At 71.9% G+C, this 55,448-nt stretch carries 54 protein-coding genes and 1 other RNA gene (2 of these 55 only partly in view); 23 read left to right on the forward strand and 32 right to left on the reverse strand.

Going from position 1 to position 55,448, the window contains the following annotated elements; genetic code table 11:
- The 5 genes from AW274_RS04130 to valS all read right to left on the reverse strand — a co-directional run.
- Positions 1–247: the 5' portion of an OB-fold nucleic acid binding domain-containing protein gene (locus AW274_RS04130; protein WP_062334139.1), read on the reverse strand. The gene continues 140 nt to the left of window position 1, outside the view; only the first 247 of its 387 coding nucleotides appear in the window; its start codon is at positions 245–247; its stop codon lies beyond the left edge, outside the window.
- 70 nt (positions 248–317) lie between these two features.
- The gene (locus AW274_RS04135; RefSeq protein ID WP_063813118.1) at positions 318–998 is read right to left on the reverse strand and encodes a DUF3710 domain-containing protein; all 681 of its coding nucleotides are present in this window, start codon (positions 996–998) and stop codon (positions 318–320) included.
- A 14-nt stretch (positions 999–1,012) separates the two neighbouring features.
- A complete protein-coding gene (gene dut / locus AW274_RS04140; RefSeq protein ID WP_030454392.1) occupies positions 1,013–1,450 on the reverse strand; it encodes a dUTP diphosphatase in 438 nt (145 codons plus the stop codon).
- 11 nt (positions 1,451–1,461) lie between these two features.
- Positions 1,462–2,643 carry an AI-2E family transporter gene (locus AW274_RS04145; RefSeq protein ID WP_232319966.1) on the reverse strand — a complete coding sequence of 394 codons (1,182 nt, stop codon included), beginning with the start codon at positions 2,641–2,643 and terminating at the stop codon, positions 1,462–1,464.
- Between the two features lie 43 nt (positions 2,644–2,686).
- The gene (valS, locus tag AW274_RS04150) at positions 2,687–5,209 is read right to left on the reverse strand and encodes a valine--tRNA ligase (protein WP_062429469.1); all 2,523 of its coding nucleotides are present in this window, start codon (positions 5,207–5,209) and stop codon (positions 2,687–2,689) included.
- Positions 5,210–5,277: 68 nt separating this feature from the next.
- Between valS and AW274_RS04155 the strand changes: the two genes are divergently transcribed.
- Positions 5,278–5,577, forward strand: coding sequence for a DUF4235 domain-containing protein (locus AW274_RS04155; RefSeq protein WP_062334145.1), 300 nt, complete (start codon positions 5,278–5,280; stop codon positions 5,575–5,577).
- A gap of 35 nt (positions 5,578–5,612) precedes the next feature.
- On the opposite strand, the gene AW274_RS04160 is transcribed toward AW274_RS04155, so the two are convergent.
- From AW274_RS04160 to AW274_RS04180, 5 genes are all read right to left on the reverse strand, one after another.
- The gene (locus tag AW274_RS04160; RefSeq protein WP_062429471.1) at positions 5,613–6,986 is read right to left on the reverse strand and encodes an alpha,alpha-trehalose-phosphate synthase (UDP-forming); all 1,374 of its coding nucleotides are present in this window, start codon (positions 6,984–6,986) and stop codon (positions 5,613–5,615) included.
- Positions 6,987–7,147: 161 nt separating this feature from the next.
- On the reverse strand, positions 7,148–7,945 hold the full coding sequence (locus tag AW274_RS04165) for a hypothetical protein (RefSeq protein WP_062429473.1): 798 nt from the start codon (positions 7,943–7,945) through the stop codon (positions 7,148–7,150).
- A 19-nt stretch (positions 7,946–7,964) separates the two neighbouring features.
- Positions 7,965–8,264, reverse strand: coding sequence for a DUF4193 domain-containing protein (locus tag AW274_RS04170; protein ID WP_030454398.1), 300 nt, complete (start codon positions 8,262–8,264; stop codon positions 7,965–7,967).
- Positions 8,265–8,497: 233 nt separating this feature from the next.
- Positions 8,498–9,793, reverse strand: coding sequence for a sensor histidine kinase (locus AW274_RS04175; protein ID WP_062430125.1), 1,296 nt, complete (start codon positions 9,791–9,793; stop codon positions 8,498–8,500).
- Between the two features lie 59 nt (positions 9,794–9,852).
- Positions 9,853–10,506 (reverse strand): response regulator transcription factor, encoded by a 654-nt coding sequence (locus AW274_RS04180; protein ID WP_062429474.1) that lies wholly within the window; start codon positions 10,504–10,506, stop codon positions 9,853–9,855.
- 191 nt (positions 10,507–10,697) lie between these two features.
- On the opposite strand from AW274_RS04180, the gene AW274_RS41055 reads away from it, so the two are divergent.
- Positions 10,698–10,862 (forward strand): hypothetical protein, encoded by a 165-nt coding sequence (locus tag AW274_RS41055; protein WP_169806295.1) that lies wholly within the window; start codon positions 10,698–10,700, stop codon positions 10,860–10,862.
- Between the two features lie 70 nt (positions 10,863–10,932).
- Here the strand turns inward: AW274_RS41055 and AW274_RS04185 are convergent, their stop codons facing one another.
- Positions 10,933–11,742 carry an inositol monophosphatase family protein gene (locus tag AW274_RS04185; RefSeq protein ID WP_062429477.1) on the reverse strand — a complete coding sequence of 270 codons (810 nt, stop codon included), beginning with the start codon at positions 11,740–11,742 and terminating at the stop codon, positions 10,933–10,935.
- Positions 11,743–11,812: 70 nt separating this feature from the next.
- Positions 11,813–13,738, reverse strand: a complete 1,926-nt coding sequence (locus AW274_RS04190) for a S9 family peptidase (protein WP_062429479.1) — start codon at positions 13,736–13,738, stop codon at positions 11,813–11,815.
- A 30-nt stretch (positions 13,739–13,768) separates the two neighbouring features.
- Here AW274_RS04190 and AW274_RS04195 point away from each other — a divergent pair, with 30 nt between their 5' ends.
- Positions 13,769–14,746 (forward strand): ferrochelatase, encoded by a 978-nt coding sequence (locus AW274_RS04195; RefSeq protein ID WP_062429481.1) that lies wholly within the window; start codon positions 13,769–13,771, stop codon positions 14,744–14,746.
- Here AW274_RS04195 and AW274_RS04200 read toward each other — a convergent pair.
- Positions 14,708–15,862: a lytic transglycosylase domain-containing protein gene (locus tag AW274_RS04200; protein WP_062429483.1), complete on the reverse strand. Its 1,155-nt coding sequence runs from the start codon at positions 15,860–15,862 to the stop codon at positions 14,708–14,710. The genes AW274_RS04195 and AW274_RS04200 overlap by 39 nt on opposite strands.
- A gap of 173 nt (positions 15,863–16,035) precedes the next feature.
- Between AW274_RS04200 and AW274_RS04205 the strand changes: the two genes are divergently transcribed.
- From AW274_RS04205 to sepH, 3 genes are all read left to right on the forward strand, one after another.
- A complete protein-coding gene (locus tag AW274_RS04205) occupies positions 16,036–17,238 on the forward strand; it encodes an MFS transporter (protein ID WP_062429485.1) in 1,203 nt (400 codons plus the stop codon).
- Positions 17,235–18,512 (forward strand): D-arabinono-1,4-lactone oxidase, encoded by a 1,278-nt coding sequence (locus AW274_RS04210; protein WP_062429487.1) that lies wholly within the window; start codon positions 17,235–17,237, stop codon positions 18,510–18,512. The genes AW274_RS04205 and AW274_RS04210 overlap by 4 nt, the downstream gene beginning before the upstream one ends.
- Positions 18,513–18,769: 257 nt before the next feature.
- On the forward strand, positions 18,770–20,881 hold the full coding sequence (gene sepH, locus AW274_RS41750) for a septation protein SepH (RefSeq protein WP_232319968.1): 2,112 nt from the start codon (positions 18,770–18,772) through the stop codon (positions 20,879–20,881).
- Here sepH and AW274_RS04220 read toward each other — a convergent pair.
- Positions 20,878–22,326 (reverse strand): PH domain-containing protein, encoded by a 1,449-nt coding sequence (locus AW274_RS04220; RefSeq protein WP_232319969.1) that lies wholly within the window; start codon positions 22,324–22,326, stop codon positions 20,878–20,880. The two genes, sepH and AW274_RS04220, sit on opposite strands and share 4 nt — an antisense overlap.
- The gene (locus AW274_RS04225; protein WP_062429490.1) at positions 22,323–22,832 is read right to left on the reverse strand and encodes a PH domain-containing protein; all 510 of its coding nucleotides are present in this window, start codon (positions 22,830–22,832) and stop codon (positions 22,323–22,325) included. Before AW274_RS04225 ends, AW274_RS04220 begins: the two co-directional genes overlap by 4 nt.
- Positions 22,833–23,070: 238 nt before the next feature.
- On the opposite strand from AW274_RS04225, the gene AW274_RS04230 reads away from it, so the two are divergent.
- The 6 genes from AW274_RS04230 (at position 23,071) to AW274_RS04255 (ending at position 30,772) form a co-directional block, all read left to right on the forward strand.
- Positions 23,071–23,628, forward strand: a complete 558-nt coding sequence (locus AW274_RS04230; protein ID WP_062429492.1) for a YbhB/YbcL family Raf kinase inhibitor-like protein — start codon at positions 23,071–23,073, stop codon at positions 23,626–23,628.
- A 260-nt stretch (positions 23,629–23,888) separates the two neighbouring features.
- The gene (locus tag AW274_RS04235) at positions 23,889–25,343 is read left to right on the forward strand and encodes a hypothetical protein (RefSeq protein WP_157519757.1); all 1,455 of its coding nucleotides are present in this window, start codon (positions 23,889–23,891) and stop codon (positions 25,341–25,343) included.
- 86 nt (positions 25,344–25,429) lie between these two features.
- The gene (locus tag AW274_RS04240; RefSeq protein ID WP_062429496.1) at positions 25,430–27,571 is read left to right on the forward strand and encodes a SulP family inorganic anion transporter; all 2,142 of its coding nucleotides are present in this window, start codon (positions 25,430–25,432) and stop codon (positions 27,569–27,571) included.
- A gap of 58 nt (positions 27,572–27,629) precedes the next feature.
- Complete coding sequence (locus AW274_RS04245) at positions 27,630–28,631, forward strand: NAD-dependent epimerase/dehydratase family protein (protein ID WP_062429498.1); 1,002 nt, start codon at positions 27,630–27,632, stop codon at positions 28,629–28,631.
- A gap of 103 nt (positions 28,632–28,734) precedes the next feature.
- Entirely contained in the window at positions 28,735–30,483 is a 1,749-nt protein-coding gene (locus AW274_RS04250; protein ID WP_062429499.1) for a hypothetical protein, read from the forward strand.
- A 13-nt stretch (positions 30,484–30,496) separates the two neighbouring features.
- Complete coding sequence (locus AW274_RS04255) at positions 30,497–30,772, forward strand: hypothetical protein (RefSeq protein WP_062429502.1); 276 nt, start codon at positions 30,497–30,499, stop codon at positions 30,770–30,772.
- Here AW274_RS04255 and AW274_RS04260 read toward each other — a convergent pair.
- Entirely contained in the window at positions 30,769–31,143 is a 375-nt protein-coding gene (locus tag AW274_RS04260) for a cupin domain-containing protein (protein WP_062429504.1), read from the reverse strand. The genes AW274_RS04255 and AW274_RS04260 overlap by 4 nt on opposite strands.
- A gap of 57 nt (positions 31,144–31,200) precedes the next feature.
- Here AW274_RS04260 and AW274_RS04265 point away from each other — a divergent pair, with 57 nt between their 5' ends.
- Positions 31,201–31,656 carry a MarR family winged helix-turn-helix transcriptional regulator gene (locus tag AW274_RS04265; protein WP_062429507.1) on the forward strand — a complete coding sequence of 152 codons (456 nt, stop codon included), beginning with the start codon at positions 31,201–31,203 and terminating at the stop codon, positions 31,654–31,656.
- Here the strand turns inward: AW274_RS04265 and AW274_RS42885 are convergent.
- Both AW274_RS42885 and AW274_RS04275 read right to left on the reverse strand, forming a co-directional pair.
- Positions 31,653–32,615, reverse strand: coding sequence for a nitroreductase family deazaflavin-dependent oxidoreductase (locus AW274_RS42885; protein WP_083973819.1), 963 nt, complete (start codon positions 32,613–32,615; stop codon positions 31,653–31,655). The two genes, AW274_RS04265 and AW274_RS42885, sit on opposite strands and share 4 nt — an antisense overlap.
- Entirely contained in the window at positions 32,608–33,132 is a 525-nt protein-coding gene (locus AW274_RS04275; protein WP_062429509.1) for an NADPH-dependent FMN reductase, read from the reverse strand. Before AW274_RS04275 ends, AW274_RS42885 begins: the two co-directional genes overlap by 8 nt.
- A 52-nt stretch (positions 33,133–33,184) precedes the next feature.
- On the opposite strand from AW274_RS04275, the gene soxR reads away from it, so the two are divergent.
- Together soxR and AW274_RS04285 are read left to right on the forward strand one after the other, a co-directional pair.
- Positions 33,185–33,568: a redox-sensitive transcriptional activator SoxR gene (gene soxR / locus AW274_RS04280; protein WP_062429511.1), complete on the forward strand. Its 384-nt coding sequence runs from the start codon at positions 33,185–33,187 to the stop codon at positions 33,566–33,568.
- A gap of 35 nt (positions 33,569–33,603) precedes the next feature.
- Positions 33,604–34,671, forward strand: a complete 1,068-nt coding sequence (locus AW274_RS04285) for a YhaZ family DNA alkylation repair protein (RefSeq protein ID WP_062429513.1) — start codon at positions 33,604–33,606, stop codon at positions 34,669–34,671.
- On the opposite strand, the gene AW274_RS04290 is transcribed toward AW274_RS04285, so the two are convergent.
- From AW274_RS04290 to AW274_RS04315, 6 genes are all read right to left on the reverse strand, one after another.
- Complete coding sequence (locus AW274_RS04290; protein ID WP_062429515.1) at positions 34,665–35,447, reverse strand: hypothetical protein; 783 nt, start codon at positions 35,445–35,447, stop codon at positions 34,665–34,667. The two genes, AW274_RS04285 and AW274_RS04290, sit on opposite strands and share 7 nt — an antisense overlap.
- A gap of 70 nt (positions 35,448–35,517) precedes the next feature.
- On the reverse strand, positions 35,518–36,015 hold the full coding sequence (locus AW274_RS04295) for a hypothetical protein (protein ID WP_062429517.1): 498 nt from the start codon (positions 36,013–36,015) through the stop codon (positions 35,518–35,520).
- A gap of 43 nt (positions 36,016–36,058) precedes the next feature.
- Positions 36,059–36,688 (reverse strand): response regulator, encoded by a 630-nt coding sequence (locus AW274_RS04300; RefSeq protein ID WP_232319970.1) that lies wholly within the window; start codon positions 36,686–36,688, stop codon positions 36,059–36,061.
- A complete protein-coding gene (locus AW274_RS04305; protein WP_062429519.1) occupies positions 36,685–37,785 on the reverse strand; it encodes a sensor histidine kinase in 1,101 nt (366 codons plus the stop codon). The genes AW274_RS04300 and AW274_RS04305 overlap by 4 nt, the downstream gene beginning before the upstream one ends.
- A gap of 4 nt (positions 37,786–37,789) precedes the next feature.
- Positions 37,790–37,981, reverse strand: a complete 192-nt coding sequence (locus AW274_RS40015) for a hypothetical protein (protein WP_157519758.1) — start codon at positions 37,979–37,981, stop codon at positions 37,790–37,792.
- Positions 37,982–38,496: 515 nt separating this feature from the next.
- Entirely contained in the window at positions 38,497–39,048 is a 552-nt protein-coding gene (locus AW274_RS04315; RefSeq protein WP_062429521.1) for a CGNR zinc finger domain-containing protein, read from the reverse strand.
- 120 nt (positions 39,049–39,168) lie between these two features.
- On the opposite strand from AW274_RS04315, the gene AW274_RS04320 reads away from it, so the two are divergent.
- A complete protein-coding gene (locus AW274_RS04320) occupies positions 39,169–40,176 on the forward strand; it encodes a zinc-dependent alcohol dehydrogenase family protein (protein ID WP_062429523.1) in 1,008 nt (335 codons plus the stop codon).
- Between the two features lie 255 nt (positions 40,177–40,431).
- Here the strand turns inward: AW274_RS04320 and rnpB are convergent.
- Positions 40,432–40,824: RNase P RNA component class A (gene rnpB, locus AW274_RS04325), an RNA gene on the reverse strand.
- A 279-nt stretch (positions 40,825–41,103) separates the two neighbouring features.
- On the opposite strand from rnpB, the gene AW274_RS04330 reads away from it, so the two are divergent.
- Positions 41,104–41,643, forward strand: coding sequence for a GNAT family N-acetyltransferase (locus AW274_RS04330; protein ID WP_062429524.1), 540 nt, complete (start codon positions 41,104–41,106; stop codon positions 41,641–41,643).
- Here the strand turns inward: AW274_RS04330 and AW274_RS04335 are convergent.
- Genes AW274_RS04335 through AW274_RS04345 form a run of 3 tightly spaced genes read right to left on the reverse strand, consistent with a single transcriptional unit; the run spans position 41,609 to position 44,381 of the window.
- Entirely contained in the window at positions 41,609–42,811 is a 1,203-nt protein-coding gene (locus AW274_RS04335) for a bifunctional RNase H/acid phosphatase (RefSeq protein ID WP_062429526.1), read from the reverse strand. The genes AW274_RS04330 and AW274_RS04335 overlap by 35 nt on opposite strands.
- Positions 42,808–43,548 (reverse strand): zinc ribbon domain-containing protein, encoded by a 741-nt coding sequence (locus AW274_RS04340; RefSeq protein ID WP_062429528.1) that lies wholly within the window; start codon positions 43,546–43,548, stop codon positions 42,808–42,810. Before AW274_RS04340 ends, AW274_RS04335 begins: the two co-directional genes overlap by 4 nt.
- A 2-nt stretch (positions 43,549–43,550) precedes the next feature.
- Entirely contained in the window at positions 43,551–44,381 is an 831-nt protein-coding gene (locus tag AW274_RS04345) for a Nif3-like dinuclear metal center hexameric protein (protein ID WP_062429530.1), read from the reverse strand.
- Positions 44,382–44,419: 38 nt separating this feature from the next.
- Here AW274_RS04345 and AW274_RS04350 point away from each other — a divergent pair, with 38 nt between their 5' ends.
- The 4 genes from AW274_RS04350 to AW274_RS04365 are packed head-to-tail and all read left to right on the forward strand — an operon-like array spanning position 44,420 to position 48,671.
- Complete coding sequence (locus AW274_RS04350) at positions 44,420–45,841, forward strand: flavin-containing monooxygenase (RefSeq protein WP_062429532.1); 1,422 nt, start codon at positions 44,420–44,422, stop codon at positions 45,839–45,841.
- A gap of 36 nt (positions 45,842–45,877) precedes the next feature.
- Complete coding sequence (locus tag AW274_RS04355; protein WP_062429534.1) at positions 45,878–46,900, forward strand: dipeptidase; 1,023 nt, start codon at positions 45,878–45,880, stop codon at positions 46,898–46,900.
- The gene (locus AW274_RS04360; RefSeq protein ID WP_198169002.1) at positions 46,897–48,000 is read left to right on the forward strand and encodes a M20 family metallopeptidase; all 1,104 of its coding nucleotides are present in this window, start codon (positions 46,897–46,899) and stop codon (positions 47,998–48,000) included. Before AW274_RS04355 ends, AW274_RS04360 begins: the two co-directional genes overlap by 4 nt.
- Positions 47,997–48,671 (forward strand): hypothetical protein, encoded by a 675-nt coding sequence (locus tag AW274_RS04365; protein ID WP_062429536.1) that lies wholly within the window; start codon positions 47,997–47,999, stop codon positions 48,669–48,671. Before AW274_RS04360 ends, AW274_RS04365 begins: the two co-directional genes overlap by 4 nt.
- Here the strand turns inward: AW274_RS04365 and AW274_RS04370 are convergent.
- Positions 48,641–50,089, reverse strand: a complete 1,449-nt coding sequence (locus AW274_RS04370) for an AMP-binding protein (protein WP_062429537.1) — start codon at positions 50,087–50,089, stop codon at positions 48,641–48,643. The genes AW274_RS04365 and AW274_RS04370 overlap by 31 nt on opposite strands.
- 126 nt (positions 50,090–50,215) lie before the next feature.
- On the opposite strand from AW274_RS04370, the gene AW274_RS04375 reads away from it, so the two are divergent.
- Together AW274_RS04375 and AW274_RS04380 are read left to right on the forward strand one after the other, a co-directional pair.
- Positions 50,216–51,535, forward strand: coding sequence for a sensor histidine kinase (locus tag AW274_RS04375; RefSeq protein ID WP_063813127.1), 1,320 nt, complete (start codon positions 50,216–50,218; stop codon positions 51,533–51,535).
- Positions 51,536–51,544: 9 nt separating this feature from the next.
- Entirely contained in the window at positions 51,545–52,147 is a 603-nt protein-coding gene (locus AW274_RS04380) for a TetR/AcrR family transcriptional regulator (RefSeq protein WP_062429539.1), read from the forward strand.
- Here the strand turns inward: AW274_RS04380 and AW274_RS04385 are convergent.
- The 3 genes in view from AW274_RS04385 to AW274_RS41065 are tightly spaced (each overlapping or abutting the next) and all read right to left on the reverse strand, a layout consistent with a single transcriptional unit that may run on beyond the window.
- The gene (locus AW274_RS04385; protein WP_062429541.1) at positions 52,135–54,084 is read right to left on the reverse strand and encodes an acetate--CoA ligase family protein; all 1,950 of its coding nucleotides are present in this window, start codon (positions 54,082–54,084) and stop codon (positions 52,135–52,137) included. The genes AW274_RS04380 and AW274_RS04385 overlap by 13 nt on opposite strands.
- A complete protein-coding gene (locus tag AW274_RS04390) occupies positions 54,081–55,199 on the reverse strand; it encodes a Glu/Leu/Phe/Val dehydrogenase dimerization domain-containing protein (protein ID WP_062429543.1) in 1,119 nt (372 codons plus the stop codon). Before AW274_RS04390 ends, AW274_RS04385 begins: the two co-directional genes overlap by 4 nt.
- Positions 55,196–55,448 carry the 3' end of a thiamine pyrophosphate-binding protein gene (locus tag AW274_RS41065; protein WP_062429545.1) on the reverse strand. 1,481 nt of this gene lie beyond the right edge of the window, so only the last 253 of its 1,734 coding nucleotides appear in the window; its start codon lies beyond the right edge, outside the window; it ends in the stop codon at positions 55,196–55,198. Before AW274_RS41065 ends, AW274_RS04390 begins: the two co-directional genes overlap by 4 nt.

Raw genomic sequence — 55,448 nt, forward strand, 5'->3', positions numbered from 1 at the left:
TGACGTCGGAGCCGTCGTACAGCTCGGCTTCGAGTGCCGGGGCGCCGCCTCGTGGCCGGAGGGTCACCGTACGAAGGGTACCGGCCACGCAGAAACGCTGGCGCTGGCCACACGCCGCGATGGGGGTGGCCCCGTGACTTTCGAGGTCTTCCTGTAGCTCGGCCGCCTCCAGCTCGGCCTGGCTGGTGGCCAGCCGGCGGAAGAAGCCGCGTAGTCCGCCCTTTTTGACGGGCTCCTGTGTGCTCATGATGCTTCAGCCTAGGCGATGGGCGTCCAGGTGCATAACGGTCCCATATCAACCGGGCCGAAGCGGGAATTCACCGCGTTTCGGTGATCTCCGGGCCGCGCTCGTAGGGGTCGTAGCCCTTGTCGTCCGACTGCTCCTCCAGGGCCTGGCGGGCCTCGGGCGGAAGCTGGAGCGGGATGCCCTCGCGCGGCGCCATGGGGTCGTCGCCCCGGACGACCACGACCTCGCGCACCACGCCCTCCAGGACGGCGGCGGCGTTGGGGTCGACGGCGGCCCGGCCGGTGATCACGGCCCGCAGGAACCAGCGCGGCCCGTCGACGCCGATGTAGCGGATGGGCGCGGCGGGGCCGTCCTGCTGCGGCACGACCGCGTGGAGCTCGGTGCCGAAGGGGCCCTGCGCCTCCTCGACGGTGCCCTTGGCCGACTCGACGTCGCGGGCGAGCTCGACCCGCAGGTCGTCCCACAGGCCCGACCTCTTGGGCGCGGCGAAGGCGTGCAGCTGCAGGGCGCTCTCGTGGGCCAGCACGAGCGCGCCGACGATCTGGTCGCCGGCCACCTGGAGCTGGACCTCGAAGTCGGGCCCGATGGGCAGGTGGAGCCCGCCCAGGTCGACCCGGTCGGCCTGCGGGTAGCTGTCGGAGGCGTCCCAGGGGCCGGACTCGCGGGCCGGGCCCTCGGGCGCGGCGGCCGTCTGCTGGCCTGGGGTGGGGTCGGACGGGGTCTCGGCCGCGCCACGTCGGCGTCGGAACACGATGGTCACCTTTCCTATCTGCCGGTGGAGCCGAAGCCGCCGGCGCCGCGCGCCGATCCGGGCAGCCGCTCCACCTCGTAGAACGCCGCCTTCTCGACCCGCTGGATGACCAGCTGGGCGACGCGGTCACCGCGCCGCAGCCGGACGGCCTCCTTGAGGTCGGTGTTGAGCAGCGTCACCTTGATCTCGCCTCGGTATCCGGCATCGACCGTTCCAGGCGCGTTGACCAGCGTCACGCCGTGTTTCGCGGCCAGCCCCGAACGGGGGTGGACGAACGCGGCGTAGCCGTCGGGCAGCGCGATCGCCACGCCCGTGCCGACCATGGCCCGCTCGCCCGGGAGCAGCTCGACGTCTTCGGCCGCGTAGAGATCGGCACCCGCGTCACCCGGATGGGCGTAGGCGGGTAGCGGCAGCTCAGGGTCGAGCCGGTGGATCAGCACCTCGACACTCATGGATCGCAACCCTACCGGTTTGGACCACCCGGGACCGCGTCTCCCGCGCCTGGTGAGGGCTCTGGTTCGGGCGGGTCGGGTTCGGTGGGCACGGGCGGTTCGGCGGGCGGTTCGACGGGCCGGTCGCGGCGCAGCTCGGGCAGCGCCCGGTAGATCACCGCCGTGACCGGGACGGCCACCACGGCTCCCGCGATGCCGCCGATGATGCCGCCGACGGCCAGCACGATGATGATGGCCAGCGGGTGGAACTCCAGCGCCCGGCCGACGATCAGCGGCTGGAGCACGTGGTTCTCCAGCTGCTGCTCGACCACCAGCACGCCGACGAAGATCAGGGCGTACACCCAGCCCTGCGACCCGAAGACGACGAGGGTGGCGACGCCGCCGGCGAAGAAGATGCCGACGATCGGGATGAACGAGGCGAAGAAGATGAGCACCGCGAGCGGCGCCCACAGCGGCACCCGCATGCCGGCCAGCACGATGCCGATGACCAGCGCGTGCACGGCCGCGACCGCGACGGTGCCCAGCACGTAGTGGGACAGCGTGCGCCAGGCGGCCCGGCCGGCCCGGTCGACCCGGTCGGCCGCGCCGCCGAACGCCCGCAGGAACCACGCCCAGATGCGGTCGCCGTCCTTGAGCAGGAAGAACGTGACGAACAGCAGCAGCACGATCGCGGCCAGCGCCTCGACCAGGGCGGTCGCGCCGGTCAGCACGGTGTCGGTGATCTGGCTGCGCTGCTCGTTGATCTGCCGCGTCAGCTCCTCGACGAAGTCGGCGATCTGCGCCTCGCGCAGGTGGAGCGGTCCGGTCAGCAACCACGCCTGCACGTCGCGCGCGGTCTGCTGGATCTGCGCGACCAGGCCGGGGAACTCGTCGTTGGCCCGGTTGCCGATCAGGAAGCCGAGGCCGCCGATGAACGCCAGCGCGACCAGCATGGTCATCCAGGTCGCGTAGATCGGCCGGAACCCGGCCCGGCGCAGGCGGCTGGTGATCGGGTAGAGCAGCGCCGTCAGCAGGAAGGCGATCGCGACCGGGAGCGTGACGAAGCTCAGCCGGGCGAGGATCATGGCGAAGAAGTAGACGACCACGCCGATGACGATGACCCGCCACGACCAGGCCGCGACGATGTTCAATGTGGGCGGTACGCTCGCCCGCCGGCCCTTCCCCGGATGGGCATGCTCACGTTCTGCGATCACGCGTCCCAGCCTGGCACGGGAACAGGCCGGGCGCGCAACCGGATTAGGCTTCTTCGAGGACGGTGTTGACCACCAGCGGGCCTTCGGCCGCCTCGAGCACGAACTCCTCGACGTTGCCCGCCGCGCAGAGGTCGTCCTGGGCGAGCCTGACGAGGTCGGCCTTCTCGCCGCGGACGTCGAGCCGGGTCACCTCGGCCCGCATCGACACCTTGGCCGCCGACTTGGCCTTGCGCACCCGCGCCAGCACGTCGGCGACCGCTTCGAGCACCTCGGGGTCGCCGCCGCGCCCGGCCACCGACGGCCAGGCGGCGGTGTGCACGGAGCCCTCCCGCCACCACGACCAGACCTCCTCGGTCACGAACGGCAGGAACGGCGCGAACAGCCGCAGCAGCGTGTCGAGGGCGGCGCGCAGCGCGGCCACCGCCGAGGCGTCGCCGTCGTAGGCGCGCGCCTTGACGAGTTCGAGGTGGTCGTCGCAGAACGCCCAGAAGAACCGCTCGGTCCGTTCGAGGGCCTTGGTGTAGTCGAACGCCTCGAAGGCGCGGGTGGCGTCGCGCACCACCTCGTCGAGGGCGGCCAGCATCGACAGGTCGAGCGGCGCGGTGACCTCGCCCTCGCCCGCCTCGAAGGACAACACGAACTTCGACGCGTTGAGGATCTTGATGGCCAGACGGCGGCCGATCTTGATCATCCCGGTGTCGAAGGTGGTGTCGGTGCCCGGCCGGCCGTTGGCGGCCCAGTAGCGGACCGCGTCGGACCCGTACTCCTCCAGCAGTCCCATGGGCGTGACCACGTTGCCCTTGGACTTCGACATCTTCTTGCGGTCGGGGTCGAGGATCCAGCCCGAGATCGCGGCGTGCTTCCACGGCAGCACGCCCTCCTCCTGATGCGCCCTGACCAGGGTGGAGAACAACCAGGTGCGGATGATCTCGTGGGCCTGGGGCCGCAGGTCCATCGGGAAGACCCGCCGGAACAGGTCGGCGTCGCGCTCCCAGCCGCCCGCGATCTGCGGGGTCAGCGACGAGGTCGCCCAGGTGTCCATGACGTCGGGGTCGCCGGCGAAGCCGAAGGGCTTGCCGCGCAGGTCTTCGGTGAAGCCGGGCGGCACGTCGCTCGACGGGTCGACCGGCAGCATGCTCTCGGGCGGCACGATCGGGGCCTCGTACACGATCTCGCCGTCGGAGTCGAGCTGGTACCAGACCGGGATCGGCACGCCGAAGAACCGCTGCCGGGAGATCAGCCAGTCGCCGGCCAGCCCCTCGACCCAGTTGTCGTAGCGGACCCGCATGTGGGCGGGGTGCCAGATCAGCTCGCGGCCCCGGTCGAGCATCTCCCAGCGCAGCTTGGCGTCGCGCCCGCCGTTGCGGAGGTACCACTGGCGGGTGGTCACGATCTCGAGGGGCTTGTCGCCCTTCTCGTAGAACTTGACCGGCCGCTTCACCGGCCGGGGTTGCCCTTCGAGCTCGCCGCTCGCGGCGAGCATCTCGACCATGCGCTCGCGCGCGCCGTGCATGGTCTTCCCGGCCAGTTCCTTGTACGGCTCCGCGTCCACGCCCTCCGGGGCGTCCGGCAGCATCCGGCCGTCCCAGCCGACCACGGCGCGCGTGGGCAGTTCGAGCTCCCGCCACCAGGTGACGTCGGTGACGTCGCCGAAGGTGCAGATCATCGCGATGCCCGAGCCCTTGTCGGGTTCGGCCAGGTGATGGGCGAGGACCGGCACCTCGGCCCCGAAGACGGGGGTGCGCACGGTCGAGCCGAACAGCGGCCGGTAGCGCTCGTCGTCGGGGTGGGCGACCAGCGCCACGCAGGCCGGGATCAGCTCGGGCCGGGTCGTCTCGATCCAGACCCGGCCGGAGAAGCCCTGCGCCTGCTGCTCGGGCGACAGGTGGAAGGCGATGCGGTGGAAGGCGCCCGGCCACTCGCGGTCTTCGAGCTCGGCCTGGGCGACGGCGGTCCGGAAGGTGACGTCCCACAGGGTCGGGGCCTCGGCGAGGTAGGCCTGCCCGCGCTCCAGGTTCCGCAGGAACGCCCGCTGCGAGGCCGCCCGCGCGTTCGCGTCGATGGTCTGGTAGGTCATCGACCAGTCGACCGACAACCCGAGCCGCCGCCACAGCTCCTCGAACGCCTTCTCGTCGTCGACGGTCAGCCGCTCGCAGAGCTCGATGAAGTTGCGCCGCGAGATCGGCACCTGCTGCTTGCCGGGCTTGTCGGGCGGCTGGAAGCCGGGGTCGTAGGGCACCGAGGGGTCGCACCGGACGCCGAAGACGATCTGCACCCGGCGTTCGGTCGGCAGGCCGTTGTCGTCCCACCCCATGGGGTAGAAGACGGCCTTGCCGCGCATGCGCTGGAACCGGGCGATCGTGTCGGTGTGGGTATAGGAGAAGACGTGGCCGACGTGGAGTGATCCGGAGACGGTGGGAGGCGGCGTGTCGATCGAGAAGATCTGCTCACGCGGGCGGGTCCGGTCGAACCGGTAGAGGTCGTCGGCGGCCCAGCGGGCTACCCATGCCTGCTCCAAGCCGTCGAGGGAGGGCCTGTCGGGGGGCAGTGGTCGCTGAGTCGTCATGCCACCAGATGTTATGGCGTACGGGCCGGGCGGACGCAGCAGAATAAGGTCGTTACCGAGGAGGGATCATGGCGGGTAAGGAAGAGAAACCGGACATGCAGTGGCGCATCGTCGGCGGCCTGGTGGGGCTGGCCGTCGGTTTCGTCGCCAAGAAGGCCCTGTCCTTCGCCTGGGAGAAGGCCACCGGCAGGAAGCCCCCGGCCAGCGTCGACTCCCCCGACGTGAGCCTCGGCGAGGCCATCGCCTACGCGGTCGTCATGGGCCTGGGCATGGAGGTCACCCGCATCGTCGCCACCCGGGCCGCGGCGAAGCGCTGGAAGAACTGGAAGGACATGGCCCAGGACGTCGCGGAGGAGATAAAAGATTGACTTCGTTGAGGCGGCCTTTCCTCCGAAAGGCCGCCTTACGCTTCGAGGTCCTTGAGGAAGTCGCTGGCCCAGCGGTCGACGTCGTGGGTGGCGACGCGGCGGCGCAGGGAGCGCATCCGGCGGCCCAGCTCGTGGGGCGGCTCGTGCATGGCGGTCATCATGGCCCGCTTCATGCCGTCGATGTCGTAGGGGTTGACCATGTAGGCGTGCTTGAGCTCGTCGGCGGCCCCGGCGAACTCGCTCAGCACCAGCGCGCCGCGCAGGTCGTGGCGGCAGGCGACGTACTCCTTGGCGACCAGGTTCATGCCGTCGCGCAGCGGCGTCACGACCATGACGTCGGCCGCGCAGTAGAGGGCCGCGAGCTCCTCCCGGTTGTACGACTGGTGCATGTAGTTGACCGGCGACCAGCCGAAGAGGCCGTATTCGCCGTTCATGCGGCCGACCTGGAGCTCGATGTCGTTGCGCAGCCGGATGTACTCCTCGACCCGTTCCCGGGTGGGCGTGGCGATCTGCACGAACACCGCCTCGCCGGGCTCGATCCGGCCCTCGGCGAGCAGTTCCCCGTAGGCCTTGAGGCGCTGGCCGATGCCCTTGGTGTAGTCGAGCCGGTCAACGCCGAGCAGCACGTGGTCGGGGTTGCCGAGCTCGGCCCTGATCTCCTTGGCCCGCGTCATGATGTGGGGTTCGCGCACGAGCTGGTCGAGGGAGCCGAAGTCGACCGAGATCGGGTAGGCCTCGGCCCGCACGATCCGGTCGTCGATCTGGATCTCGTTGCGGCTGGCCGGGAGGTTGAGCACCCTGCGGGCGAGCCGGACGAAGTTGGAGGCGCCGCCGGGACGCTGGAACCCGACGAGGTCGGCGCCCATGAGCCCTTCGAGTATCTCCTTGCGCCAGGGAAGCTGCCAGAACAGCTCGGCGGGCGGGAAGGGGATGTGCAGGAAGAAGCCGATCTTCAGGTCGGGCCGCAGCTTGCGCAGCATCGCCGGCACCAGCTGGAGCTGGTAGTCCTGGATCCACACGACCGCCCCGGGCGCCGCCGCGTCGGCCGCCGCCCGCGCGAACCGGTCGTTCACCGCCTTGTACGCGTCCCAGAGCACCCGCGAGTAGACGGGGGTCGCCACGACGTCGTGGTAGAGGGGCCACAACGTGGCGTTGGAGAAGCCCTCGTAGTAGAACTCGACCTCGAGCTGCGACAACGGCACGGGGATGAGGTGCATCCCGTCGTGGTCGAACGGTTTGAGCTCTTCGCCGGCCGCGCCGTGCCATCCGAGCCAGGCCCCGTCTCTCCGCTGCATCACCGGAGCGATCGCGGTCACGAGGCCGCCAGGACTACGACGCCATTGTTTCTCGCCCACACGGTCGACCGGCAACCGGTTCGCGACGATCAGGAACGAGCTGGTGCCACGCATGAGCCCTCCAGTTATCGCCTTACGACAACCATACGTAAGGTCCCCGGAACCGCCCATACCCCCATCGACGTGCACAATTCATTACGTCAAGTGTGAGAATGATCTCCTGCAGGTCGTGACCTGTTACCGAATGGTTTAGACCATATGGTAACGGTTTGATATCAGGCCTGCGGAGCGGGGGGAAGACCACGCTGACGGCGCAGATCGGTGCGCACCGCCACGGCCAGCCGCTTGGTGGCGAGCCGGTTGAGCGCCCCGCCGGCCACGGCGCCGGTGAGGAAGGGGCCGAGGGTGGTGAGGTGGCGGCCGAGGGTCCGCATGAGCCGGTTGCGCAGCGAGGTCTTGGCCGCCGCCCCGAGGGCGAGCGTGACCGACGCGGGTTTCAGGGGGTCGACCCCCCGCTGCTTGGACCAGGCGATGGCGAACTGCGCCGCCCGGGTGGGCCCCGTGCCGGGCACCTGCACGCCGTAGACCTCGTGGAGCTCCGCCAGGAGTTTGACCTCGATGGCGGCCACGACGACGGTCTCGGCGACGAGCTGCGCCGGAGCGGAGAGGAGGAGAGGGGGCGCGGCGAACTCCGCCGCGGCCAGTGCGCCGCCCACGGCGCCGACGGCCATGGTGGCCTTCGTCGCGGTGCGGACGAGGTCGTCTGCCAGCTGTTCGCCGGTCAGACCGTAGTGGTGCTCCTGCAGGGTCGCCAGGTCGCGGATCGGCAGCCGCGTGGCGACGTTCATGAACAGGTCGGCCAGCCAGCGGCCGCGGCCGACCCCGCTGGCACTCGCCTTCCTGGCGGACGTGGCCAGTGCCCCGCTGAGGCGGCCGAGCAGCCTGCGCCGCTCGGCGCCGTCAGTTTCCCCCGGTACATCCTGGCTGACAAGCTTGCCGATGATCTCGGCGACTTCGTCGTCGCCGTCGCGATCCCTACTCTGATCTCTGGTCTGATCCGCTTCCGAAGCCATCAACGGACCCTTCCCGGAATCAGGCTGCGCACTCGCGGCAGACCTGCTGTCCGTTCTTCTCGGAGGCGAGCTGGCTGCGGTGATGCACCAGGAAGCACCGTGAACAGGTGAACTCGTCGGCCTGCCGAGGGATCACTCGGAGCGAGAGCTCCTCGTTCGACAGGTCAGCCCCCGGCAGTTCGAGCGACTCGGCCAGATCGGTCTCGTCGATGTCGATGCTGCCCGACGACTTGTCGCTGCGCCGCGCCTGGAGTTCCTGAAGGCTGTCTTCGCTCAGGTCGTCGTCAGTCTTGCGCGGGCTGTCGTAGTCGGTAGCCATTTGCGTACTCCATCCCCCTCATCTGTATCTCTGACGCTTCGGGAGGGTGGCGCCCATACCGGGCAATCGGTACCCCGGATGAATGGACGCTGAACCTCCCGCCTCGCGAGGGTGTTCCCCACCTCGGCTCCGGTTAGCCAAATATGGCGAAACCACAGCATTGGCGGGATGACCCACCGCGTTCGACGGCACATCCAACCACATTGCGCGAGTGGATGTGCAGCAGGGCACGATCACCGCGCCGAGGGAGTCGTCGCGGGGGCCGAGCCCGGCAGTCGCACCGTCACCACGAGGCCGCCGCCGTCACGCGGGACCGCCGTGACCGTCCCCCCGTGGGCGCGCACGATGGCGCGCACGATGGACAGTCCCAGTCCGGCCCCCTTGGCCGACTCGATCCGGTCGGCGTGCAGCCGCCGGAAGGGCTCGAAGAGCGCGTCGACCTCGTAGGCCGGGACCAGAATGCCGGTGTTGGCGACCTGAACAACGGAGGCCCCGTCGACGATTCCCGATCGCACCCAGACTTTTCCGCCGGACCCGTTGTTGTACTTGATCGCGTTCTCGACGAGGTTGCTGACGCACCGTTCGAGCAGCACCGGGTCGCCGGTGGCCTGGGCCGGGTGGAGGTCGTACTCGACGTCGACGCCCTCCTCGGCCGCGAAGGGCGCGAGCTGGTCGACGGCGGTCTTCACGACGTCCTGGACGTCGACCGCCTTGCGGACCGACAGGTCGCGTTCGCTGCGGGCCAGCAGCAGCAGGCCCTCGATGAGGCGCTCGTGGCGGGCGTTGGTGCCCAGGAGGGTCCGGCCGAGCACCTTGAGGTCGTCGGAGGCCTCCGGGTCGGACAGGGCCACCTCCAGGACGGTCCGGTTGATCGCCAGTGGCGTCCGGAGCTCGTGGGAGGCGTTGCCGACGAACCGGCGCTGGGCGTCGAAGGCGCTGTTGAGCCGGGTGAGCATGGCGTCGAAGGTGTCGGCCAGCTCCTTGAGCTCGTCGTCGGGGCCCTGGAGGTCGATGCGCTCGTGGGCCAGCGAGGTCTCCGAGAGCTTCCGGGCGGTCGCGGTCATCTGCATGACCGGCTTCAGCGCCCGGTCGGCCACGATGTAGCCGAGGATCAGGGCCAGGATGCCCACCCCGAGCAGGGCCATCAGCGACCGCTGGAGCACGTAGGTCTGGGCCGCCTCGATGGTCGCGCTGCGCTGGCCGATCCAGTAGTCGTCCCAGATCTGGGAGAGCTCCGCCGGCACGTCGCCGCCCAGGGGCACCGGCGTCCAGGCGTCCTTGATGGCCCAGCCGACCAGCGAGTACATGACGAACACCAGCAGCGCCCCGGCGGCGAAGAACATGGCGCCGTAGGTGATGGTCAGCCGCCAGCGGATGCTGAGGCGGCTGGCCAGCTCCTTGACCTGGTCGGCGAGCGACGGCCTGACCGGGTGGGCCTCGCCGGGCGGCGGGCCGTCCCAGGCGGGCGGGCCGCTCGGCGGCGGGGGCGGCTGGCTCTTGTAGGGGCCGGTGCCCACCGGCGAGGTCATACGGTTGCCTGGCTTGGGCCGCTCCGCGGTCACCTCTTCTTTGCGTTCGGTCCAGTCGGTCACAGCTTGTACCCCACTCCAGGCACCGTCTCGATCACCTGGGGCTCGCCCAGCTTCTTCCGCAGCGTCATCATCGTCACCCGGACCACGTTGGTGAATGGGTCGATGTTCTCGTCCCACGCCTTGTCGAGCAGGTCCTCCTGGCTGACCACGGCCCCCTCGGCGCGCAGCAGCTCCTCCAGGACGGCGAACTCCTTCTTGGTCAGCGTGATCTCGCCTCCGTCGCGGGTGACCAGGCGCTTCCCGGGGTCGAGCCGGATGCCCGCGCGCTCCAAGACCGGCGGCAGGGCGGCGGCCGACCGCCGCCCGAGCGCCCGCACCCGCGCCACCAGCTCCATGAACACGAACGGCTTGGCGAGGTAGTCGTCTGCCCCCAGCTCCAGGCCCTCGACCTTGTCGTCGACGTCGCCGCTGGCGGTCAGCATGATGATCCGCGAGGCGGTGCGCTGGGCCACCAGCCGCCGGGCCACCTCGTCGCCGTGCACCTTGGGCAGGTCGCGGTCGAGCACGATCACGTCGTAGTCGATGTAGCCCGTCTTCTCCAGGGCGGCGGCGCCGTCATAGGCGACGTCGACGGCCATCGCCTCCCGGCGCAGACCGGTCGCGATCGCGTCGGCGAGCACGCGCTCGTCCTCCACCACAAGCACCCGCATCGGGCTTCCTCCTTCATCAGGTGGCTTCATTCTCGCGGCAGTGACCGTAAGTGCACGGTAAGCCTCACGCTGAGATGGAGAAATTTCCATGTTTAGGCGTTTAAGCGGGATGGGTAGAGGTGGTCATACCCCCGAGCCTGCGCGTCCGCTTCCGCGTCGGCTCGATGAAACCCCATAGGAAAGAAGGTGAGATGGGCGAGTTCACGACGACGATCGAAACCCGGCTCGACCAGGCCTACAAGGGACTCCAGGAGGCCGAGTCGTCCGGCGACGATTTCCTCGCCGACACCCTCACCGCCGAGATCGAGGATCTTCGGAGGCTGGCCGACGACCACGGCATCCCTCTTCAGCGCTGACTGACCCAGGCTGAACTCCGAGCAGCGGCGGACCCCGCCGGGCCCAACAGGCCCGGCGGGGTCCCGTCTTCTACAGGTCCCTCTCGGGGTCGAGCGGCAGCAGCAGGTCGTGCAGCTGCCCGAACAGCTCCGGCGCGGCCGCCAGGCCCATTTCGATGTTGTACGCCGCCCCGTGCAGCCCCCCGACCCGCGCGCCCGCCTCCTGGGCGATCAGCCCGCCGGCGGCGTGGTCCCAGTAGTTGGTGCCGCGCTCGTAGTAGGCGTCCACCCGGCCGGCCGCCACCGAGCACAGGTCGACCGCGCACGACCCGCCGCGCCGGATGTCCCGCACCCGGGGCAGCACCTCGGCCAGCACCCGCGCCTGCACGGCCCGCCGCCCGGCGGCGTACCCGAAGCCGGTCGCGACCAGCGCCCGGTCGAGCGGCACCCCGGTCGAACAGTTGATCGGCCGGTCATTGAGAAAGGCCCCGCCGCCGCGGACGGCGGTGAACACCTCCCCCATCGGCGGCACGTTGACCACCCCGGCCACGACCTCGCCGTCGACCTCGACGGCGATCGACACCGCCCACGCGGGCAGCCCGTAGAGGAAGTTGACGGTCCCGTCGATGGGGTCGACGACCCACCGCGCGTCACCCGCGCCGGGGGTGTCGCCGCCCTCCTCACCGAGGATCGCGTCGTCGGGACGGTTCTCGGCGATCCGGGCCCGGATCAGATCCTCGGCGGCACGGTCGAGGGCGGTCACGACGTCGGTGGGGCTGGACTTGGTCTCCACCACTTCGGGGCGGGCGGAGAGCGCGGCCCGTTCGGCGAGGAGCAGATCGCCCGCCTCGATCGCGATGCTCCGGGCGAGATCGAGGAATTTGTCCGGGTTCAGCGGCATGCGCCCAGGCTATCGAGGCCGGTGGAACGGAAGGTTGCGCACCGGCCTCGCGGACGTCGACGGGCGCGGGTCAGGCCACCGCGTCGGGGCGGCGCCACTCCTCGCCCAGTACGTGGTGGGCCAGGAAGGCGAAGATCGTCTCGTACCAGGCGAGGGTGTTGCCCGGCTTGAGGATCCAGTGGTTCTCGTCGGGGAAGTACAGGAACTTGGCATCGGCCCCCGTCCGCTGGAGGTCCCACCAGAGCCGCAGGGCCTCGCCGATCGGGACGCGGTAGTCCTTGTCGCCGTGGATGACCAGCATCGGCGTGGTGATCTCGTCGAGCCAGCGGTGCGGCGACAGGCGCTCGTAACGGTCGGAGCCGGGCAGGCCGAACTCGCGCTGCCAGTACGACGACACGTCGGTCGTACCGGCGAACTGGTCGAGGTTCCACAGGGAGGCGTGGGTGACGATCGCCTTGAAGCGCGAGGTGTGGCCGGCCACCCAGTTGGCCATGTAGCCGCCGAACGAGCCGCCCATCGCGGCGGTGCGGGTCTCGTCGATCTCGGGGAGCTTGCAGGCGGCGTCGGTGATGGCCATCAGGTCGCCGTGGGTCACCGGGCCCCACTCGCCCCAGCCCCGGTCGATCATCTCCTGGCCGTAGCCGGTCGACATGGCGGGGTCGGGCAGCAGGACGGCGTAGCCGCGGGCGGCCATGATCCACGGGTTCCAGCGCCACGACCAGTCGTTCCAGCTGCCGAGCGGGCCGCCGTGGATCCACAACAGCAGCGGGGCGGGCGTCTCGGCGGCGGGCAGCACCAGCCAGGCGTGGATCTCGGTGCCGTCGTCGGCGGTGGCGGTGATCTCCGTGAGCGTGCCGGGGAGGTCGGGGACCGGGGTCGCCGACGGCAGCACGACGTAGCCGCCGTCGACCAGTTTCACCGGCACCGGCGGGTGGTCGACGGCGCCGCGCAGGGCGTAGACCGTGCCGTCGGGGGCCACGTTGATCTCGATGTACGCGCCGTGGTCGGGGGTGATGCGGCGGCGTTCGCCGTCGAGGGACACCGCGAAGATCGGGCGGCGGCCGCGGTCGTCGCAGGCGGCGTACAGGAAGGAGGAGTCGGGGGCCCAGGCGAGCGAGTAGGCCGAGTCGCCCAGGGCGCGCTGGTCGCCGGTCTCCAGGTCGATCAGCCAGATCTCGCCCCGGGCCGGGACCGTCTCGGAGGTGAGGCGCTCGCGGTGGCACGCGACGTAGCGGCCGTCGGGCGAGATCACGATCGGGCCCTCGAAGTTGTGGTCGTCGTCGCTCGCCAGGACCCGGCGCTCCCCGCCCGCCAGGGCGACCACACGGGCGCGGTAGTCGCCGTCGGGGAAGTCGTCGCGCCACAACGCCACGACGGTCGTGCCGTCGGGGGTAACGTCGAAGGCGGTGCGCTGGAGGGCGTTCCCGGCGTCGGGGGCCAGGTCGCCGTGCTCCACCGAGAACAGCCGGGGGCTGCCGGGGCCGAGGTCGTGGTCCCAGAAGCGGACCGGGTAGCCCTCGTGGAGGAGCGCGGTGATGCCGGCCTCCTCGCGCTCCTTGCGGCGCTCGCGCTCCGATTCGGGGTCGCCGGGGAGGACGTCGGCGAGGTAGACGATCGCGGAGCCGCCGGCCCGCACGCCGGAGATCCCTCCGGGGCGGGTGGCCAGGCGGCGGGCCTCGCCGGTCTTCGGCAGCAGCCACAGGGCCGGCTTGTCGTCGGCGTCCTTCTCTGCGGGGTCGGGGCGGGCGGAGACGAAGAGCAGGTCGCCGCCGGGGGTGAAGACGGCGCCGCTCTCTCCCTTGGCCGACCGGGTGAGCCGGGTGGGCTCGCCGGACGGGTCGAGGGGGATGTCGTAGATCGCGGTGCCGTAACTCTTGCGGTCGGGGTTCAGGGACTGCGTGACGGCCACGAGCCGGGAGCCGTCGGGGGCGAGTCGCAGCGACGCCGTCCGTGGGACGGCGACGTAGTCACGCACATCCTGGAAGATCGAGCTCATCGTTCGAACCTACCCCCCTAAGCTGGGCACATGGGGAACTACGACGCGATCGTCGTGCTGTCGTTCGGCGGGCCCGAACGGCCTGAGGACGTGCTGCCGTTCTTGGAGAACGTGGTGCGCGGACGGGGTGTGCCGCGCGAGCGGCTCCTCGAGGTGGAGGCCCACTACCAGTCGATGGGCGGGGCCAGCCCGATCAACGCGCAGAACCGGGCGCTGGTCGAGGAGCTGCGCAAGATCGTCGACCTGCCGGTCTACTGGGGCAACCGCAACTGGCACCCCTTCCTGGAGGAGACCGTCGCCCAGATGAAGGCCGACGGGGTCCGGAAGGCGGCGGCGTTCGCGACGGCGGCCACCGCGTCCTATTCGAGCTGCCGCCAGTACCGCGAGGACATCGCGCGGGCCGCCGCCGCGGTGCCCGGCGGGCCCGAGCTGGTCAAGATGCGCCACTTCTACGACCACCCGGGGTTCGTGGCGGCCATGGCCGACCGCACCCGCGCCGCCCTGGCCGAGGTCGGCGGCGACGCCCGGCTGGTGTTCACCGCCCACTCGATCCCGGTCTCGATGGCGGTGTCGGCCGGGCCGCAGGGCAACGCCTACGAGCGGCAGCTGCGCGAGGCGTCCGCGCTGGTCGCCGCCGAGGTCGGGGCCGGCGACTTCGACCTGGTCTGGCAGAGCCGCAGCGGCCCTCCGCACATCCCGTGGCTGGAGCCCGACGTCTGCGACCACCTGGAGACCCTCCACGCCAAGGGCGTCGAGTCGGTCGTGCTGGTGCCGATCGGGTTCGTCTCCGACCACATGGAGGTGCTCTACGACCTCGACGTGGAGGCCAGGAACCTGGCCGGCGAGCTCGGCCTGCGGCTGGCCCGCGCGGGCACGGCCGGCACCCACCCGAGGTTCGTCGAGATGATCCGCGACCTGGTGAACGAGCCCGAGCCGACGGCCTGCCCGGTCACCTGCTGCCCGGCGCCCTCACGGGTACGCCCGGGCGTAGGCGGCGGCCAGTCCTAGCACCTTGTTCACGTAGTCCCACGAGTGGTTGTACGCCCACACGGCCTTCCTGAGGCTCTCGCCGCCCCCGGCCGCGCCGGTGGCGCACAGGTAGTTGGCCGCGCCGGGCACGGCGTCGTAGGCGTTCCAGATGTCGGCCACCCCGTCGCCGTCGCCGTCGACGCCGTAGGCGCGCCAGGTGGCCGGCATGAACTGCATCGGGCCGAGCGCGCCGGCCGACGAGGGGCCGTTGTTGCGCCCGTGGCTGCTCTCGACCTGGCCGATCGCCGCCAGGACCGTCCACGACAACCCCGGGCAGACCCCGGCCGCCTTCTGGTAGAGCTCCAGGTAGCTGGAGGGGCGGCCGACCAGGGTGGTCCGGGCGGCGGGCTGCTGCTCCTTCTCCTCCTTGACCGCGCCGATGGGCACCACGCTGGAGCCGTCGCCCATCAGCTTGCGCACCCGCGTCCCGCTGACGTTGTCTCCGTGGACGAGCACGACGACGCCGTCGGAGAAGCCGAGGCGCGCCCCGAGGTCCTTGGAGATCAGTCCGTCGATGTTGGGGAAGCCGAGGTTCGCCGAGGCGGCGATGCGCAGCCGGGGGCCGTTGTCGACCTGGTACTCCTTGCCGAGGACCATGCCGAGCCGCTTCATGACGGCCGGGTCGGCCACCACCTCGCCGCGCGCGATGGCGCTCCACACCTCCGGGTGCTGGGCGACCGGTTCGGGCGTCCACGACCGGAACTGGGCCGGTTCGACCGCCAGCAGCTGGAGCGGGTGTCCCGACAGCTTGACCCCGCCGCCGCCCACCAGGGCGACCTTCTGGACGTGCTTCACCTTGGCGATGCGCAGCACCGTCTCCTGCGGCACCGGCCGCGGCGCGATGCCGAGCAGCTGCGGCGGGGTGACCGGCACGCCGGGCCCGCCGATCTGCCGGGGCGGCGCCGACGGCGCGAGCGGGCCGGGCAGGACGGTCGGCGAGGGCGGGGGTGAGGCGGCCGCCCCCGCGACGGGACGGCCGGCGTCGTTGAGGAGGAACACACCGCCGGCGGCGACCGTCACCACGATGGTCGCGGCGAGCCCGGTGACGAGGGCAAGAAGCGGCGTGAACCGGGGATGACGGGGAGCCTGGTTCACGTTGGTACCTTATCGACCGGAAACTCACTTGCCATCCATATCGGCGGTGAGCCAAGGTCAGAAGAGTTTCAAGGGGAGTAAGCAGTAGTCGTCCGCGTGCCATCCCATTCCCCCATGGCCGCAGCCGTCATCGGTTCGCCCGGACACTTGAGAACGGGTAGAGGACTGCTCTCATGCGTACGTACCGAGGTCTGTTCCGCACGCCAGGTGCGAGGGGCTTCGTCATCTCCGGTTTCGTCGGGCGCATCCCCATGTCCATGCTGGGCATCGGGATCACGCTGCTCGTCTCGGCGGTCACCGGATCCATCGCGACGGCGGGCGCCGTCGCCGCCGCCTTCAGTCTCGCCACCGCCGTCGGCGCGCCCGTCATGGGGCGGCTGAGCGACCGCTTCGGCCAGGCCCGCGTCGTCGTGCCGGCCGTGCTCTCGCACGGCGGCGCGCTGGTGGCGCTCATGCTGCTGGCCCACGGCGAGGCCCCGGTGTGGACGTTGTTCGCCGCCGCCGCCCTCGCCGGCATGTCGGCGGTGCAGCTCGGGTCGATGGTGCGGGCGCGCTGGTCGCACCTGCTCGACGACCCGGCCAAGCTGCACACCGCCTTCTCCTTCGAGTCGGTCGCCGACGAGGTGATCTTCGTCACCGGCCCGGCCTTCACCGCGGTGGTGGCCACCTCTCTGAACGTGTACGCCGGCCTGATCGTCGCCGTCGTCCTGGCGGTGTCGGGCACGATCGCGTTCTCGCTGCTCAAGTCGAGCCAGCCGCCGGTCGTGCGGCACCGGGAGCACAGGGGGTCGCCGATCGCGATCCCGGGCGTGGCGCTGCTGTCGGTGGTGCTGCTCGGCATGGGCGCGGTGTTCGGCACGGTCGACATCGTCACCGTGGCCTTCGCCGAGGAGCACGGCCACAAGGGCGTGGCGGGGCTGCTGCTGGCCTCGTTCAGCGCCGGGTCGATGGTCTCGGGTCTCTGGTACGGCTCCCGCGCCTGGAAGATCACCCTGCGCAGCCGGTTCGTGCGCGGCCTGGGCGTCTTCGCCGTGGGCCTGACCCCGATCGTGCTGATCGGGGAGCTGGCCCCGATGGCGCTCGCGCTGTTCTTCGCGGGCCTGGCCATCTCGCCGACCCTGATCACCGGCTTCTCGCTGATCGAGCGGCTGGTCCCGGCCCCGCAGCTCAACGAGGGCATGTCGTGGTTGTCGACCTCGATCGGGTTCGGCGTGGCCATCGGCGCCTGGGCCGGCGGCCACCTGGCGGAGACCTTCGGGGCCTCCAACGCCTACGGCTTCGCCTTCGTCTGCGCGCTGCTGGCGGCGCTCGTGGGACTGCTGGGATCCGGATGGCTACGCACCCCGGTCGTTTCTGAGTATCGTTCACATTCATGACGTTCACGAACTGGGCGGGCAACCAGTCGATCACTCCGGCTGAGACGCGCACGCCCCGTTCGCCCGCCGACGTCGCCCAGGCGGTGACCGACGCCAAGCGGCAGGGCCGCACGGTCCGCATGATCGGCACGGGCCACTCCTTCACCGGCGTGGCCCTCACCGACGGGATCATGCTCCGGCCCGAGGGCCTCAGCGGGGTCCTGTCGTTCGGCGACGACACCGTCACCGTGGCCGCCGGCACGCCGATCCACCGGCTGAACGTCGAACTCGACCGGCGCGGGCTGGCGCTGGCCAACATGGGCGACATCACCCTCCAGACCGTGGCGGGGGCCGTCCAGACCGGCACCCACGGCAGCGGCCGGGCGGTCGGCGGGCTGGCCGACCAGGTGACCGCCCTCGATCTGGTCCTGGCCGACGGCTCCACGGTGACCGTCTCCGAGGGCCACCTGTTCGACGCGGCCCGGGTCGGGCTTGGGGCCCTCGGGGTCGTGACGGCGGTGACGTTCCGGGTCGAGCCCGCGTTCCTGCTGCGCAACCAGCGCTCGCCGATGCGGTTCGACGAGATCCTCGACGCCCTCGACGCGCTCACCCTGGAGAACGAGCACCTCGACTTCTTCTGGTTGCCGCACACCGACCTGTGCCTGGTGAAGCGGAACAACCGGGCCGACGGCGAGCAGTTCGCGCCCGGCCGGATCCGCACCTGGATCGACGACGTCTTCGTGGAGAACACCCTGTTCGGGGTGGCCAACCGGGTGGGGGCGCGGTTCCCCGCGATCATCCCGCCGGTCAACCGGCTCTCCGGGATGGTGCTGGGCACGTCGGAGAGCTCCGACACGGCGTACAAGGTGTTCACCAGCGTGCGCGAGGTGCGGTTCCTGGAGACCGAGTGGGCGATCCCGCGCCGCCACCTGGCCGACGCCCTCCGGGAGGTGCGGGCGCTGATGGAGCGGTCGCCGTGGCGGATCTCGTTCCCGGTGGAGGTGCGGGTCACGCCGCCCTCGACGGCCTGGCTCTCGACCGCCTACGACCGCGACTCGGCGTACATCGCCTGCCACGTCTACCGGCGCACGCCCAACCCCGGCTACTTCGCCGCCGTCGAGGAGATCATGACCGGGCTGGGCGGCCGGCCACACTGGGGCAAGCTGCACGACACGGACGCCGCCTATCTTTCCCAGGTATATCCTCGTTTCACTGACTTCGTCGCGCTACGTGACCGGCTCGACCCCGACCGGCTCTTCGCCAACGCCTACCTGGAGCGTGTCCTGGGGGCCTAGTTCTCCGTTCAGTTGACCCAAGTTCACCTCCATCCGGTACGTCTCACGCGAGAATCCGACGAGGACCCTGAATCGCTTGCTCAACCAGCCTGTCTATAGCAGGGTGAACGCGACAAATGTGACTGGCTTCATGTCGCCTCCGCAGCCCCTGGAGAAGGCGATGTTCGGACATGCCGGGTACGGTGCTTGGAAGGCAACCGGCTCACGCGAGAGACTCAAGGGTCCGGGGGAAGATTTCGCACGACGAAGGGACTCGCATGCAGGAGCTCCGTCTCGTCGCGGTGAGTGAAGACGGCACCTATCTCGTCCTGGCCACGGCCGGGAGGGGTACCCGTTTCACGCTGCCCGTCGACGATCGGCTCCGTGCTGCCGTCCGCGGCAACTTCTCCCGTCTCGGTCAATATGAGATCGAAGTGGAGAGCCCGTTGCGTCCCAAGGAGATCCAGGCCCGGATCCGTGCCGGCGAGACCGCCGAGGAGATCGCCGCCACGGCGGGCATCCCGGTCGAGCGGGTGCGCTGGTTCGAGGGGCCGGTGCTCCAGGAACGCGAATACATGGCCCAGCAGGCCCAGCGCTGCGCCGTCCGCCTGCCCGGCGAGGCGGCCGCCCGCCCCACGCTCGGCGAGCTCGTCGCCGAGCGCCTCACCCGGCGCGGCGTGCCCGCCGACGAGATCGACTGGGACTCCTGCAAGCGCGACGACAACCTGTGGCGCATCAAGCTCGGGTACGTCTGGAACGGCCACACCCGCCACGCCGAGTGGCTCTTCGACCCGCGCCGCCGCCACGTCTCCCCCTACGACGACGAGGCCATGCGCCTGTCGGCCGACGACTACGTCGAGCCGCAGACCGAAGAGGCGACGGTCCGGCCGTTCGTGCCCCGGATAGCGGGCAAACTCGCCCCCGTCCCGCCGCGCGACTACGACTACGACCTGGCCGAGCCCCCGCCGTTAAGGGTCGCCCCGACCGGCAACCTGCCCGACCACTTCTCCCCTCGCTTCACCCCCGAACCCGCCGCCTTCCACGAGCCCGAGCCGCCCCGCGTCGCCGCGCCCCACCCGGAACCGCGCTACGCGGAACCGCCGGTCAGCGCGCCCACGAGCTACGCGACCCCGGCGCCCCACCATGCGGCCGAGCCGCAGATCAGCGCGCCTCCGGTGCGCCCGCCGGCCGAGCCGCCCACGGTCCATCGCGCCCCGGAGCCGCAGGTCGGCGCACCCGCGACTCACCGCGCACCCGACCCGCAGGTCAGCGCACCGGCGGCTCACCGCGCACCCGAACCGCAGGCCGACGCCGCCCACCGCGCGCCCGACTCGCAGGTCAGCGCATCCACGGTTCACCACACGTCTGACCCGCAGGCCGACGCATCCACCGCCCACCGCGCCGCCGATTCGCAGGCCGCCGCGTCTGCGACGCAGCACGCACCCGCGCCTGCGGCCGCTCCGGAACCGCAGGAGCCCGCGCCCGCCGCATCACCCGAGGTGCCGAGCGCGGTTGAGCCGTCGGCGGGTGCCTTCGCATCGGCAGGGCCGGAAAGCAACCCGCCTGCCGCGCCAGGAGCAGGTGCGCCCGGTTCGGAGTCGAGCCCCGGCGTGCCCGCTTCCGAGTCGAGCCCTGGTGCACCCGGTCAGCCGGGTTCCGCCCAGGCCGCGCCCGAGAACGGATCGGCCACGTCCGGCAACGGGTCGGCGACGGCTGAGGACCGGCAGGTCGCGGCGGAGCAGCAGGCCCGCGCGACCGTCCACCAGGCCGCGGCCGCTCCTCAGGCTGCCACCGTTTCCCCGGCGCCAGCGGCTACCCCGCAGGCCAGTGACCCGGCGACTGCACCGGCCGCCGATGCCTCCGCCGCTGCGACCGCTCAGGAGGCCGCCTCTCCGGTGACCGCTCCGGCCGCCGCCGCGACGCCCTCTCCCCAGACCGTTCCCCAGACCGCATCGGAGACGCCCGGCCCTGCCGAGCCGGAGGCCGCTCCGGCCGCCGCCGCGTCGAAGGGTGCCGAGGCACAGGGCGGCGCTGCCGTTCCGGCGGTGGACCGTGCCGTCGAGGAGGCGCCGGCGTTCGTCGCGCCCGAGGCGCCCGTGGTGCCGCCGCAGGCCGCGCCCGAGCCGGTCGCCGAGGAGCCCGCCAAGGTCGAGGAGCTGCCGACCCCCGCCGTCATGCCGAAGGCGGTCAAGCCGCGGCCCCCGGTGCCGCAGCCGAAGCCGCCCGCGCAGCGGCCGGCGCCGAAGGAGGAGAAGCCGGCCGAGCCGGTGCCCGCCGGCGCCGCGCCCGCCCCGGCGCCCAAGCCGGCTCCGCGCCGCAAGTCGCGGGCCCGCCGGGCCTCGGTGCCGTCGTGGGACGAGATCATGTTCGGCGCGCCCAAGCAGGACTAGCGCTTCAGGAAGGGCGCCATCCAGTCGGGGGTGACCTCGGCGGCGAACGCGGCCGCCTGGGTCTCTCCGGCGTCGATCGCCTTGTAGCCGCCGGCGCCCGCGCCGACTCCGGCGATCACGGTCACCAGACCGGCCTGGCGCTGGAACCACGACTGCTCGATGGTCCAGCCGACGACGGCCCGGCGTTCGACGACCGCCTGGGCGCGGCGCAGCGATCCGGAGCGGACCGACAACCGGGTGCCGTCGTAGGTGTGGCCCAGTGACCGGTATCGGTCGAGACCGAGGGCGATTCCGGCCACGGCCAGGACGGTGGCGGCGATCCCGATGAGGGCGTAGCCCAGGGCGTACATGACCAGGGCGAGGACCACCCACGGCGCGATCGCCCGGAACAGGCGGCGGCGGCGCGCGGCGGGCGGGTGGGGGCGCAGCGCCTCGCTGAACGGGCCGACGGCCTCGGCGGCGATGTCGTCGACGGCGGCGCGGGGGGCCACGGGGAGCAGCTGGCCCCGGGTCTGGGAGTCGCCGAGGCCGGTCACCACCGCCCACAGGCGGGCCACGCGGGCCTGGCGCTCCAGCGGGCTTTCTGCGATCTCGTAGCCGCGGATGCGGCGGCGTTCGAGGGAGACCACCCGCCGGTTGACGAGGCCGCGTTCGGCCACCAGGTGGTCGCCCCGGCCGAACAGCACGAAGTTCCAGTTGAAGACGGCGTACATGGCGGCGCCCAGGAACGGCATCAGGACGACCAGCACGACGGCGGCGCCGACGAGGAGCAGCGGGTGGCCCCAGAGCCACTCGCCGACGGCGACCGCGTCGTCTTCGTCGAGGCCGAGCTCGCCGCCCCACTGGAAGGCCAGGCCGACGGCGCCGGCGACCAGCGCGAACGGGGTGAACAGGTAGGCGCCGGACAGCGGACCGTAGCGCAACCAGGCCCGGGGGACCCGGAGGAACACGTGGTCGCCGGGCGCGGCGGGCCGTTCCTGGACGATCGGGGCGTGGCGGGACAGCAGCACCGCGCGCAGGCGTTCGGCCTCCTCGACGGTGATGCCGTCGAGCTCGCCCTCCTGCTTGTCGCCGCCGGCGCCGGTGTCGAGCTTGAGCACGGCCAGGCCGAGCAGCCGGTGGAGGAAGGGCGTGGTGACGTCGACGCCGCGGATGCGCTCCAGCGGGATGACGCGGGTCGAGCGGCCGATGAAGGCGCGGGACAGTTCGAGCCGGCCGCCGGTGATGGTGTAGGAGAAGGTGGCCCAGCGCACGACGGCGTACAAAACCGAACCGGCGACGCCCAGCGCGGCCCAGATGAACGAGCGCGGCGAGAAGCCCCCGGCCACCAGCACCCCGGCGAGCGGCACGAGCAGCGAGGGCAGCACCCTGATCGGGTCGATGAGCAGCAGCTTGGGACTGAGCCGGGCGGCCTCGGGCACCGGCTCCTGGAAGGGCAGGCTCACGTCGCGTCGTCTCGCAGTTCCTGGGCCCGGCGCGACAGCTCCTCGGCCAGCCGCGCGGCCACCTCGTAGTCGAGGCCCTTGATCGTGGACGACCCCGCGTAGGAGGCGGTCCGGATCTCGACGGTCGCCAGCCCGAAGAAGCGCTCCAGCCAGCCCTGCGCCTTGTCGACGGTCTGGATGCGGGACACCGGCACGAACACCCACTTGCGCGACAACCAGCCGGACCGCGCGTAGACGACGTCGGCGGCCAGTTCCCAGCGGTGCACCGCGAACCGGACGACCGGCTCGGCGAGCACGAACGGGATCAGCAGCAGCCCGATGACCAGACCGGCCACCCAGGTGCGGTCGAGCAGCCACTGGGGCAGGAACTCCCACCCCGTCATCCACATCGAGAGCAGCACCAGGCCGCCCACCAGCAGCACCGTCACGATGACGGCCTCCGCGAACCAGAGCGACCTGGCCCTCGGCGACACCTGGTTGGCGGGGTCACGCAGCGCGTCACGCATCTGGCATCACGATCCCACCCTAAATCGTCGGGATGTGCCGTTGGTCACCCCCCAACCCGCCCTTGAAGATTTCTACCGGCGAGTACCACTTCCCCACCAGAATCATAGGAATCCCAGGTCACACGGGTCCGGCCGGGGTGGACCATGGTACGAACCCGGCGAATATGGAGATTCTTCTCGCTGTGGATCATCGCGATCGGGTCGGCGCACCTGCGGGATCCGCGTAGCATCATCGGGCATGGGGTCGCTGACGAAGTCCGTTCGCACGCGCCGAGCCGCTCTCATTCCGGCGGCCGTCGCGGCGCTGACGGCATCGGCCTCGGGCTGCGGAATCGTGGGCGGAGGATCGCCCGCCGACCTCGACGTGCTGAGTGTGTCGAGCCCGCAGTTCCGTGACGGCGACCCGCTGCCGCCGGGCTACTCGTGCAAGGGAGACCTGGGCAATCCGCCCCTCCGCTGGTCGGGTACGTCGGGCGCCAAGTCGGTGGCCCTGGTGGTCGACGACAACGCCGCGGGAGAAAAGGCGATGGTGCACTGGGTGGTGTTCAACATCGAGCCCGACACCACCGAACTCGCGGAGAACGGCATCCCCCGGGGTGCGCGGCAGGGGCAGACGACTAGTGGAAAAGTCGGATATGTACCCCCCTGCCAGCCCAATGACAGCTACCGTTTCACCGTCTACGCCTTGAACGAGAAACTGGACCTTCCGCAGGGCGCCCCCCTCTCGAAGAGTCTGGCCGAGATCGCGTCGCACACGATCGCCCGAGGTCGCCTCACTGCGGCTGACATCGAGTGACATGCTGATGACCGGAGGTAGTAGTGGTGGACCAATCTTCGCCTAGGGTGTGACAACGGTCATTGTGGTCGAGCAGAATCGGATCCTGAATTGCTGAGCGCAGGTGATCACAGGGGGCAGGTCGCGTCGATGGCCGCGCGATCTCACCGGCGCCGCTGGAAGGCCATGGCCTTGAGGGTGGTGCTATGACCGCGGTCATTTTGGGCCTTGTCGCCGTTGTGCTGTTGGTGCTGATAGTCGTGGCACTCGGCATGCGGTCGATGAACCGGAGAGAGAGCGCGCTCTCCTCCGAGCGCATCAAGGCGATGGCCGAGGGCGCCGCGAAGAAGAAGGGCAGCCGGCCCGCCGAAGAAACCTTTTTCGAAAGCTTCCCCGAGGGCTTCGACGCCTTCGAGGAGCCGAAGAAGGCCCCGCCGAAACCGGCCGCCAAGGCCCCCGGCGCGCCGCCCCGTCCCGGCAGCCGCCAGGGCGCCAAGCAGCAGCCCGCCCAGCGTGGCGGCAAGCAGCCCGCCGGCGCCGGCGTGCCCCGCGGCAAACGCGGGGTCGACGAGTGGGGCGCCGACGACGACTACGACGACGACTACTGGTCCCGGGTCCGCGCCGACGACGGGGCGTTCGGCGGCACCATCAAGCAGCGCATGGCCACCCCCCGCCCGCTCGAGGCCGAGCCCGCCCCGGCCGGCCCCGCCCCCGTCGCGTCGGTCACCCCCATCAGCGCCGTCGACCCCAACGCCGCGACCGTCCAGGGCGTCCTCCCTCAGCGCCCGGCCGCGCAGCCGCCCGTCCAGCCCGCCCCGACCCCGGGCGTCGTGACCCCGATCGCCGCCGCGCTCACCCCCGGGGTGGTCACCCCGATCGCCGGTCTGTCGACCGGCCCGCTCACCGCCGGCACCCCGTCCAACGGGTTCCTGTCCCCGGAGACCGGCGTGGTCGACGGGCTGCGCGCCACCCCCTCCTCGCAGCTGGCCGAGCAGAAGACCGTCACCTTCTCCGCGCCGACCCCCGATCTGAGCAGCCCCGCGACCGGGCCCTTCGTCCCGCCCGGCGCCTCGACCGGTCCCTTCTCGTCGGGTCCGTCGACCGGCATGTTCGAACGGCCGGCCAGTTACGACCAGCCCCCGACAGGCCCGTTCCCCAGCCGGCCCGCCTACGAGGGCGGCTACGACACCGGCTACACCAGCGGCAACTTCCCCGTCCCGGCCGCGCCGCAGCCCGAGCCGATCCCGCCGGCCTACCCCGAACCCGCGGGCTGGCCCGCCCCGCCCGCAGGCGGCGCCTTCCCGCCGCCGGCCGCCGCCCCCTCCTGGGGCAGCACCAGCGGCGACGTGTTCGACGACCCCGAGCCGCCCCGTCCGGGCAGCGGGTCGACCTGGTCGACCGGTGAGGCGGCGGGCTACCAGATGCCCGCAGCGCAGCCCTCCTACAACGACTTCTCGACCGGCGCCTACCAGACCGGCAACCTGCCGACCCCGGCGCCCGGCTCCTACGAGGTCAGCGCCGGCTGGGCGACAATCGACGACTCCGACTCGGTGGCCGGATCCTACGGCTACGACCAGCAGGCCTATCCCGGGGCCGTCCCGCCCGCCCCGCCGCAGAACAACGGCGGCAGCTGGCCCTCCTACGACGAGCTCTACGGCGAGCAGACCACCCGCAGCGGGGGCGGGCGCCGTCACCGCGGCAACCCCGAGACCGACCAGCCCGACTATTACCGCTGATTTCCCGGTCCTTGCAGAACCCCCGGGTGACCTTGGCATAAGGTCGCCGCATGACCGGGGGTAACAGTTCGACAACGCAGCGTGTCATGTCCGTGTTGCGGCATGACGTACCGGCCTCACTCGTGGTGTTCCTGGTGGCGGTTCCGCTGTCACTGGGCATCGCGGTGGCGTCCGGGGCGCCGATCGCGGCCGGGCTGGTCGCGGCGATCGTCGGCGGCATCGTGGCGGGCGCGCTGGGCGGCTCCGTCGTCCAGGTGAGCGGCCCGGCGGCCGGGTTGTCGCTGGTGGTGGCCGATCTCGTGCAGGTCTACGGCTGGCGGGCCACCTGCGCCATCACGCTCGCGGCGGGGCTGCTGCAGATCGTGCTCGGCGCGTTCCGGGTGGCCAGGGCCGCCCTCGGGGTCTCCCCCGCCGTCATCCACGGCATGCTGGCCGGGGTCGGCGTCGTCATCGCGCTGTCGCAGCTGCACATCGTGCTGGGCGGCAGCCCGCAGCGGTCGGCGCTCGACAACCTGCTGGAGGTGCCGGCCCAGGTGGCCGGCCTCCACGGCGACGCGGTGATGATCGGGCTGCTGACGATCGGCGTGCTGCTGATCTGGGACCGCATCCCCAAGGTGCGGCTGGTGCCCGCCCCGCTGGCCGCGCTGACCATCGCGACGGTGACGGCGGCGCTGGCGGGCTGGAGGTTCACCGAGGTCGACCTGGCCAACGGGCTGAGCCAGCTCGCCGGGCCGATCCTGCCCACCGGCGACTGGCACGCCGTCGCGGCCTCGATCCTGCTGGTGGCCGTGCTGGCCGGCGTCGAGTCGCTGCTGACCTGCGTCGCGGCCGACCGCATGCACGACGGGCCGCGCGCCGACCTCGACCGGGAGTTGTGCGCGCAGGGCGTCGCCAACGTGGTGTCGGGCGGCCTGGGCGGCCTGCCGGTGTCGGGCGTGGTGGTCCGGACGACCACGAACGTCCGGGCGGGCGCGCGGTCGCGCTGGTCGACGGTGCTCCACGGTGTGTGGGTGCTGGTCGCCACGATCGCGTTCGCCTCGGCGCTCGGGCTGATCCCGATGGAGGCGCTGGCGGCGCTGCTGCTGTTCATCGGCGTGAAGATGGTCAACCTGGGCACCGCGCGCGGGCTGCGCGGCCACGGCGAGATGCCGATCTACTTCCTGACCATGGGCGCGGTCGTGCTGGTCGGGCTGGCCGAGGGCATCGTGATCGGGCTGGGGCTGGCCGCGCTGCTGGCGCTGCGGCGGCTGACCTGGGTGTCGGTCGAGGTGACCGAAGGCGGCGGGCGCTGGCGGGTGGTGGTCACCGGGTCGCTGATCTTCATCGGGGTGCCCCGGCTGACCGACTCGCTGCGCACGATCCCGCGCGGCGCCGAGGTCGACCTGCTGCTCAACGTCGACTTCATGGACAACGCGGCGTTCGAGGCGCTGCACAACTGGCGGCTGGAGCACGAGCGCGGCGGCGGCACCGTCGACATCGACGAGCTCCACGACGACTGGTACACCGCCGCCGCCGCCGGGACCCGGGTGTTCCCGGCCAAGACGCCGCCCAAGCTCGACTGGTCGTGGTTGCCGTGGGCCTACCGGCGGCCGCCGGCGGCCGTGCCGGGCGACCTGCTGGAGGGCACCCGCGAATACCAGCGCCGGACCGCGCCGCTGATCCGGCCGCTGCTGACCCGCATGGCCCGCAAGCAGTCGCCGTCGCACCTGTTCATCACCTGCGCCGACTCGCGGGTGATGCCCTCGCTGATCACCGCGAGCGGGCCGGGCGACCTGTTCATGGTGCGCAACGTCGGCAACCTGGTGCCGAGGTTCGAGTCGGTGCCGGCCGACGACTCGGTGGCGGCGGCGATCGAGTACGCCGTCGGCGTCCTGGGCGTCAGCACGATCACGGTGTGCGGCCACTCGGGCTGCGGCGCGATGGCGGCGCTGCTCGGCGACGCGCCCACGGGCCTGACGGCGGTCGGCAACTGGCTGCGCCACGGGCACCACTCGGTCGAGCGCTTCGAGAACACGCCGCACGGGCCGGAGGAGGCGCCGCTCGACCACCTGTGCCGGGTCAACGTGATCCAGCAGCTGGAGAACCTGCGCAGCCATCCGATGGTCGACCGGCTGGAACGTTCCGGGAAGCTGGAGTTGTCGGGGCTGTGGTTCGACATCGCGACCGCCCGGGTCCACGTGCTGAACGAGGAGGGCTTCACGCCCGTGCCGGAGCTTCGCACAGGGTGAAATCGGCTCCCGGTGAAACAGGGCAGACCGCCCGACACCGGGCGCCCAGGATGGGGCCATGAGAATTCTGGTGATCGGCGGCTCGGTGTTCCTCGGCCGGGCCGTCGTCGATGAGGCCCTCGCCCGGGGCCACGACGTGACCGTGTTCAACCGGGGGGTGAGCCGCGCCGACCGTCCCGACGTCGAGTCGGTGCACGGCGACCGCGGTAACCATGACGACCTGCTGCGCCTGGTCGAGGGCCGCGCGTGGGACGCCGTCGTCGACGTGTGCGGCTACACCCCGGCGACGGTGCTCGACGGGGTGCGGGTGCTGAACGGGCACGCCGCCCACTACACGTTCGTCTCCAGCATCAGCGCCTACCGGGGTTTCCCGGGTGAGATCGGCGTCGACGAGGAGTCGGAGCAGTTCCCGGGCGACCCCGAGGCCACCGAGGGCGACTACGGCACGCTCAAGTCGGGTTGCGAGCTGGCCGTCAGCGAGAACTTCACGGGCGGCGTGCTGATCGTCCAGCCGGGCCTGATCCTCGGCCCCCACGAGAACGTCGGGCGGCTGCCGTGGTGGCTGACCCGGATCGAGCGCGGCGGCCGGGTGGTCGCGCCCGGGAACCCCGACCGGGAGATGCAGCTCATCGACGCCCGCGACATCGCCGCGTTCACGATCGCGCAGGTCGAGAAGGGCACGACGGGCAAGTTCCTGACCGGCGGGGTGCCGGCCAACACCACCTACGGCCAGTGGCTGCGTGAGTGCGTCGAGGTCACCGGGTCGGACGCCGAGCTGGTCTGGGTCGACGACGCGGTGCTGCACGAGCACGGGGCGCAGATGTGGACGGAGTTCCCGCTGTGGGCCGACGACAGCATGCCCGGCGTGTGGCTGAGCGACTCCTCCAAGGCGCACGCGGCCGGGCTCACCTGCCGCCCGGTGAGCGAGACCGTGCGCGACACCTGGGAGTGGCTGCGGCACGTCCCGGTGGAGGAGCGGGTGTTCGGGGCGCGGTTCACCCACGGGATCGATCCGGACAAGGAGGCCGCGATCCTCGCCGACTGGGACAGCCGGGGCTGACGACTTTCCCGGCATCCCCACCGAGAGCGGAACGCTGCCCCTAGGATTCACGAGCCGCGTTCAGGCGGCTACGCCACGTGATGATTCGGGGAGAGGCGTTTCCATGGCAAGGTCCATCAAGGGGAACTCCGCCCTTGCCCGGCCCTACCGCGACCTCGTGTGGCTCGCCTATCTGACGCTGCCGCCCGACAGCGGCGAGCGGCGGGTGCTGCTCGCCCACCGCCTCGCCGCGCGGGCGCTGCTGCGGCGTCCCGGCGACCCCGCGCAGGCCCGTCTCGACGTGCTGAAGCGGGTGCTGAAGCGGCGTCCCTATCCGCTGATCGGGTTCGGCCGCCGCCTGGAAGTGGTGCCCGCGGTGGTCCGCAGCGACGAGCGGGCCTTCACCGCCGCGCTGGAGGAGCTGCCGCCGGCCGCCCGCGCCGGTTACGCGCTCACCCGCATCGAGGGCCTCGACGCGGGCGAGGCCCGCCGCCTGCTGGGCGCGGCCGGGGTGGCCGAGCCGACGATCGCGCTGGCCCTGATCGACGCGCTCGACGACGAGCACGGCCGCCTCGACGACCACCGCCCGGCCGCCGACCCGACGCTGGCCCGCATCTACGGCCGGGGGCCGTCCAAGGTCCTGATCGCGCTGGCCGCCGCCGGAGGGCTGCTCGCCGTCTCGGGCGTGCCCCACCTGCTGGGTCTGGACGACGTCCGCGCGGCCGCCGCCGCGCCCGCGTTACCCGAGGTCAGCCGGGTCTCGCCGGGCACGTGGCGGACCACCACCACCCTCGACCTGCACACCTGGGAGCCCCGGGGCGAGCTGACCGGCGACGACGGGCTCGTCGTGCGCGCGGTCAGGGCCTGGCAGGGCGAGGTGACCCCGCAACCGGTGTCGGGCGCGCTGCCCAGCCCGCCGGTCGCGCCCCAGCTGCTCTACGCGGGCCGCCTCGACGGCACCACGGTCGTGCTGCTGCGCGACTCCGGCCGGGTCGCCCGCTACGCCGAGACCGGCCGGTCGCGGTCGCTGGAGGTGTTCCCCGAGCCCCGGCTGAAGGCCGACGGGTCGACCCCGCTGAAGTTGTCGGGCGGCCGCTATCTGGTGCCGCCGTGGGTGACCGAGGTGTCGGCGGCCAACCTGAGCCGGCTGGGCGCGAAGTGGCGTCCGGTGGCCCTGGCCGGCGGGGTGACCGATCCGGTGCCGCAGGTCACGGCCGGTCCGTGCTGGCGCGGCCCGGTGCTGCGGCTACGCGCGCCGGGGGTGGCCCACGGGATGGCGTACACGATGCTCGATCTGGGGCGGCTCGCGCTGGCGAACGTGACCCACCAGGCGCCGCCGCCCGCCGAGATCAACCGGATGGGGCCCGAGGAGATCGACGTGTCGCCGGGCGGGTTCAGCGCGTGGGCGCACCTGTCGTGCGCGTTGCCGTTCCCGCCGGTCGAGGCCGAGGCGGCGACGGCCTGGGAGTTCTGGTCGGGCGAGCTGCCCGAGTCGGCGCGGGCGCGCTGGATGTGCGCCCGGTTCGGCAACGCCGACGGCACCAGCTCGGTCAGGGCGGTGCTGGCCGTCGCGACGCCCGGCCGGACCGTGACGATCCCGACCGGCTCCCGAGCCGGGACCTGGGACTGCAGCCGCCTGAAGCGCCACGTGGTGGCGGCGACCTGGTGGCAGGCCCCGTCGGGCCAGTGGTACTACCTGGTCGCGGGCAGCCGCGACGTCGCCCGCATCACGGTGACCGGCCCGACGGTGAAGGACGTCCTGGCCGGTCGCGGCCTCGTCGCGGCCCTCGGCCCGAACGGCGGCGCCCAGCCGAGCGGAGAGGTCACGGTGACGGCCGGCACGACGACCGTGCTCCGCGAGACCGCCCCCTGACTATCGTGAGCCCGTGGAGCAGTGTGCGTGCGGGCACGACCGGCATCGGGCGCCGCGGGACAAGGCCGAGGGACTGGTGCTGGCCGGGCACCTGCGGGTGATCGAACCTCTGCTCGACGTGGTCGCCCGCGACGACTCGCGGTGGCTGGGCATCCTGCGCTGCGGGTCGTGCGGCCGCCACTGGGCCGAGGACAGCATGACGTCGGGCCACGCCGACCTGTTCTTCGTCTATCCGGTCGACACGGCCGACCCGCACGCCTGGCTGGCGGCGGCCCGGCCGCTCTTCTAGGCGATCCAGGGCGGGGTGCCGTGGACGGTCCCGTCGGGCAGGATCGCCTTCGCGTCCCCGGCGGCGGTCACGACGGCGGTGAAGCCGCCGGCCGCGGCGGTGACCCGGCGGGCGGTGTGCGGCGGCATGACCACGGTGTCGCCCCCGGCGACCTCGAAGGTCTCGCCGCCGAGTTCGACGGTGGCGCCGCCGGTGACGAACGCCCAGATCTGCTCCCGGTCGAAGTCGTGTCTCGGTCCGGCGGTGCCGGGAGTGGCCTCGACCCGCCAGACCGACTGGGCCGACCCGCCCTGGCCGGGCGAGGCGAAGGTGGTCATGACCCCGGCCGGGGTCGCGGAGCGGCGGGTCTCGGCGGCGCGGATGACGGTCATTTCGATCCCCTAAGATAGACAATGTCGTTGTCCATATAGTCAACCGGGTTGTCTTTCATGTCAAACGGGTTCGAGTTGCCGCTGCGGTTGCTGATGGCCTTCCGCGTGCTCATCGACGCCCTGCACGAGGAGCTCGCCGAGCGCGGCCACCCCGACATGCGGCCCATGCACGGGTTCGTGCTGCAGGCGGTCGCGCGGGGGGCCGACTCGGCCGCGTCGCTGGGCCGCACGCTGGGCGTCTCGAAGCAGGCGGCCGGGAAGACCATCGAGACGCTGGAGGGGCTCGGGTACGTCACCCGCGTCCCCGACCCGGCCGACTCCCGCCGCAAGACGGTCGTGCTGACCGGCCGGGGAACCGACGCCCTGCGGCAGTCGGCCGAGGTGTTCGACGAGCTGCGGGCGCGGTGGGCCGCCGAGCTCGGCGCGGGGCGGCTCGACGACCTGGAGGACACGCTGCGCCGGATGACCCCCGGCGACCTGTTCCGGCTCGACGTGCCCGGCTGGTTCGGCTAACTCCCCCAGCCCGGCACCGTCTTCTCCAGGATCACCAGGGGCAGGTCGCGGGGGGCTTTGGCCTCGTAGGAGGCGTACAGGGGGAAGATCGCGGTCATCGTCGGCCAGAGGGCGCGTTTCTCCTCCGGGGTCGCGGTGCGGGCGCGGGCGGTGAAGACCTCCGGGCCGACCTGGACCGTCACGTGGGGGTCGGCGGTCAGGTTGAGATACCAGGCGGGGTGGGCCGCGGAGCCCGCGTTCGAGGCGACGAGCAGGTGGCGGGGGCCGTCGACGCCGTAGAAGAGGGCGGTGCGGCGGGGGCGGCCCGACTTCCGGCCGGTCGTGGTGAGCAGGAGGGCCGGTTTGCCCTGGTAGGTGTGGCCCGTCCGGCCGCCCGACTCGACGTAGGTCGCCACGTGGCTCGCCACCCAGCCCGTGGGGCTGGACTCGATGTCGGCGCGGGGTCTGATGGGGGCGTACCGGCGGAAACCACCGCTGGTCATGCCGGGGAAGTCGTAGACGCGCCGCCAGGCCGGGCTGCGGTGGCTGATCGCCTCTTCATGGGCCTCGGCGCCGGTCCAGCCTGCGAGGTTGAGCATGCGGGTGCCGTCGAGGCTCGTGTGGAAACGTCCCGAGACGCCGCCGGGATGGGGTTCCTCCTCGGCCATGGCCTCGAAGACGGTGTCGATCCAGCGGCGCAGCCGGTCGGGGTCGGGGCCGTCGAACTCCGCCTCGACCGCGACCACGCAGCCGGGCTCGCGTCCGTCGGCCGCGTGCCGATAGAGGTGGTAGGCGGTGGGCTCGGCGCCGGTGAGGTCCTTGAGGAAGGCGCCGCCGTCGGCGGTCCATCGGCTGTACGTCATGACGGTGGCCGCGTCGAGGCTCTCGTACACCTCGAAGGAGACGAGCCCCTCGGGCCACGGCGCGGGCGGCCAGCCGTCGGCGGCGTTCGACTCGGTGGTGAAGAACAGGTCAGGCAACGGGGACTCCGTAGGGGTGGGCCCGGCGGGCCGACGCAAGGGCGCGTCCCCACCAGGTGAGCTGGTCGAGCAGCCGGTCGGCGGCGGCGCCGCACGGTCCGGGGTCGAGCGGGCGGCCGTCGTCGCCGAACTGCCCCGGCGCCCAGATGAAGGAGACCGTCTCCCGGACGGTGACCGCGTGCAGCTCGGCGAAGACCTGCCGCAGGTGCTCGACCGCCCGCAGGCCGCCCGAGATGCCGCCATAGGAGACGAACCCTACGGGTTTGGCCTGCCACGGCGTGACGTGCCGGTCGATGGCGGTCTTCAGCGGGCCCGGGAAACTGTGGTTGTACTCGGGCGTGACCACGACGAACATGTCCGCCGCCGACAACGACTCCCCTCCCGGCTCGCCATCCACCAGGTCGGCGACCTCCACGGTCAGGCCGGTCCGCTGCCGGGCGTGGCCGGTGAACCACTCGGCCACGACGGGCCCGAACCGGCCCTGGCGGGTGCTGCCGACGATCACGACGAGTCTCATGGCTCCACCCTGGGACCTCAACCGGGCTTGAGGTCAAGCTAGGGTGCCGGGCATGACCCCGGAGATCACGATCGGCGAGCTGGCCGACCGCAGCGGCGTGCCCCACTCGGCGCTGCGCTTCTACGAGAGCCAGGGCCTCATCCACAGCCGCCGGACCGCCGGCAACCAGCGGCGCTACGTGCGCGCCACCCTCCGGCGGGTGGCGTTCATCCGCGCCGCCCACCACCTCGGCATCCCGCTCTCGCAGGTCGGGGAGGTGCTGGCGCTGCTGCCGTCCGACGGGGCGCCCAACCGCGAGTTCTGGGAACGCGCCTCGCAGTGCTGGCGCGCCCACCTCGACTCGCGCATCGACCGGCTGGAACGCATGCGCGACCGGTTCACCCGCTGCGCCGGGTGCGGCTGCTTGTCGTTCGACGGCTGCGCGCTGCTCGACTGAGAACTGTCGGTGGCGGCCGGCAGCATGGGCGGGTTATGGCTGAACCGCTGAAAGACCAGATCAACGCCGCCTCGGTGACCGTGCTCGCCGACGGCCTCGCCGCCTGCTCCCCCGCCTTCCCGCGCGACCGCTTCGTCGCCTCGGCCCTGTCGGGCCTCGACGGTCTCGAACTCAAGGATCGCGTACGTTCCGTCGCCGCCGCCCTCGCCCCCGCGATGCCGGCCGACTTCCCCGAAGCCGCCGCGCTGCTGCGGGCGGCGACCACGCGGGTGCGGCTCGACCTGTGGAGCGGCTGGCCCGCGACCGAATGGGTCGCGCTCGCCGGGCTCGGCCACCTGGCCGACGCGATGACGACGCTGGGCGTGCTGACCCCCTACGCGACCGGCGAGTTCGCCGTCCGCCCCTTCCTGGCCCGGCACCGGGAGGAGGCCCTGGCGGTCATGCGCGGCTGGGCCGATTCCGGCGACGAGCACCTGCGGCGGCTGGCCTCGGAGGGCAGCCGCCCCCGGCTCCCGTGGGGGTCGCGGGTGCCGTGGCTGATGGGCGGCCCGACCGTGCCGATCCTCGACGTACTGCGCGACGACCCGAGCGAATACGTGCGCCGGTCGGTCGCCAACCACGTCAACGACCTCACCAAAGACCACCCCGACCTGGCGCTCGACGTGCTCGACCGCTGGCGGGCCGAGCCGGGCGAGCACACCCGGGCCGTGCTCCGCCACGCGCTGCGCGGGCTGCTGCGGGCCGGCCATCCGCGCGCGCTGACCCTGGTGGGCGCCACCCCGGGCGGCGGCTCGGTCGACGCGCTCAGCGCCGAGTCGGCGACCGTCGAGATCGGCGGGCACCTGCGGTTCACGGTCACCGTCCGGGCCGACGCCCCCGGCCCGCTCGTGCTGCGTTACGCCGTCACCAGGGAACGTTCACGGCGCGTCTTCCACCTGGGCGAACGGGTCGCGACGACCGCCGGGCAGACGTTCACGCTGACCAAGGCCCATTCGTTCCGCCCGGTCACGACGCGCAGCGAGCCCGCCGGGGCCCGCCGTCTGGAGATCATGGTGAATGGCGAGACACGGGCGGGGTTGCCGTTCGAGCTGACCGGTCAGTAACCCGGGACCACCCGGCCCGCGAAGTCGACCACGACCCGGTTGCCGAGCGGTTCCTGCAACGTGAGCGTCGCCTTGGTGAGCGGCGCGGCCACCCGCTGGTCGCAGTCGCCCATCTCGGTGCTCGACACCTTGAGCCCGATCGAGACGAACGACGGATACTCGACGGCCGTCGGCACGATGCGCGGCTCGGTCGTCCCGGGGCAGGGCATGCCCCAGCTGACGGTGAAGGTCGCCGACACCGTACGGCCGTCGACGGACAGGTCGCCGACCAGCGTCGACGGCACGATCGAGCCCAGTTGCCAGAAATGGCTCGCCGCGAGGGCCGGCCACCGCACCGTGCCGCCCTCGGCCAGGCGGAACTCCCAGGCCGGCAGCTCGACCGGCCCCCGGTCGGTGCGGAACGGCGAGACGGTCAGCGCGGTCCCCGTCACGTGGGCCTCCTGGGCGGCGTGCGCGGTCTGGGAACGGATGGCGGCCAGCGCGTCGCGGGCGCTGGTGAGGGTGACGTACCGGGACAGGCCCTGAACGGTGAGCTGCCTCGACGGCGGCGCGGCCGACGACACGGCCGATGAGGCGGGCACCCGCCCCCGGGCTGCCTCGTCGGCGAGCGGCAGCGGGTCGAGCACGATGAGCGGGCGGTCGAGCGCCGAGGTGACGGGGAAGTCGCGCCAGAGGTCGGCGACCTTCGGGCCGGGGGCCTTCGGCGGAGCCTTGGGGTCGGGGGTGCACGCGGCGACGGCGACCACGACGGTCAGGAGCACCAGGAACCTGCGCATGACGCCTCCCGTTTCTGGCTCCCCACTGAAGAGACGGATTCCGGGCAGGTGAGGTTCGGAATTCCGCCGTTCACTCGGCGAAGAAAAAGCCGTAAGCGAGGGCGCAGGCGTAGAGCGCGAAAAAGAAGGCGACGGCGACGATGAGCACTTTTCTGGAGATGTGCGGCATGGCGAGCCACGCCGCCACCGGATATGCGATCACTCCGCTGACGATGATGAGGCCGATGGACTCGAAGAACAGGTGGAGCGGCATCGCCAGGGCGACCTGCCAGATGGCGATCAGGAAAAGGGTGGCCAGGGCCGCCACGGGCAGGGCGGGCCGCACCCGGAGAAGGTGCAGCAGCGGCCAGGCGAGCACGACCGCGATCCAGCGCCCCACGTCAAACGCCAGCACCAGATAGCCGAAACATCCCGTGTAATGACCGCAATACTGAGACTCGGGATAATTATTCGTCAGCCAGGACACCCCTGCCAGGAGAAGCGCCGGCAGGACGATCCCGACCACGACCGCCATGGCGATTCGAAAGAACGGCTTCGCCCGGGCCAAGGGCGGATTCATTTCGATCATTCGCGAATGATCGCATGCGAATACGACACTTTCCATGGGGTGTTCACAGGTTGTCGCGCGCGTACCCGGCGGCCTCCGTGCGGTTCCGGACGCCGATCTTGGCGAAGGCGTTGTTGATGTGCGTCTTGACGGTCGTCTCCGCGATGAACAGGGCGGCGCCGATCTCGGTGTTGCTGAGCCCGCGCGCGACCAGCCGCAGCACCTCGGCCTCCCGCGCGGTCAGCCCGTCGGGGAGGTCGGCCGGTGGCGGCGGCGCGGCGCGGGTCAGCGCCTCGACCAGCCGCCGCGACACCGACGCCGTGAAGGTCGACTGCCCGGCGGCGGCCGACCGGAGCGCGGCGGCGATCTCGGCCCGCCCGGCGTCCTTGGTGAGATAGCCGCGCGCCCCGGCGAGCAGCGCCGCGTCGACCGATCGATCGTCGTCGTAGGTGGTCAGCACCACGACCGCCGTGCCCGGGTACCGCCGGGTGATGCGCCGGGTCGCCTCGACGCCGTCCACGACGGGCATGCGCAGATCCATCAGCACGACGTCGGGACGCGCCTCCGCGACCAGGCGCAGGGCGTCCTCCCCGTTCCCGGCGTCGCCGACGACCTCCACCCCGTCGACCAGCCCGAGCAGCGCCACCAGCCCCTCGCGCATGACCTGCTGGTCGTCGACGACCACGACCCTCACTCGGGCACCTCCGCGCGCACCACCCAGTCTCCGTTCACCACTCCGGCGGTCAGCGTCCCGCCCGCCAGCGCCAGCCGCTCCCCCATGCCGCGCAACCCGTGCCCGGCGGCTCGCGGGAGTCCGGCGCACGGATTGCGCACCACCAGAGCGACCGCGTCGTCGCCGTAGGCGAGTTCGACCGTGACCGGCGTGTTCGCGGCGTGCCGGGCCGCGTTGGTCAGCGCCTCCCGCGCGGTCCGCAGCAGGCACACCTCCGCCGCCGGGGTGATCGGCCGGCGCACGCCCCTCGTGCTGAGCTCGGCCGCGGCGTCGTGGTCGCGGCGGTGCTCGGCGACGAGCAGGCCCAGCGCGTCGGGCAGCGGCGGCACGTCCTCCCGCAGCGCCGCCACCGCCGACCTAGCCTCCAGCAGCCCTTCCCTGGCCAGCGCCCGTGACCTGCGGATCCGCGCCGCCGCCCCGTCGACGTCGCCCTTCTCGGTGAGCAGCGCCTCGGCGACCTCCAGCTGCACCCCGAGGGCCCCGAGAGAGTGCGCGAGGACGTCGTGGAGCTCCCGCGCGATCCGGGCCCGTTCGTCGAGGGCCATCGCGCGCGCCCGGTCGTGCTGCGCCCTGCGGTAGTGGCGGCGGTGCAGGGCGAACAAAACCGTGCACGTCATGACGGCGCCGCTGACGACGATCGCCGACCGTGGCTGCGTCCACCAGACCATGCTCGCGGCCATCAGCCCCAGATCGGCGCCGGTGACCACGACGATCGCCGCCATGGACGGCGTGCCGTGCGCCGCGAACAGCAGCAGCGTGGCGAACAGGAAGATCGTCGGCGCCGCCTCGGCCGACCCCGAGACCGCCGCGGCCGCGCCCGACGCGGCCGCGAGCAGGACCGCGGCCGTGCGCGGCCGGCGGGAGTCGACGACGACGAAGGCCAGCCAGCAGGCCATCGACGTCGCCAGGGCCGACCAGACGAAAGCCGGAGCGCGCTCGGGCGAGGCGGTCGCCAGCGACCAGGCCAGGACCAGCGTGATCAGCAGCCTGACCAGGCGGCCCGTCTCCGGGTCGTCGGCCGCCAGCAGGCGCAGGACCCGTGCGCGCACCTCGGACATCGGCTTAGCCGGCGTCCTTCAGGGTCAGAATCATGTCCACCAAGATAAGGCGGAAGGCGACGAAGCCGACCACCACCAGGACGGCTACCAGCACGATCGCGAGCAGGAGCTTGCCGTTCATCTTTCCCCCGTTGGCGTCCAGAAGCCGGTGCATGAGGTCGAGCCAGAGGGCCGACCGATTTGGGCGTTTGGTCATGGCTTGGACGGTAGGGAGGGGGTGGGGTGGAGTTGGCCCTTCGTTGGGTGGAGACGGGGGTGGAGGCCGTTGGTTAGGTTGGGCCCCGTGGCCATGCCGGGGAAGGGCTCGCGGCTCATCACCGTGGACGGGGCGGTTTACCGGTGGCGGGTCCGGCACAAGCCGACGTACTGCGAGGGGCTGTGCTGGGGGGCGTTGTCGTTCTGCGTGGAGCTTGCTGAGCGGCCGGGGGGTGTTCTCAGGGTTACGCTGCCTTCTGCTCGGCCTGACAACTGGCTTGGGGAGCCGGGTATGGCGGTGCGGCCTTTGCTGGTGGCTTCGGTGATTCGGCGGGCGCTGGGCGAGGGATGGACGCCTGGAGGTGGGACTGTCGACCTTGTCGTCGCGGAGAACGAGTTGCCGGGGTTGCTGGGCGAGGCGTGATCGCATGTCCGGCCAGGTGTTTCGCAGCGCACAGAGCAGGACGTTGAGGCTCGCCCACCCGGGCGCGTTCACGGGCCTGACCGGTTGCCGGGTCACCCCGAGCGGCGTGTCCGGGCCCGGTAGGCGGCCACGTTGGCTCGGTTTCCGCACATCTCGTAGGAGTGCCACCGCTGGGTGCGGCTGCGCGTGGTGTCGTAGAAGGCGTGTGAGCACTCCGCGTTGGCGCAGACGCGGACCCGCGCCAGCCGCCCGTCGGCGGCGAGTTCCGCCACGGCGCGGACGACGCCGCCCACCACCGGCGAACCGGACACCTGCCGCAGGGTGACCCGCCCGTCGTCGGAGAAGACGTGGTGGAACGCCACGGATTCGGCCAGCCGGTTGACCTCAGCCCACGCGTCCGGAGTAGAGACGACCTTGACCAATGCGTCCCGGAGCACGGTCACCTGGACGATGTCGTGCTCTGAAGGGGCCGGTGTTCCGGGCTCGCGGAAGGGGAGCAGCAGCCGTTCGGCCGTGGCGGGGTCGGCGAGGGTGTCGGGCAGTTGCGGGGTGGCGTGCGGGCGGGAGTTCAGCAAGTCCACGACCGCTTCGGCGAGCGCGGGCACCTGCCGCGCCGCCACGCCCGTCGTCTCCTGGCCGTCCACGGCCCTCAGTGTATGCCGACATGGTCATCAGCAGAAGACCTTTACTCGGCCTCTTGGTCATGCTAAAACGGACAGCGTCAAAACTCGAAAGACCATTACATCTGCGGAGGGCTCCCCATCATGAGCCGGCTCATCCTCACCGCCGTCGGCGGCGACCTCACCGACACCGTCTCGCTGACCGAGACCCCCGACCTGGACCTCGACCCACATGACGTGCTGGTCGACGTGGACGCCGCCCCGATCAACAACGCCGACCTGCTGTTCACCATGGGCTGGTTCTCCGCCCAGCCGCGATTGCCGCAACCCCTGGGCGCCGAAGGCGTCGGCCGCGTCCTTCGGGTCGGCGCTGACGTGGACGAAGGCCTGGTCGGCCGCCGCGTGCTCATCCTGCCGACCTTCGTCCACGGCACCTGGACCGAACAGGTGGTGGTGCCGGTGAGCCACGTCGTCCCGCTCTCTGTCGGCGACGCGGCCGACACGTTGCAGCTCGCCATGCTGCCCGTCAACCCGGCGACGGCCTACGCGCTGCTGCACGACTACGCGACCCTCCGGCCCGGCGACTGGATCGGCCTCAACCTCGCCAACTCCGCCGTCGGCCACCACGTCATCGCCCTCGCCAAGCAGGCCGGGATCAGGACCCTGGCCGTCGTCAGACGCGAGGCGGCCGCCGACCAGGTTCGGGCCCTCGGAGCGGATGCCGTCATCGTCGACGGAGCCGACCTGGGCGAACGCATCGCCGCCGCGCTGGGCGGCGAGCGGTTGCGGCTGGCCCTCGACGGCACCACCGATCCGGCGCAGACCGCGGCGCTGGTGCAGTCGCTGGAGGACGGCGGCACGGTCGTCACCTTCGCGGCTGCCACCGGGCAGGCGCCTTCGGTCCCGTTGGGCGACCTGATCTATCGCGGCATCGTGTTGCGTGCCTTCTTCATCCTCAACTGGCTTCGCGACACTCCGCGGGAGGAGATCGAGCGGGTGTACGGGGAATTGGCCGGGCTGGTGGAGAAGGGGGTGCTCAGGGCGCCGGTCGAGGCGACGTATCCGCTGAAGGACTACCGGGCGGCGCTGGAGCATGCGTCCAGGGCCGAGCGCTCGGGCAAGGTGCTGTTCGTGCCCCGCGATCAGGGCTGAGCCGGGGGTCGACCGCCCTAAGAGCGAGCACCGCTCTGTGCGAGCGGTAGACCAACAGCCGTAGCGCTTAACGTGGTGTGCCCACACCAGGCCGCAGCGACCAGGACGGCGCGTGCTACTGCGGCTACGTTCATGTGATAGCCGTGCGGTGCGCCTGATTGCGCATCGGCAAGCGCATGATGCCTGCACCGATCGGGAACTGCGGCGGAATGAAGATAACTAAGAAAGTCCCGTTGCTGGCAGAAGGCTTATTAGCGGACGAGTCGGCCTGTAGGCCGGGTTCTGTGGTCATTGCTGACCGACGGCCATCCATCTAGGCCCACGATTGCTCGTGGTCTCAAGCGGTCTACCCGCGTGCCATCGGACGGGCAGTCCTCAAGCGGCGCGCGCGGGAACCCGGAGGTTCCCTTCTTGACCTTGCTCCGGGTGGGGTTTACCTAGCCGCCCCCGTCACCGGGGGCGCTGGTGGTCTCTTACACCACCGTTTCACCCTTACCTCCCCCGCAAGGGGAAGGCGGTCTGTTCTCTGTGGCACTGTCCCGCGGGTCACCCCGGGTCGGCGTTACCGACCACCCTGCCCTGTGGAGCCCGGACCTTCCTCGGCGGGATCCCGTAAAAGGGTCCCGACGCGGCCGTCCGGCCGGCTCGTCCGCCGTACGTCCAACCCTATCGGCTCTCCAAGCCCCCCTTGTGGCCCACTCCAAGTGGCCCGCCGGGCAGCAGACCGGAGACCTGGGGCAACGCAAAGTGGCACCCCGTCAAGTGGCCCGATTCTCAAGTGCACCCCAACCGTAAGGCAAGCGGTTACGCGTCCAATGTCACAGAACGTGGTCGCGGTTGCGGCTACACAGGTGTGCACGTAATCCACAGGGGGGGCAGACGATGAACGCCACGAACCGGCCGCCGAGGGGGCCACGCCCGATAAGGGTGAACAAGCCCCAGCCTCGGCACCAGGTCGACGGGATCGAGCTGGTGACCAGGCCCATGACGCTCGACGACGCCCAGGGCGTCCGGGAGATGCACGAGAGGTGTTCTCCGGAGTCGCTGCGGTCGCGTTACTTCGGGCCGGTGCCGCGGCTCAGTGACGCGGTCATGCGGTTGTTCACCAATCCCGAGCGGGGGGTGACGCTGGTGACGCATCTGGCCGGGGAGCCGGGGCGCGTGGTCGCGATGACAAACCTGATGGACCTCGGGGCCGGGGAGGCCGAGGTGGCGATGCTGGTCGAGGACCGGTGGCAGGGGCGGGGGCTCGGGCGGGTGCTGATGCGGTGTGCGGTCGCGCTCGCGCCGTCGCGGCGGGCGCGGGTGATAACCGCCAGTGTGTACGCCACCAACGCGCGCATGCTGGCGATTCTGGAGGGCGCGGGGGCCGAGAAGCCGTCGATGACCGGGTTGGTGCTCGACGTCCGGCTCCCGCTCGTCTCCTCCGATGTCAGCGCTGGAGCGTCAGGTGGGCCGTGTCGTTGAAGACGCGCAGCACCGACGGGCCGTCGCTGTAGTAGTCGATCGCCGACAGGCAGGCCAGGTCGAGGTGCATCCTGTAGAGCGCTTCGGGGGGCGCGTTCAGGGCGTACCTGACCAGCAGTTTGATCGGGGTCACGTGGGAGACGACCAGGACCGTCTCCCCGGGGTGGCCGGCCAGGATGCGTTCCCGTGCCCGTTGCACCCGGTGGCCGGCCGCGACGAAGCTCTCGCCGCCCGGCGGGGCAACCGCCGGGTCGGCCAGCCAGGCGTTCATCTCGTGGGGCCAGCGGTCTCTGATCTCGGCGAAGGTGCGGCCTTCCCAGGCGCCAAAGTCGGTCTCGCGCAGATCTTCGTCGACGTGGACGCGCAGGCCGGTGGCCTGGGCCACGGCCTCGGCCGTCTGGCGGGCGCGGCCCAGGGGGGACGACACGATGGCGTCGAGTTTCGCGCCGGCCAGCCGGGCGGCGGCCTTCTCGGCCTGGCTCTCGCCCAGTTCGGTGAGGGGCGGGTCGCCCAGGCCGGAGAAGCGTTTCTCGACGGAGAGAGCCGTCTGGCCGTGGCGCAGCAGGACCAGCGTGGTGGCGACGCGGGTGGCGCCGGTCCACGCGTTGCCCGTCAGAACAGTCGTCTCAGCAGTCGTGTGAGCAGTCGTGTGAGCAGTCGTCTCAACGGACTCCGGCGGCGGCCCTTCCCCACCCGGATCCGGACCCGGGTCGACGAACCGCGTCGTCGTATGCGTACTCGTACTCGTCCATTTTTCGCCACGTGCCGCCGCATCCATCGCTTCGTTGGCCAGCGCGTCGGCGTGGGTGTTGCGTTCGCGGGGGATCCACGTCCACGTCACGCGGAAGCGGCGGGCCAGTGCCGCCGCCTCGGTGGCCAGGGGCCGGAGGCCCTCGTTCTTGATCTTCCAGCGGCCGGCCATCTGCTCGATGACCAGCTTCGAGTCCATCCGGACCTCGACCGGGACGCCGTCGAGGCCGAGGCCCGACAGCGCGGTCAGGCCGGCGATCAGGCCGCGGTATTCGGCCACGTTGTTGGTGGTCACGCCGATCGACTCTGCCGCCTCGGCGACGACCTCGCCGTCGGGGGCGTAGACGACCGCGCCGTAGCCCGCCGGGCCCGGGTTGCCCCGGGAGCCGCCGTCGGCCTCGATGGAGTAGGTCGTCACAGGCCCGACTCGTTGGTGCGGACCAGGATCCGGCGGCACTCCTCACACCGCACGACCTCGTCGGGCTTGGCGGCCCTGATGGCGTTCAGGTCGGCGATCGACATGGTGGTGCGGCAGCCGAGGCAGCGGCCGCCGTGGAGGAGGGCGGCGCCGACGCCGCTGGACTCGCGCAGCTTCTCGTAGAGGGCGAGCAGGTCGGCGGGGATCTCGCCGGCGATCGTCTTGCGGCGGGCGGTGACCTCGGAGCCGTCCTTGTCGATCTCGGCGAAGGCGGTGTCGCGGCGGCTCTCGGCGCCGACGAGGTCGGCGGTGATGGTCTCGCGTTCGCCGCGCAGGCCGTCGACGCGGGCGTCGGCCGTCTCGCGGCGTTCCATGATCTCCAGCACGACCTCTTCGAGGTCGCCCTGGCGGCGGTGCAGCGAGGCGATCTCGGACTGGAGGCCGGCCAGGTCGCGCGGGGAGGAGACGGCGCCGGAGTCGAGGCGCTTCTGGTCGCGTTCGGCCCGCTGGCGCACGGCGTCGACGTCGGACTCGGCCTTCGACTGCTCGCGGCCCAGGTCGGCGGCCTCGGTCTCGGCGGCGATGATCTGGGTGGCGATCTGGGCGAGGCGTTTGCTCAGGTCGTCGATGCCGGCCAGTTCGGGGAGGGTGCGGCGGCGGTGGCGGAGCCGGTCGAGGGCTGCGTCTTGCTCAGCCAGGTCAAGGAGGCGCTTCTGTGCGTCCGGTGCTGCTTTCATCCCTATCCTCGCTGTGCTGTTGTGGTCCAGGCGTCGGTGACCCTCTCGGAGACGCGCGCCTCCACATTATTGCCCGTCGCCGCGAGAGCCTGGGTCAGTCGTTCGGCGGCATCGGCCAGCCACGGCCACTCGGTCGCCCAGTGGGCGGCGTCGATCAGGGCGGGGCCGTCGTCCTCGGCGTACTCGCTGGCGGGGTGGTGGCGCAGGTCGGCGGTGAGGAACACGTCGACGGCGGCCCGCCTGGCCGCTCTGAGCAGGGAGTCTCCGGCACCGCCGGAGACCGCGACGGTCTTGACCAGGCGGTCGAGGTCGCCGGAGACGCGCAGGCCGCCGGCGGTGCGGGGCAGGCCGTGGGCGGCCAGGGCGGCGAACTTGGCCAGCGTCATCGACACCGGCAGCTGCCCCACCCGGCCCAGGCCCAGGTTCGGGCGGTCGGGCATCGGGACCAGCGGGCGCAGCGGGCCGGTGAGGCCGACCGCGCGGGCCAGCGCGTCGGAGACGCCGGGGTCGGCGACGTCGGCGTTGGTGTGGGCGGTGTAGAGGCCGACGCCGGCCCTGATCAGGCGGTGGACGATCCGGCCCTTGGCGGTGGTGGCGGCGACCGAGGTGACGCCCTTGAGGTAGAGGGGGTGGTGGGTGACGATCAGGTCGGCACCCCAGTCGAGGGCCTCCTCGGCGACGGCGGTCACCGGGTCGACGGCGAACAGCACCTTGCCCACCGGCTGGGCGGGGTCGCCGCAGACGAGGCCGACGGCGTCCCACGATTCCGCGGTGGCGGGGTCGTAGGCCGACTCCAGCGTGCGAATGACCGTTTGCAGGGTGGTCTCAGTCACCCTGGGAGGTTACCGGCCCCCGGGTTAGCGTGGACTCCATGCGCGTCGCCATCGTCGGAGCCGGGTTCGGCGGCCTGTGCATGGCCGTGAAACTGGCGCACAGAGGGATCCCCCACGTCGTCTTCGAGAAGGGCCCCGGGGTCGGCGGGACCTGGCGGGACAACACCTATCCGGGGGCGGGCTGCGACATCCCCTCCCACCTCTACTCCTATTCCTTCGAGCCCTACAGCGACTGGTCGCGGAGGTATCCGGGCCAGCCCGAGATCCTCGCCTACCTGGAGATGATCGCGGCCAAGCACGGGATCAGGCCCCGGTTCGGCACCGAGGTGAGCGAGCTCGCCCACGACGGCGCGGGCTGGCTGGTGACCACGCCCGGGTCGGTCGAGCGGTTCGACGTGGTGGTCACCGCCGTCGGGCAGCTCAACCGGCCCCACGTGCCCGCCCTCACGGGGGCCGAGACGTTCGCGGGCGACGCCTTCCACTCGGCCCGCTGGGCCGGCCGCGACCTGGCGGGGCGGCGGGTTGCCGTCATCGGCACGGGCTCCTCGGCGGCCCAGCTCATCCCGCCGGTGGCCGAGACCGCCGCGCACGTCGACGTCTACCAGCGCACCCCCAACTGGGTGCTGCCGAAGGCCGACGCCGTGTTCGAGCCGCTGACCAGGGCAGCCTTCAGATGGGTGCCGGGGGCCCATCGGGCGTACCGGCGATGGCTCTTCGACTACGTCGAGAAGACGTTCTGGCCCGCGCTGGTCGGCGGGTGGAGCAGCGACCTGGTCAGGCAGCGGGGGCTTTCGCACCTGCGCCGCCAGGTGCCCGATCCGGCGCTGCGCCGCGCGCTGACCCCCGGCTATCCGCCCGGCTGCAAGCGGGTGGTCTTCGACAGCCTCTTCTATCCGGCGCTGACCAGGCCCAATGTCGACCTGGTCACCGAGCCGATCGTCCGGATCGCCCCCGAAGGGGTGGAGACGCCCTCCGGGCTCAGAAGAACCGACGCCATCGTGTACGCCACCGGCTTCCACTCCACCGAGTTCCTGATGCCGATGGCCGTCACCAACGCCGCCGGCCGCGACCTGCACGACCAGTGGAAGGACGGCGCCGAGGCCTACCTGGGCCTGGCCGCCCCCGGCTTCCCCAACCTGTTCTTCCTGTACGGCCCCAACACCAACCTGGGCCACAACTCCATCGTCTACATGCTGGAGGCCCAGGTCGGCTACGTGATGGGCTGCCTCGACCTGATCGCCCGGCGGGGCCAGATGGAGGTGACGGAGGGGGCGCTGTCGGCGTACACGAGCGCTCTGAACAGGGCACTGGCCGCCACGGTCTGGAACCGCGACTGCCACAGCTGGTACAAGACGGAGAGCGGGAGGATCACCACCAACTGGCCGCGGACCGCCCGCGAATACGGGCGGCTCACCCGGCGTCCCAGGCCAGGGGCATACAAGTTCGGGGCGGGGCGGTAACGTCCGGTAGACGCTTTCCCCGGAAGGAGCCCCGCCATGCTGCACTTCGACGCGGTGGTGGCCGACACCCACAACGACCTGCTGATGTCCGTGGCCCCCCGCCCGCCGAAACAGTGGGCCCGGTACTTCCGCGACACCTGGCTCCCCCAGCTCACCGAGGGCGGGGTGGACGTCCAGGTGCTGCCGGTGTTCATCGACGACTGGTACCGCCCCGAGGGCGCGCTGCGGCAGACCCTCCGCATGATCGAGGCCGCCCACGTGATCGCGGCCGAGGTCGACGAGGTGCGCCTGTGCCTCGACGGCGCCGAGATCGACGCCGCCCTGGCCGATGGAAGGATCGCGCTGGTGCTGGCCCTGGAGAGCATGCCGGGCCTCGACGCCAGCGTGGAGCTCATCCCGACGCTGCACCGGCTCGGCGTGCGGGTCGCCTCGATCGCCCACTGGGGCCGCACGCCCCTGGCCGACGGCAGCGGCGAGGACGCCACCGGCTCGCGGCTGACCGCGGCGGGCGTCGAGGCGCTGGCGACCATGGAGGAGCTGGGAATCGTCTTCGACGTGTCCCATCTGGGCGCCTCCGGCGTCGCCCACGTGCTGGAACTGGCCCGGCGGCCGGTGATGGCGACCCACTCCTCGGCGCGGGCGCTGCTCGACCACCACCGCAACCTCACCGACGACCAGCTCAGGGGCGTCGCCGCCACCGGCGGCGTGATCTGCGTGAACTTCCTGCCGGCGTTCCTCACCGAGCATCCGCGCCGGGTCACGGTCGACGACCTGGTCGACCACATCGCCCACATCGCCTCGGTGGCCGGCATCGAGCACGTGGGCCTCGGCCCCGACTTCATCCGCGAGGTGCTCCACGACGTGACCCCGCCCTGCTGCGAGCCCTCGAAGTCGGGCGTCGACGTCGACGCGGTGATCCCCGACCTCGACGGCCCGCGCGGCCTGCCGCTGGTGACCGAGGCGCTGGAGAAGCACGGCTTCGCCCCCGAGGAGATCCGGCTGATCCTGGGCGAGAACGTCATGCGCCTGTTCCGCGCCGAGCTGGGAGTGCGCCGGTGAACCTCGACGAGATGGTCGGCGACCTGGAGGAACTGGTCGGCTGCGAGTCGTTCTCGGCCGACCACGCGGCGGTGGCGAAGAGCGCCGAGGTGGTCGCCGAGGTCGGGGCCCGCCGGTTGGGCGCGGCCCCCGAGCGGGTGACCGTCCGGGGGGTGTCGCATCTGAAGTGGACGTTCGGTCAGCCCCGCGTGCTGCTGCTCGGCCACCACGACACGGTCTGGCCGGTCGGCACCCTGCGCGACATGCCGTGGAGCTGCCGCGACGGCATCGCGCGGGGGCCGGGCGTCTTCGACATGAAGGCCGGGCTGGTGCAGCTCTTCCACGCCCTGTCGGGCCTGCCGTCCCTCGACGGGGTGTCGGTGCTGGTCGTGGGCGACGAGGAGCTCGGCTCCCCCACCTCGCAACCGCTGATCGAGGAGGCCGCGCGGGGCCTGCGCGCCGCGTTCGTCCTGGAGGCCAGCGCCGACGGCGGGGCGCTGAAACTGGCGCGCAAGGGCATCTCCCGGTACGAACTCCTGGTGCACGGCCGGGCCGCCCACGCCGGCCTCGAACCGGAGAAGGGCGCCAACGCCGGAATCGAGCTGGCGCACCAGATCATCGCCATCACGCGGATCGCCGGGAACGTGGCGTCGTCGTCCCAACCGGGGTCGTTGTCGGTGACGCCGACGCTGATGTCGGCCGGCACGTCCACGAACACCATCCCCGCCCTCGGGCGGGTGGCGATCGACGTGCGGGTGCCCGACGTCGCCTCCCAGCAGCGGGTCGACGAGCTGATGCGGGCGCTCACCCCGGTCGTCGAGGGCACCCGGCTCGAACTGCTGGGCGGCCCGAACCGGCCGCCCTTCGACGGCGAGGCGTCGGCCGCCCTGTTCGAACGGGCCGTGGCGATCGCCGCCGGGCTGGGCATGCCCCCGCTGACCGGGGTGTCGGTCGGCGGCGCCTCCGACGGCAACTTCACCGCCGGGGTCGGCACCCCCACCCTCGACGGCCTGGGCGCCCTCGGCGGCGGCGCGCACGCGCCCGAGGAGCACGTCCTGGTGGAGCACATGCCCATCAGGGCCCGGCTGCTGACGGAACTGGTGCGGTCGGTGCTGGCGTGATCGTGCGGGAGCTGACCACCCTGGCCGAGTTCGAGGCGCTCCACGGGGTGTTCGACGAGATCTGGCGGCCCGACCCGGCCAACCCTCCGGTGACCGTGGAGCTGATGCGGGCCTTCTCCCACGCGGGCAACTACGTGGCGGGGGCCTTCGTCGACGGACGGCTGGCCGGCGGGTCGGTCGGCTTCTGCTCCCCACCCCGCGAGGCGACCCTGCACTCCCACGTGACCGGGGTGGTCGCTCCGGGTGCCGGGCTGGCGCTGAAGCGCCACCAGCGGTCGTGGGCGCTGGCCCGCGGCATCGCCACGATCACGTGGACGTTCGACCCGCTGGTCCGCCGCAACGCCTACTTCAACCTGGTGAAACTGGGCGCCCGGCCGGAGCGCTACTACGAGAACTTCTACGGCGAGATGGCCGACGGGGTGAACGCGGGCGACGAGTCCGACCGGGTGCTGGCGGTGTGGCGGCTCACCGACCCCCGGCCGGCCGACGACGGCGTGGTCGTGGTCGCGCTGCCGGAGGACATCGAACGGCTGCGGCGCGACGACCCGGCCGAGGCGCGGCGGTGGCGGCTGACCGTCCGGGAGGAACTGGGCGGGCGGCTGCGCGACGGGTGGCGGGTGACCGGGTTCCGCGACGGCGGCTACGTGCTGGCGTCGCCCCCGGCCAGGTAGCCCTCCCTGACCCTCGTCCGCGACAACTTGCCCGTCGGCGTGCGGGGCAGTTCGTCGCGGAACTCGATCACCCGGGGATGCTTGAACCGGGCCAGCCGAGGCCCCAGATGCTCCCTGAGCTCGTCCTCCGTCACCTTCTCCGCCGCCTGGACGAGCGCCACCACCGAGTGCCCCCACTCCTCGTCGGGCACCCCGATCACCGCCGCGTCCACCACGCCGGGATGCGCGAGCAGGGCGGCCTCGATCTCGGCCGGGTAGATGTTCACGCCGCCGCTCACGATCAGGTCGGTGCGGCGGTCGAGCAGGAACAGGTAGCCGTCGGCGTCGAGGTAGCCGATGTCGCCGGGGGTGTACCAGTCGCCGCGTTTGGAGGCGGCGGTCTTCGCCGGGTCCTTGCGGTACTCGAAGGTGCCCAGCGACGACTTCACGTAGATCATTCCGGGGGTGCCGGGCGGGACGTCGTCGCCGTTCTCGTCGAGGACGCGGGCCTCCGTGCCGGGGACCGGGCGGCCGACCGTGCCCGGGTGGGCGAGCCACTCGTGGGGCTTCACGGCGAAGGCGATGGTCGACTCGGTCGAGCCGTAGTACTCGTAGAGGACCGGGCCGAACCAGTCCATCATCGCCTGTTTCACCGCGACCGGGCAGGCGGCGGCCGTGTGGGTGACCTGGCGCAGCGAGGAGACGTCGAAGCGCTCCCTGGTCTCGGCCGGGAGGCGGAGCATGCGGTGGAACATGGTCGGGACCATCATCGTGTCGGTCACCCGGTGGCGTTCGATCAGTTCCAGCACGGGTTCCGGGTCGAACTTGGGCGCGATCACGACCGTGTGGCCCAGGTGGAGGGCGAACTGCGCGTGGGCGCAGGGGGCCGAGTGGTACATCGGCGAGGTCACCAGGTGCACGCCGTCGCCCTGGCGCAGGTCGAGCACCTCCTCGATGAACCACAGGTAGAGCGGCATGATCTCTTCGGGGGTCTTGGACGTCCGGGGCCGCTGGACCCCCTTCGGGAAGCCCGTGGTGCCGCTCGTGTACCACATGACCTGGCCGTACGTCCGGTCGGGCGGGTCGGTGACCGGGTTGCCGAGGGCCAGGGCGGCGACGTCCTCCGGGGTCCGGACGACCAGTTTCGCGTCGCTGTCGGTGACGATGTAGCCGATCTCGGCCTCGGTCAGGTGCCAGTTGACCGGCACGTAGTAGAGGCCGGTCTGGCCGGTGGCCAGGAGCATGACGAGGGCGTCCAGGCCGTTGCGGAGCGTGCCGGCGACCACGTCGCCGGCCTGCAGGCCCTGGGCGCGCAGGCCGTGGGAGACCTGGTTGGCGAGGGCGAGCAGCTCCCCGGCGCGGACCTCGGCGCCGTCGACGTCGATCGCGGCGAGGCGGCCGGGGTCGGTCCGGGCGATCAGGTAGAAGCTCGGGTCCATACGTCGAGCATTACGCCAGACGACCTGTTTGCCCAGCCTTGACCACCTTGAGTAGCCGCGAACGGACGTTCTGTGATCATCTGGGACATCAGGGGGAACAGGTTGTTCGGATGGCGCCGATGGTCGATGCGGGGCCGGTTGACTGTGGTCGCCGGTCTGGTCATGACGCTCCTGTGCCTGGCCGTGCTCGCGACCGCCCTCATCGGCCTGCGGGGGCTGGCGAGCCAGTACAACGTCGACCGGATCGTCCGGGTCACCCTCAAGACCATCCACATGCTGAAGAACGACCAGATCCCCGACGTGCTGCCGGCCCAGGGCATCGCCGGGCTGCAGGTGATCCGGCCCGACGGGACGGTGGAGTCGTCCAGCGTGCTGCTCCAGGGCAAGCCCCGCATGGCCTTCTTCCAGCCGCCCGACACGACCGTGCGGCAGGACATGGTGCACTGCGACTCCACCTTGTGGCCCGACCAGTGCATGGTGATCGTCGCGATACGGGTCTACAGCCCCGAGGGCGACTACCTGATCTACGCCGCCGACCCGGTGGTGCCCTGGTACGTCGACCCGCGCGTCGACCTGCTGCTGTTCCTCGGGGCGGGGCTCATCGTCACGGTGACGACCTTCGGCACGTACGTGCTGGTGGGCAAGGCGCTGCGGCCCGTCGACGCGATCAGCGAGGAGCTGGCCACCATCACCGGCAGCGAACTCGACCACCGGGTGCCGGTGCCCCGGAACCACGACGAGATCCGCCGCCTCGCCGAGACGGCCAACGCCACCCTCGACCGCCTGGAGGAGGCGGTCGAGCAGCAGCGCCGGTTCGCCTCCGACGCCTCCCACGACCTGCGCAGCCCGCTGACCGCCATGCGCGCCGAGGTCGAGTCGGCCCTCCTCGACGTCGAGTCGGCCGACTGGGAGCACACCGGCGAGGCCATCCTCGCCAGCATCGACCGCCTTCAAGCCCTCGTGGACGACCTGCTCCAGATCGCCCGCCTCGACTCGGGCGCCCCGGGGCGGATGGACCCCGTCGACCTCGGCCAGCTCGCCGCGACCGAGCTCGACCGCCGCAGGCGCCGGGTCAGGATCATCAGGGAGCTCCAGTCAGGCGTGATCATCATGGGCGACCGGCTGCGGCTCGCCCGCGTGCTGACCAACCTGCTCGACAACGCCGAACGCCACGCCAACTCGGTCGTGATCGTCAAGGTCTACGAGGAGGCGCTCTGCGGCGTGCTGGAGGTCGTGGACGACGGCGCGGGGGTGCCGCGCGACAAGTGGGAGCACGTCTTCCAGCGCTTCACCCGCCTCGACGCGGCCCGGTCCCGCGACGCGGGCGGCACCGGCCTGGGGCTCGCCATCGCCCGGCAGATCTGTGAGGGCCACGGCGGCACGCTCGCCATCGAGGACAGTGTGAAGGGCGCCCGATTCGTGCTGCGAATCCCCGTGTCACGCTAGGGTGCCGATGTGGCACGGGGAATCAGCCGGATGCGCAGGGAGGATCTGCTCAAGGTCGCCTGCGAGGTCATCGCGGCCCAGGGATTCGGGCACACCCGGACCATCGACATCGCCCAGGCGGCCGGGGTCAGCCAGGCGCTGCTCTTCTACCATTTCGAGACCAAGGAGAAACTGTTCGCCGCGGCTTTCGGATACGCGGCCGAACGCGATCTCGACAATCTCGAGGCGCTGCTCGAATCGGCCGGGGGGCCGATGGAGAAACTGCGGGCGATGCTCAAGTTGTATTCGCCGAGCGGCAAATCGAAATCGTGGGCGTTGTGGATCGACGCCTGGTCGGAGTCGATGCGCAACCCGTCGCTCGAAGACGTCTCCCGGGCCCTCGACCTGCGGTGGAAGGACGCCCTGCGGGGGATTCTGGCGGCCGGCGCCGAAGCCGGCGTCTTCGAATGCCCCGATCCCGAAGGGGCCGCCTGGCGGTTGATGTCGCTGATCGACGGGCTGACCGTTCAGGTGACCGTACACAAGAGGATGTTGACCCGGGCGCGGTTGTTCGAACTGGTGCGGACCGCCGCCGCCGTCGAACTCGGGCTCGCGCCCGATCAGCTGGCGTAGGCGTCGAGCGCGACTCCGTCTTTCAGCGGGTTGATTTCGATTTCGGTGATTTCCGGGTGGGCGTCGAGAATTCGTCCCAGTACGACCATCGCGTGCGCGACGGCGCCGATGTCGGCGGGCGGCGCGCCGCGCCAGCCGTGCAGCAGACGGGAGACGCGGGTCGTCGCGATCACCTCTGCGGCCTCCTCGTGGGTGAGCGGGGCGAGGGCCGTGACGGTGTCGGCGATGAGTTCGGCGAGCACTCCCCCGGCGCCGAACGTGACGACCGGCCCCACGTGGGGGTCGCGGTGCGCGCCGACGATCAGCTCCACGCCCGGCGTCGTGACCTGCTCCTCGACCCAGAGCGGCAGGCCGCCGAGCGCGGCCCGCATCCGCGCCGCCTCCCGGTGGAGTTCGGCCGGGAGGCGGATGCCGAGCACGACCCCGCCGACGTCGGTCTTGTGGGCCGGGCCCAGCGCCTTGAGCACCAGCGGGTAGGCCAGACCGGGGTCACCGCCGTCGTAGAGCAGCCCGGCGGGGAAGGCGACGCCGGCGGCCATGAGGGTGCGGCGCAGGGCGACGAATCCGGAGATGTCGCCCGGGAAGGGCGTCGTCTCCCTCGGCCCCGGCGTGGGCACGTGCGTGAGTGATCGCAGCGCGCTCAGGCCGGTCATGACGGCGTCGATCGTGCCGTGGACGGGCACTCCGGCCGCCCGCAGGAAGTCGACGGTCGGGCCCTCGGGGCGCATCGTGTGGATCAGGCACGGCCGGGTGGTGAGCGTCTCGGCCAGGCGGGCGGCGGCGGCCAGCTCCGCGCCCTCCAGGGCCGGGCTGTCGGCGGCGTAGCTGCCGAAGTAACCGGTCAGGACGACGGCGTCCACCTCGGGCGCGACGATCTCCGCGATCCTCGGGTACGTCGCCAGGTCGGCCTCCCCCGCCCCCGCGAGGTCGACCGGGTTCGACAGGCCCGCGTCGGGCGGCAGGAGGGCCCGCAGCGCGCCGACCGTGGCCGGGGTGAACGCCGGGACCTCCAGGCCGAGGCGTTCGGCCAGTTCGGCGGCGAGCGCGCCCTGGCCGCCGCTGTCGGCCACCACCGCGACCCGCCGCACGGCGGCCGGGACGGCCAGGCACGCCTGCGCGATGTGGATCGCCTCCTGCGGGGTGCGGGCGCGCAGCACGCCCGCCGCCCGGCACAACGCGTCGACGACGGCGTCGGGGGTGGCGAGCGCGCCCGTGTGGGAGGTGACCGCGCGGCGGCCCGCCGCCGAGCCGCCGACGGTCAGCAGGATCACCGGCTTGCCGCCCGCCAGGGCGATCAGGTCGCGGCCGATCGACAGGTCTTCGAGGTAGAGGATCACGACGCGGGTGTGCGGGGCCGCGGCGACCGCTCCGGCCAGCTCCCGCACGCCCAGGTCGGCCGCCGCGCCGACGGAGACGAACCGCGACAGGCCCAGGCCCTCCTTGGCGGCCAGGTAGCCGAGTTCGAGCCCGACCGAGCCGCTCTGGGAGACGACGCCGATCGGGCCGGGGGTGAGCGTGCCCCAGGTGAGGGCCAGGGCGGAGGCGGAGTCGTACACCCCCATGCTGGTCGGGCCCACGAGACGGGCGCCCGCCGAGCGCACCCGCTCGGCCAGCGCGGGCAGGCCGCCGGGGTAGACGACCCCGGCGGTGATCGCGACGAGGTGGCGGGCCCCGGCGTCGAGGGCGTCGCCGACGACCTGCTCGTAGGTGTGCGGCGGGGTCGCGACGGCGACCAGGTCGGGCGTCTCGGGGAGGTCGCGCAGCGAACGGTACGTGGCGTGGCCGAGGACGTCGGCGCCCCGGGCGTTGACCAGGTGGACCGGCCGGCGCGACGCGCCGCTGAGCGCGCCCTTCGCCAGCCAGTAGCCCCATTTGGCCGGGTCGCCGGAGGCGCCGACGACGGCGACCGAGCGGGGGTCGAACAGCGCCTCGGTCATCGCCCGGCCGCCATGTTCCGGGCGCTCAGGTCGTGGGCGACCTCGCGCGGCGTGCGGGCCGGGTCGGACATGATCTCGGTCGTCACCCGGCGCATCCAGGAGCGGATCTTCGCGAAGGCGGCGTCGGCGTCGGCCGGGATGTCGCCGAACAACGTCCACCACCACCAGGAGTTGGTCGCCGAGTTGGCGACCACGTCCGGGACGACCACCACGCCCCGGGCGGCGAGCAGCCGCTCGGCCTCCGGGGTGACCGGCACGTTGGCCGCCTCCACCACCAGCCGGGCCCGCACCCTCGGGGCCTGCTCGGCGCCGACGCAGTAGGAGACCGCGGCCGGGATCAGCAGGTCGCAGTCGACGTCGAGCCACTCGTCCCGGGGCCGTTTCACGCCGGGAACCCGCCCGAAGGGGTCGCGGGCACGCAGCAGCGCCTCCACGTCGAGGCCGCCGGGGTCGGCGAGCAGCCCGTCGGCGTCGGCGACGCCGACGATCCGCACCCCCGCCCGCGCCAGGAACCGCGCGGTCGCGCCGCCCATGGAGCCGAAGCCCTGGACGACCGCCGTCGGATTCCGGATGCCGAGCCGGTCGAGCGCCGTCAGCGCCGACTCGGCCACGCCGCAACCCCCCGCGAGGTCGCCCAGGCCGATGCCGTCGACCGTGACGGCGAAGGCGGCGTCCAGGCGCTTCAGGGCCGTGTCAGGATCGTCGAGCAGCGGCAGCACGGCGTCGATCGAGGTCCGCAGCCCGGCGGCGTGGCACGCCTCCTCGATCGACTCCTGGCGCAGTCCGAGATCCTCGCCGGTCGCCCAGTAGGTGCTCAGCAGGGGCTTCATCGCGGCGATGTAGCGGTGCAGCATCCCGGTGGCCTCCGGGTCGAGCGGATCGCAGTCGATGCCGCCCTTCGCGCCGCCGAGCGGCTGGTAGGCCAGCCCCGGCTCGTAGGCGATGGCCTCCTTGCGCGACATGCCCCGGGCCAGGTCGGCGACCTCGTCGAGGGTGACGCCGGCGCGCATCCGCAACCCGCCGCTGCTGACACCCCGTCCCAGCCGGTCGATGACGAGGTAGCCGGGCCGGCCGGTGACGTCGTCGGTCCAGACGACCTGGAGGAACGGGGTCATGACTGCTCCTGGATGACGATCACCGTGGGGCACACGGCGGCGAACGCCGCGCCGATCTCACCCGCCAGATCTGCGGGCCGGGCCACGGCGCGGGCGCCGAACGCCCGCGCGAGCTGAACGAAGTCGGGGGCGTGCAGGTCGACGGCGACCGGGGTCATGGGCCGGGCTTGCATCTCGGCGCGGATCTCGCCGTAACCGCCGTTGACCGCGACGACGATCGGCAGGTTGAGCCCCAGCTCCACGGCGGTC

The organism is Herbidospora daliensis (genome assembly GCF_001570585.1).
Taxonomy (GTDB): Bacteria; Actinomycetota; Actinomycetes; order Streptosporangiales; family Streptosporangiaceae; genus Herbidospora; species Herbidospora daliensis.

What these genes read in the sequence shown, in the direction of transcription:
- AW274_RS04250 (WP_062429499.1), top strand. Translation starts at nt 28,735, where the DNA reads ATGGCAAGGTCCATCAAGGGGAACTCCGCCCTTGCCCGGCCCTACCGC.
- AW274_RS04170 (WP_030454398.1), bottom strand. Translation starts at nt 8,264, where the DNA reads ATGGCTACCGACTACGACAGCCCGCGCAAGACTGACGACGACCTGAGC.
- AW274_RS04290 (WP_062429515.1), bottom strand. Translation starts at nt 35,447, where the DNA reads ATGCGCAGGTTCCTGGTGCTCCTGACCGTCGTGGTCGCCGTCGCCGCG.
- AW274_RS41055 (WP_169806295.1), top strand. Translation starts at nt 10,698, where the DNA reads ATGGGCGAGTTCACGACGACGATCGAAACCCGGCTCGACCAGGCCTAC.
- AW274_RS04210 (WP_062429487.1), top strand. Translation starts at nt 17,235, where the DNA reads ATGACGTTCACGAACTGGGCGGGCAACCAGTCGATCACTCCGGCTGAG.
- AW274_RS04340 (WP_062429528.1), bottom strand. Translation starts at nt 43,548, where the DNA reads ATGAAAGCAGCACCGGACGCACAGAAGCGCCTCCTTGACCTGGCTGAG.
- AW274_RS04235 (WP_157519757.1), top strand. Translation starts at nt 23,889, where the DNA reads ATGAACCGGAGAGAGAGCGCGCTCTCCTCCGAGCGCATCAAGGCGATG.
- AW274_RS04295 (WP_062429517.1), bottom strand. Translation starts at nt 36,015, where the DNA reads ATGATCGAAATGAATCCGCCCTTGGCCCGGGCGAAGCCGTTCTTTCGA.
- AW274_RS04180 (WP_062429474.1), bottom strand. Translation starts at nt 10,506, where the DNA reads ATGCGGGTGCTTGTGGTGGAGGACGAGCGCGTGCTCGCCGACGCGATC.
- AW274_RS04350 (WP_062429532.1), top strand. Translation starts at nt 44,420, where the DNA reads ATGCGCGTCGCCATCGTCGGAGCCGGGTTCGGCGGCCTGTGCATGGCC.
- AW274_RS04225 (WP_062429490.1), bottom strand. Translation starts at nt 22,832, where the DNA reads ATGCGTGACGCGCTGCGTGACCCCGCCAACCAGGTGTCGCCGAGGGCC.
- AW274_RS04285 (WP_062429513.1), top strand. Translation starts at nt 33,604, where the DNA reads ATGGCTGAACCGCTGAAAGACCAGATCAACGCCGCCTCGGTGACCGTG.
- AW274_RS04185 (WP_062429477.1), bottom strand. Translation starts at nt 11,742, where the DNA reads ATGCCGCTGAACCCGGACAAATTCCTCGATCTCGCCCGGAGCATCGCG.
- AW274_RS04245 (WP_062429498.1), top strand. Translation starts at nt 27,630, where the DNA reads ATGAGAATTCTGGTGATCGGCGGCTCGGTGTTCCTCGGCCGGGCCGTC.
- soxR (WP_062429511.1), top strand. Translation starts at nt 33,185, where the DNA reads ATGACCCCGGAGATCACGATCGGCGAGCTGGCCGACCGCAGCGGCGTG.
- AW274_RS04305 (WP_062429519.1), bottom strand. Translation starts at nt 37,785, where the DNA reads ATGTCCGAGGTGCGCGCACGGGTCCTGCGCCTGCTGGCGGCCGACGAC.
- AW274_RS04155 (WP_062334145.1), top strand. Translation starts at nt 5,278, where the DNA reads ATGGCGGGTAAGGAAGAGAAACCGGACATGCAGTGGCGCATCGTCGGC.
- AW274_RS04240 (WP_062429496.1), top strand. Translation starts at nt 25,430, where the DNA reads ATGTCCGTGTTGCGGCATGACGTACCGGCCTCACTCGTGGTGTTCCTG.
- sepH (WP_232319968.1), top strand. Translation starts at nt 18,770, where the DNA reads ATGCAGGAGCTCCGTCTCGTCGCGGTGAGTGAAGACGGCACCTATCTC.
- AW274_RS04205 (WP_062429485.1), top strand. Translation starts at nt 16,036, where the DNA reads ATGCGTACGTACCGAGGTCTGTTCCGCACGCCAGGTGCGAGGGGCTTC.
- AW274_RS04160 (WP_062429471.1), bottom strand. Translation starts at nt 6,986, where the DNA reads ATGCGTGGCACCAGCTCGTTCCTGATCGTCGCGAACCGGTTGCCGGTC.
- AW274_RS04195 (WP_062429481.1), top strand. Translation starts at nt 13,769, where the DNA reads ATGGGGAACTACGACGCGATCGTCGTGCTGTCGTTCGGCGGGCCCGAA.
- valS (WP_062429469.1), bottom strand. Translation starts at nt 5,209, where the DNA reads ATGACGACTCAGCGACCACTGCCCCCCGACAGGCCCTCCCTCGACGGC.
- AW274_RS04375 (WP_063813127.1), top strand. Translation starts at nt 50,216, where the DNA reads ATGCGGGGCCGGTTGACTGTGGTCGCCGGTCTGGTCATGACGCTCCTG.
- AW274_RS04230 (WP_062429492.1), top strand. Translation starts at nt 23,071, where the DNA reads ATGGGGTCGCTGACGAAGTCCGTTCGCACGCGCCGAGCCGCTCTCATT.
- AW274_RS04175 (WP_062430125.1), bottom strand. Translation starts at nt 9,793, where the DNA reads ATGACCTCGCCGGTGGGCACCGGCCCCTACAAGAGCCAGCCGCCCCCG.
- dut (WP_030454392.1), bottom strand. Translation starts at nt 1,450, where the DNA reads ATGAGTGTCGAGGTGCTGATCCACCGGCTCGACCCTGAGCTGCCGCTA.
- AW274_RS04355 (WP_062429534.1), top strand. Translation starts at nt 45,878, where the DNA reads ATGCTGCACTTCGACGCGGTGGTGGCCGACACCCACAACGACCTGCTG.
- AW274_RS04385 (WP_062429541.1), bottom strand. Translation starts at nt 54,084, where the DNA reads ATGACCGAGGCGCTGTTCGACCCCCGCTCGGTCGCCGTCGTCGGCGCC.
- AW274_RS04275 (WP_062429509.1), bottom strand. Translation starts at nt 33,132, where the DNA reads ATGAGACTCGTCGTGATCGTCGGCAGCACCCGCCAGGGCCGGTTCGGG.
- AW274_RS40015 (WP_157519758.1), bottom strand. Translation starts at nt 37,981, where the DNA reads ATGACCAAACGCCCAAATCGGTCGGCCCTCTGGCTCGACCTCATGCAC.
- AW274_RS04265 (WP_062429507.1), top strand. Translation starts at nt 31,201, where the DNA reads ATGTCAAACGGGTTCGAGTTGCCGCTGCGGTTGCTGATGGCCTTCCGC.
- AW274_RS04390 (WP_062429543.1), bottom strand. Translation starts at nt 55,199, where the DNA reads ATGACCCCGTTCCTCCAGGTCGTCTGGACCGACGACGTCACCGGCCGG.
- AW274_RS04370 (WP_062429537.1), bottom strand. Translation starts at nt 50,089, where the DNA reads ATGGACCCGAGCTTCTACCTGATCGCCCGGACCGACCCCGGCCGCCTC.
- AW274_RS04190 (WP_062429479.1), bottom strand. Translation starts at nt 13,738, where the DNA reads ATGAGCTCGATCTTCCAGGATGTGCGTGACTACGTCGCCGTCCCACGG.
- AW274_RS04165 (WP_062429473.1), bottom strand. Translation starts at nt 7,945, where the DNA reads ATGGCTTCGGAAGCGGATCAGACCAGAGATCAGAGTAGGGATCGCGAC.
- AW274_RS04320 (WP_062429523.1), top strand. Translation starts at nt 39,169, where the DNA reads ATGAGCCGGCTCATCCTCACCGCCGTCGGCGGCGACCTCACCGACACC.
- AW274_RS04260 (WP_062429504.1), bottom strand. Translation starts at nt 31,143, where the DNA reads ATGACCGTCATCCGCGCCGCCGAGACCCGCCGCTCCGCGACCCCGGCC.